53 protein-coding genes (2 of these 53 only partly in view) are annotated in these 57671 nt (G+C 69.9%); 28 read left to right on the top strand and 25 right to left on the bottom strand.

Translation table 11 applies throughout. The features are described from left to right. Positions 1–760, top strand: the 3' portion of a protein-coding gene (locus MMF94_RS11185; RefSeq protein WP_241036276.1) for an ADP-ribosylglycohydrolase family protein. Its footprint begins 662 nt before the window's first position; 760 of the gene's 1422 nt are visible here — the last part of the coding sequence; the start codon falls outside the window, past its left edge; the stop codon is at positions 758–760. Here MMF94_RS11185 and MMF94_RS11180 read toward each other — a convergent pair. Further along, positions 740–2296, bottom strand: a complete 1557-nt coding sequence (locus MMF94_RS11180; protein ID WP_241036275.1) for an SIR2 family NAD-dependent protein deacylase — start codon at positions 2294–2296, stop codon at positions 740–742. The two genes, MMF94_RS11185 and MMF94_RS11180, sit on opposite strands and share 21 nt — an antisense overlap. Positions 2297–2453: 157 nt before the next feature. On the opposite strand from MMF94_RS11180, the gene ppdK reads away from it, so the two are divergent. Continuing rightward, complete coding sequence (gene ppdK, locus MMF94_RS11175) at positions 2454–5174, top strand: pyruvate, phosphate dikinase (RefSeq protein WP_241036274.1); 2721 nt, start codon at positions 2454–2456, stop codon at positions 5172–5174. 78 nt (positions 5175–5252) lie between these two features. Then, a complete protein-coding gene (locus tag MMF94_RS11170) occupies positions 5253–5696 on the top strand; it encodes a universal stress protein (RefSeq protein ID WP_241036273.1) in 444 nt (147 codons plus the stop codon). A gap of 6 nt (positions 5697–5702) precedes the next feature. Here MMF94_RS11170 and MMF94_RS11165 read toward each other — a convergent pair whose 3' ends face one another. Next, the gene (locus MMF94_RS11165) at positions 5703–6104 is read right to left on the bottom strand and encodes a cupin domain-containing protein (RefSeq protein ID WP_241036300.1); all 402 of its coding nucleotides are present in this window, start codon (positions 6102–6104) and stop codon (positions 5703–5705) included. Positions 6105–6256: 152 nt separating this feature from the next. Between MMF94_RS11165 and MMF94_RS11160 the strand changes: the two genes are divergently transcribed. The 4 genes from MMF94_RS11160 (at position 6257) to MMF94_RS11145 (ending at position 8973) form a co-directional block, all read left to right on the top strand. Continuing rightward, the gene (locus MMF94_RS11160; RefSeq protein WP_241036272.1) at positions 6257–6811 is read left to right on the top strand and encodes a DUF6886 family protein; all 555 of its coding nucleotides are present in this window, start codon (positions 6257–6259) and stop codon (positions 6809–6811) included. 134 nt (positions 6812–6945) lie between these two features. Then, positions 6946–7236 carry a hypothetical protein gene (locus tag MMF94_RS11155; RefSeq protein ID WP_241036271.1) on the top strand — a complete coding sequence of 97 codons (291 nt, stop codon included), beginning with the start codon at positions 6946–6948 and terminating at the stop codon, positions 7234–7236. A 59-nt stretch (positions 7237–7295) separates the two neighbouring features. Then, positions 7296–8492: an aminotransferase class V-fold PLP-dependent enzyme gene (locus tag MMF94_RS11150; RefSeq protein ID WP_241036270.1), complete on the top strand. Its 1197-nt coding sequence runs from the start codon at positions 7296–7298 to the stop codon at positions 8490–8492. A gap of 70 nt (positions 8493–8562) precedes the next feature. Further along, entirely contained in the window at positions 8563–8973 is a 411-nt protein-coding gene (locus MMF94_RS11145) for a hypothetical protein (protein ID WP_241036269.1), read from the top strand. A 77-nt stretch (positions 8974–9050) separates the two neighbouring features. Here MMF94_RS11145 and MMF94_RS11140 read toward each other — a convergent pair whose 3' ends face one another. The 7 genes from MMF94_RS11140 to MMF94_RS11110 form a co-directional block, all read right to left on the bottom strand. After that, positions 9051–9671: a hypothetical protein gene (locus tag MMF94_RS11140; RefSeq protein WP_241036268.1), complete on the bottom strand. Its 621-nt coding sequence runs from the start codon at positions 9669–9671 to the stop codon at positions 9051–9053. 121 nt (positions 9672–9792) lie between these two features. Then, positions 9793–10785 (bottom strand): glycine betaine ABC transporter substrate-binding protein, encoded by a 993-nt coding sequence (locus MMF94_RS11135; protein ID WP_241036267.1) that lies wholly within the window; start codon positions 10783–10785, stop codon positions 9793–9795. 33 nt (positions 10786–10818) lie between these two features. Beyond that, entirely contained in the window at positions 10819–11616 is a 798-nt protein-coding gene (locus MMF94_RS11130) for an ABC transporter permease (protein WP_241036266.1), read from the bottom strand. Beyond that, positions 11613–12770, bottom strand: a complete 1158-nt coding sequence (locus MMF94_RS11125) for an ABC transporter ATP-binding protein (protein WP_277398694.1) — start codon at positions 12768–12770, stop codon at positions 11613–11615. The genes MMF94_RS11130 and MMF94_RS11125 overlap by 4 nt, the downstream gene beginning before the upstream one ends. After that, on the bottom strand, positions 12770–13345 hold the full coding sequence (locus tag MMF94_RS11120) for an ABC transporter permease (RefSeq protein WP_241036265.1): 576 nt from the start codon (positions 13343–13345) through the stop codon (positions 12770–12772). The genes MMF94_RS11125 and MMF94_RS11120 overlap by 1 nt, the downstream gene beginning before the upstream one ends. A 242-nt stretch (positions 13346–13587) precedes the next feature. After that, complete coding sequence (locus MMF94_RS11115) at positions 13588–14649, bottom strand: LLM class flavin-dependent oxidoreductase (protein WP_241036264.1); 1062 nt, start codon at positions 14647–14649, stop codon at positions 13588–13590. A 173-nt stretch (positions 14650–14822) separates the two neighbouring features. Next, positions 14823–15305: a MarR family winged helix-turn-helix transcriptional regulator gene (locus MMF94_RS11110; protein WP_241036263.1), complete on the bottom strand. Its 483-nt coding sequence runs from the start codon at positions 15303–15305 to the stop codon at positions 14823–14825. A 207-nt stretch (positions 15306–15512) separates the two neighbouring features. Between MMF94_RS11110 and MMF94_RS11105 the strand changes: the two genes are divergently transcribed. The 3 genes from MMF94_RS11105 to MMF94_RS11095 all read left to right on the top strand — a co-directional run bounded on the left by MMF94_RS11105 (position 15513) and on the right by MMF94_RS11095 (position 17898). Next, complete coding sequence (locus MMF94_RS11105) at positions 15513–16460, top strand: helix-turn-helix domain-containing protein (RefSeq protein WP_241036262.1); 948 nt, start codon at positions 15513–15515, stop codon at positions 16458–16460. 409 nt (positions 16461–16869) lie between these two features. After that, positions 16870–17319 carry a DUF5313 family protein gene (locus MMF94_RS43730; protein WP_277398693.1) on the top strand — a complete coding sequence of 150 codons (450 nt, stop codon included), beginning with the start codon at positions 16870–16872 and terminating at the stop codon, positions 17317–17319. A 90-nt stretch (positions 17320–17409) separates the two neighbouring features. Beyond that, positions 17410–17898: a SixA phosphatase family protein gene (locus MMF94_RS11095; protein ID WP_241036260.1), complete on the top strand. Its 489-nt coding sequence runs from the start codon at positions 17410–17412 to the stop codon at positions 17896–17898. Between the two features lie 15 nt (positions 17899–17913). On the opposite strand, the gene MMF94_RS11090 is transcribed toward MMF94_RS11095, so the two are convergent. The 5 genes from MMF94_RS11090 to MMF94_RS11075 form a co-directional block, all read right to left on the bottom strand. Then, positions 17914–19122, bottom strand: coding sequence for a serine hydrolase domain-containing protein (locus MMF94_RS11090; RefSeq protein WP_241036259.1), 1209 nt, complete (start codon positions 19120–19122; stop codon positions 17914–17916). Next, on the bottom strand, positions 19119–19244 hold the full coding sequence (locus MMF94_RS43315; RefSeq protein WP_277398692.1) for a hypothetical protein: 126 nt from the start codon (positions 19242–19244) through the stop codon (positions 19119–19121). Before MMF94_RS43315 ends, MMF94_RS11090 begins: the two co-directional genes overlap by 4 nt. Before the next feature lie 58 nt (positions 19245–19302). After that, entirely contained in the window at positions 19303–20631 is a 1329-nt protein-coding gene (locus MMF94_RS11085; protein WP_241036258.1) for a ferredoxin reductase family protein, read from the bottom strand. Between the two features lie 271 nt (positions 20632–20902). Continuing rightward, positions 20903–21331, bottom strand: a complete 429-nt coding sequence (locus MMF94_RS11080; protein ID WP_241036257.1) for a VOC family protein — start codon at positions 21329–21331, stop codon at positions 20903–20905. A gap of 1334 nt (positions 21332–22665) precedes the next feature. Then, positions 22666–23490: a YmdB family metallophosphoesterase gene (locus MMF94_RS11075; protein ID WP_241036256.1), complete on the bottom strand. Its 825-nt coding sequence runs from the start codon at positions 23488–23490 to the stop codon at positions 22666–22668. A 149-nt stretch (positions 23491–23639) separates the two neighbouring features. Here MMF94_RS11075 and MMF94_RS11070 point away from each other — a divergent pair, with 149 nt between their 5' ends. The 5 genes from MMF94_RS11070 to MMF94_RS11050 all read left to right on the top strand — a co-directional run bounded on the left by MMF94_RS11070 (position 23640) and on the right by MMF94_RS11050 (position 28635). Beyond that, on the top strand, positions 23640–25232 hold the full coding sequence (locus MMF94_RS11070) for an MFS transporter (protein ID WP_241036255.1): 1593 nt from the start codon (positions 23640–23642) through the stop codon (positions 25230–25232). Positions 25233–25269: 37 nt separating this feature from the next. Then, positions 25270–25434: a hypothetical protein gene (locus MMF94_RS11065; protein WP_241036254.1), complete on the top strand. Its 165-nt coding sequence runs from the start codon at positions 25270–25272 to the stop codon at positions 25432–25434. 212 nt (positions 25435–25646) lie between these two features. After that, positions 25647–26651, top strand: a complete 1005-nt coding sequence (locus MMF94_RS11060) for a methyltransferase domain-containing protein (protein ID WP_241036253.1) — start codon at positions 25647–25649, stop codon at positions 26649–26651. 234 nt (positions 26652–26885) lie between these two features. Beyond that, positions 26886–28055, top strand: a complete 1170-nt coding sequence (locus MMF94_RS11055; RefSeq protein WP_241036252.1) for a catalase family peroxidase — start codon at positions 26886–26888, stop codon at positions 28053–28055. After that, positions 28045–28635, top strand: coding sequence for a cytochrome b (locus MMF94_RS11050; RefSeq protein ID WP_241036251.1), 591 nt, complete (start codon positions 28045–28047; stop codon positions 28633–28635). Before MMF94_RS11055 ends, MMF94_RS11050 begins: the two co-directional genes overlap by 11 nt. Positions 28636–28707: 72 nt before the next feature. Here MMF94_RS11050 and MMF94_RS11045 read toward each other — a convergent pair whose 3' ends face one another. Continuing rightward, the gene (locus tag MMF94_RS11045; protein WP_241036250.1) at positions 28708–29601 is read right to left on the bottom strand and encodes an alpha/beta fold hydrolase; all 894 of its coding nucleotides are present in this window, start codon (positions 29599–29601) and stop codon (positions 28708–28710) included. A 222-nt stretch (positions 29602–29823) separates the two neighbouring features. Here MMF94_RS11045 and MMF94_RS11040 point away from each other — a divergent pair, with 222 nt between their 5' ends. Next, a complete protein-coding gene (locus MMF94_RS11040) occupies positions 29824–32589 on the top strand; it encodes a hypothetical protein (protein WP_241036249.1) in 2766 nt (921 codons plus the stop codon). Between the two features lie 256 nt (positions 32590–32845). Here the strand turns inward: MMF94_RS11040 and MMF94_RS11035 are convergent, their stop codons facing one another. After that, a complete protein-coding gene (locus tag MMF94_RS11035) occupies positions 32846–33781 on the bottom strand; it encodes a helix-turn-helix domain-containing protein (protein ID WP_277398696.1) in 936 nt (311 codons plus the stop codon). A 284-nt stretch (positions 33782–34065) separates the two neighbouring features. Here MMF94_RS11035 and MMF94_RS11030 point away from each other — a divergent pair, with 284 nt between their 5' ends. The 3 genes from MMF94_RS11030 to MMF94_RS11020 all read left to right on the top strand — a co-directional run bounded on the left by MMF94_RS11030 (position 34066) and on the right by MMF94_RS11020 (position 36230). After that, on the top strand, positions 34066–34791 hold the full coding sequence (locus MMF94_RS11030) for a hypothetical protein (RefSeq protein ID WP_241036248.1): 726 nt from the start codon (positions 34066–34068) through the stop codon (positions 34789–34791). Beyond that, on the top strand, positions 34788–35123 hold the full coding sequence (locus MMF94_RS11025; protein WP_241036247.1) for a transcriptional regulator: 336 nt from the start codon (positions 34788–34790) through the stop codon (positions 35121–35123). Before MMF94_RS11030 ends, MMF94_RS11025 begins: the two co-directional genes overlap by 4 nt. Before the next feature lie 189 nt (positions 35124–35312). Then, entirely contained in the window at positions 35313–36230 is a 918-nt protein-coding gene (locus MMF94_RS11020) for an LLM class flavin-dependent oxidoreductase (protein ID WP_241036246.1), read from the top strand. Between the two features lie 30 nt (positions 36231–36260). On the opposite strand, the gene MMF94_RS11015 is transcribed toward MMF94_RS11020, so the two are convergent. The 7 genes from MMF94_RS11015 to MMF94_RS10985 form a co-directional block, all read right to left on the bottom strand. Next, complete coding sequence (locus tag MMF94_RS11015; RefSeq protein ID WP_241036245.1) at positions 36261–36809, bottom strand: hypothetical protein; 549 nt, start codon at positions 36807–36809, stop codon at positions 36261–36263. 394 nt (positions 36810–37203) lie between these two features. Next, complete coding sequence (locus MMF94_RS11010) at positions 37204–38442, bottom strand: RNA polymerase sigma factor (RefSeq protein WP_241036244.1); 1239 nt, start codon at positions 38440–38442, stop codon at positions 37204–37206. 7 nt (positions 38443–38449) lie between these two features. Next, a complete protein-coding gene (locus tag MMF94_RS11005) occupies positions 38450–38842 on the bottom strand; it encodes a YciI family protein (protein WP_241036297.1) in 393 nt (130 codons plus the stop codon). Between the two features lie 190 nt (positions 38843–39032). Then, a complete protein-coding gene (locus MMF94_RS11000) occupies positions 39033–40265 on the bottom strand; it encodes a hypothetical protein (RefSeq protein ID WP_241036243.1) in 1233 nt (410 codons plus the stop codon). 451 nt (positions 40266–40716) lie between these two features. Then, positions 40717–41607, bottom strand: a complete 891-nt coding sequence (locus MMF94_RS10995) for a carbohydrate ABC transporter permease (protein ID WP_241036242.1) — start codon at positions 41605–41607, stop codon at positions 40717–40719. Positions 41608–41612: 5 nt separating this feature from the next. Beyond that, positions 41613–42551 carry a carbohydrate ABC transporter permease gene (locus MMF94_RS10990; protein ID WP_241036241.1) on the bottom strand — a complete coding sequence of 313 codons (939 nt, stop codon included), beginning with the start codon at positions 42549–42551 and terminating at the stop codon, positions 41613–41615. After that, complete coding sequence (locus tag MMF94_RS10985; protein ID WP_241036240.1) at positions 42548–43873, bottom strand: ABC transporter substrate-binding protein; 1326 nt, start codon at positions 43871–43873, stop codon at positions 42548–42550. Before MMF94_RS10985 ends, MMF94_RS10990 begins: the two co-directional genes overlap by 4 nt. Before the next feature lie 104 nt (positions 43874–43977). On the opposite strand from MMF94_RS10985, the gene MMF94_RS10980 reads away from it, so the two are divergent. Beyond that, positions 43978–45144, top strand: a complete 1167-nt coding sequence (locus MMF94_RS10980; RefSeq protein WP_241036239.1) for an RNA-guided endonuclease InsQ/TnpB family protein — start codon at positions 43978–43980, stop codon at positions 45142–45144. A gap of 82 nt (positions 45145–45226) precedes the next feature. Here MMF94_RS10980 and MMF94_RS10975 read toward each other — a convergent pair whose 3' ends face one another. Continuing rightward, complete coding sequence (locus MMF94_RS10975; protein ID WP_241036238.1) at positions 45227–47086, bottom strand: glycoside hydrolase family 127 protein; 1860 nt, start codon at positions 47084–47086, stop codon at positions 45227–45229. Positions 47087–47290: 204 nt separating this feature from the next. Between MMF94_RS10975 and MMF94_RS10970 the strand changes: the two genes are divergently transcribed. Further along, positions 47291–48265: a LacI family DNA-binding transcriptional regulator gene (locus tag MMF94_RS10970; RefSeq protein ID WP_241036237.1), complete on the top strand. Its 975-nt coding sequence runs from the start codon at positions 47291–47293 to the stop codon at positions 48263–48265. 64 nt (positions 48266–48329) lie between these two features. Here the strand turns inward: MMF94_RS10970 and MMF94_RS10965 are convergent, their stop codons facing one another. After that, positions 48330–49364 (bottom strand): LacI family DNA-binding transcriptional regulator, encoded by a 1035-nt coding sequence (locus tag MMF94_RS10965; protein ID WP_241036236.1) that lies wholly within the window; start codon positions 49362–49364, stop codon positions 48330–48332. A gap of 109 nt (positions 49365–49473) precedes the next feature. On the opposite strand from MMF94_RS10965, the gene araB reads away from it, so the two are divergent. The 7 genes in view from araB to arfA are tightly spaced (at most 45 nt apart) and all read left to right on the top strand, a layout consistent with a single transcriptional unit that may run on beyond the window. Further along, complete coding sequence (gene araB, locus MMF94_RS10960) at positions 49474–51216, top strand: ribulokinase (RefSeq protein WP_241036235.1); 1743 nt, start codon at positions 49474–49476, stop codon at positions 51214–51216. After that, positions 51213–51899, top strand: coding sequence for an L-ribulose-5-phosphate 4-epimerase (locus MMF94_RS10955; RefSeq protein ID WP_241036234.1), 687 nt, complete (start codon positions 51213–51215; stop codon positions 51897–51899). The genes araB and MMF94_RS10955 overlap by 4 nt, the downstream gene beginning before the upstream one ends. Next, positions 51896–53407, top strand: coding sequence for an L-arabinose isomerase (araA, locus tag MMF94_RS10950; RefSeq protein WP_241036233.1), 1512 nt, complete (start codon positions 51896–51898; stop codon positions 53405–53407). Before MMF94_RS10955 ends, araA begins: the two co-directional genes overlap by 4 nt. Positions 53408–53422: 15 nt before the next feature. Then, complete coding sequence (locus MMF94_RS10945) at positions 53423–54763, top strand: extracellular solute-binding protein (protein ID WP_241036232.1); 1341 nt, start codon at positions 53423–53425, stop codon at positions 54761–54763. Positions 54764–54808: 45 nt separating this feature from the next. Next, the gene (locus MMF94_RS10940; protein ID WP_241036231.1) at positions 54809–55747 is read left to right on the top strand and encodes a carbohydrate ABC transporter permease; all 939 of its coding nucleotides are present in this window, start codon (positions 54809–54811) and stop codon (positions 55745–55747) included. Next, entirely contained in the window at positions 55744–56619 is an 876-nt protein-coding gene (locus MMF94_RS10935) for a carbohydrate ABC transporter permease (protein ID WP_241036230.1), read from the top strand. Before MMF94_RS10940 ends, MMF94_RS10935 begins: the two co-directional genes overlap by 4 nt. Then, positions 56616–57671 carry the 5' portion of an arabinosylfuranosidase ArfA gene (gene arfA, locus MMF94_RS10930; protein ID WP_241036229.1) on the top strand. 489 nt of this gene lie beyond the right edge of the window, so the window shows 1056 of its 1545 coding nt (coding positions 1–1056); its start codon is at positions 56616–56618; its stop codon lies beyond the right edge, outside the window. The genes MMF94_RS10935 and arfA overlap by 4 nt, the downstream gene beginning before the upstream one ends.

Genomic DNA, 57671 nt, shown 5'->3' with positions numbered 1-57671 from the left:
GGATCGGTACGCGGCGAACAACGGCTGGGTGGTCGCGGCGCTGCAAGCGGCGTGGTCGGCGGTCGCGCAGGCGGACGGGCTCGAAGCGGGGCTGCAGGCCGCGGTGCACGGCGGCGGGGACACCGACACGGTCGCCGCGATCGCCGGGGCGCTGCTCGGGGCCCGATACGGCGGAAGCATGGTGCCTGGCCGGTGGCGGCGGCTGCTCCAGGGCTGGCCGGGACTGCGGGCGCGCGACCTGACCCGTCTCGCCGTGCTCGCTGCCCGCCGCGGTCGGCCCGACGGCGACGGGTGGCCGAGCGCCCCGACCATCCAGGCCTACGCGGGCTCTCCACGAGCGACCGTCCCGCACCCGGACGATCCGGGAGTGCTGCTGGGCGCGGTCGGTGCGCTGCGGCCCGGCGTCGCCGACGCGGTCGTCAGCCTCTGCAGGCTGGGCGCCACGCAGGCGCCGTTGGCCGGCGTGCCGGCGCCCGATCACGTCGAGGTCTGGATCACCGACCGGGACGACGCGAACCTCGACCTGCCCGGCCTGCTCGCCGATACCGCCTCCGTCATCCGGGACCTGCGTGAGGAGGGCAAGACCGTGCTGCTGCACTGCGTGTTCGCCGAGGCGCGTACGCCCATCGTCGCCGCGGCCTACGGCGCCCTCGTCACGGGGTCGACACCCGAGGCCGCGCTTCGGCGGGTCCGTGCGGTGTTGCCCTCGGCCAGGCCTGCCCCGTCGATCGTGGCCGGTCTACTCGCGATGGCCGAGTGACCGCAGCAGGGCCGCGACCTCTGCCCACGCGGGCGTCGCCCGCTCGTCCGGGGTCGCCTCGGCGGTGAGAGCGAGCAAGCGCCCGCGGAGCCGCTGCTCGGGCGCGGTGAGACGGTGGCGGTAGCGCTCGTCGAGGAAGTAGTGCAGGCCTCGGTCGGCGTGGGCGAGCAGGCAGTCGAGGAAGATCTCCAGCCGTCGTCCCTGCTCGGGGATATCGGCGCCACCCATCGGGACGAGATCGAGATCGGCGCCCCACAGCCGGGTACGCAACGCGTCGGGCTCCATCAGCAGTGCGGTGCCGAGCTTCCCCTCCCCACGGACGGACGTGGGTAGCACCTCACGGACGTCGTGCATGAGCTCGTGGAAGTGGTCGTCAGCCAGGCCGAACCCGACGAACAGCAGGTGCCGGGTGAGCAGCATGGCCTTCGCGAGCGCGGAGAGGGCTTCCCGGCCGCGGCCGTAGCCGAGGTAGTCCTCGCGGGTCAGCACGATCGTGTCCGGGCGGGTGACGGTGCCGTGCAACTTGAGCAGCCAGCGCCCGTCCGGTTGCACCGCCTCCTCGGGGAGGACGGCGAGATGCTGCCCCATGTCCTGCGAGGCTTTCTCGTAGAGCGTGTCGTAGTTGAGCGTGACGGCCTCGCGGGTCGGCAACGCCGCCAACTGCGCGGGGGCGAGGCCGTAGCGCGGCGCCTGGACGTGCCGGGCGACAGCCTCGTTGAACGAGGCGCCCTGCTCGGTGAGGAGACGGCGCAGGACGTGTGCCTGGTCGAGCGCGTCGAGCTTCGAGAACCCGTCGTGCTCCGCGAGCGGCAGGCCGCTGTCGTCGAGCAACCTCGCCAGGAGATCACTCCAGGTCGGAAGGCCTGCCGACACCGAGACGCCCGCGCCGATGAACGGCACGAGCTGCCCGGCGCTCGCCTTCTCGGCGAGGTCCTGGGCCTGGCGCACCAGGGCCTCACCGAGCACCGCCCAGGTCAGCGGGTCGGCGCGGCGGATGTCGTGGGCCCGCGCGAGGTCGGGGGCGTCGCGGAGCACGAGCACGACGTCGATGCCCTGCTCGCGGCCGACCGCGTTCGCGACCTCGAGAATGCTCCGCAGCAGCTCACCGCGGAGCCAATCCCCGCCGCCGCCCGACGAGCCGAACATCGGCATCGCGACGAGCGGGAGGTGCCGCTGCTGGCTGCGCGGACGGCTCTTGGCCCGCATCCGGGCGGGGTCGGCCGCGGCGGGCAACGCCGCGGTCAGCGGCTCGACGATCTGCTCGGCGCGGCGGATTCCCACGAAGGGAACCGGGACGAGGACGGGCTGAGGCTCCTGCTCGGACCAACCGGGGAGCACGAGCGCCTTGACCCGCTCGGCCCGGAACTCCGCTGCGTCCTCACCGAGGCGCGCGACCGACTCGCGCAGGTGAGGGACCGCTCGATACCACCCCTCCGTGATGTGCAGCGTCCGGTCGGTGGGGAGCAGCCAGGCGTCGGCGGCGAGGTGCGTGATGTCGCCGGGGACGACGAAGACGTGTGACCCATCCGCGAGCACTCGATCACGCTATCCGGAAGCACGGATTCGCAGCCGGCATCGGGTGCCGGCAGGTGAGTGCTGTGACGACCCCCGAGTGCCTGTTGAAAAACCCGACCCGGCGGGGTCACAGTGCTGGTGCTCGCGACCTGCCGCCGGCTTCCGTGAGGTGGAGCTGATGCCGAAGTACGTGTACGAGTTCAGCGAGGGCAGCAAGGAGGAGAAGGATCTTCTCGGCGGCAAGGGGGCCAACCTTGCCGAGATGACCCGGCTCGGGTTGCCCGTGCCACCGGGGTTCACGGTGACGACCGAGGCGTGCCGGCGGTACCTGGCCGACGGTGTGGTGCCGCCGGAGCTCAGGGTGCAGGTGACGCGCGCGCTGCGGGCGTTGGAGGACAGGGTCGGCCGCCAGCTCGGGGATCCTCAGGATCCGCTGCTGGTGTCGGTGCGGTCCGGGGCGAAGTTCTCGATGCCCGGGATGATGGAGACGGTCCTCAACATCGGGCTGAACGACGTCTCGGTCCGCGGTCTGGCCGGCGTGTCCGGGGACGAGCGGTTCGCCTGGGACTCCTACCGGCGGCTCATCGCGATGTTCGGCAAGACCGTGCTCGGTATCGACGATGCCTTGTTCGTCGAGGCGATGGACTCCATGAAGCGGTCGCGGGGCGTCACCCAGGACGTCGACCTCGGCGCGAACGACCTCGAGGAGCTCGTCGAGGTCTACAAGAAGGTGGTGCACCAGGAGACGGGACGGTCGTTCCCGCAGCAGCCACGCGAGCAGCTCGACCTGGCGATGAACGCCGTGTTCGACTCCTGGAACACCGAGCGGGCCCGGCTCTACCGCCGCCGCGAGCGGATCCCGGACGATCTCGGCACCGCCGTGAACGTGTGCACGATGGTGTTCGGCAACCTCGGTCCGGACTCGGGCACCGGGGTGTGCTTCACCCGCGACCCGGCCACCGGACGGCAGGGCGTGTACGGCGACTACCTGCCCAATGCCCAGGGCGAGGACGTCGTCGCGGGCATCCGCAACACCCTCACCCTCGCCGACCTGGCCGAACGTGACCCGAAGTCGGCGCGCCAGCTGTACGCGGTGATGCGCCGGTTGGAGACCCACTACCGGGACCTGTGCGACATCGAGTTCACGATCGAACGCGGCAAGCTGTGGATGCTGCAGACGCGGGTCGGCAAGCGCACGGCCGCCGCCGCGTTCCGGATCGCCGCCCAGCTCGTCGACGAGCAGCTGATCACGATGGACGAGGCGTTGCAGCGGGTCACGGGTGACCAGCTCGCACGGCTGATGTTCCCGCAGTTCGACCGCTCCGCCGCGCGGACCCGACTCGCCACCGGCCTGGCCGCCTCGCCGGGCGCGGCCGTGGGGGAGGCCGTGTTCGACTCCGCCACGGCCGTCGCCCGGCACGCTGCCGGCGACTCGGTCATCCTCGTGCGCCGGGAGACCAACCCCGACGATCTCGAAGGCATGATCGCCGCAGCCGGGGTGCTGACCAGCCGCGGCGGCAAGACGTCACACGCCGCTGTGGTGGCCCGCGGTATGGGACGCACGTGCGTGTGCGGCGCGGAGGCCATCGACGTCGACGCCGCAGCCCGGACGGCCCGCGTCGGCGACATCGTCGTGAACGAGGGCGACGTCATCGCCATCGACGGGTCCACCGGGGAGGTGTTCCTCGGCGACGTGCCGGTGATGACCTCACCCGTGGCGACATACCTGGAGGAGGGCCTCGACGCCGCGCTGACCGGGGCGGACGAGGAGACCGCCGAGCTGGTGCAGGCCGTGCACCGCGTTCTCACCCACGCCGACTCCACCCGGCGCCTCGGGGTGCGGGCCAACGCCGACACCGGCGAGGACGCGGCGCGCGCCCGTCGGCTCGGCGCCGAGGGCATCGGCCTGTGCCGGACCGAGCACATGTTCCTCGGCGACCGCCGCGCGCTCGTCGAGCGCCTGATCCTCGCCGACTCCGCAGCGGCACGGGCCTCGGCGCTGGAGGCGTTGATGCCGCAACAGCGCGGCGACTTCGTCGAACTGCTGGAGGCGATGGACGGGCTGCCGGTGACGATCCGCCTGTTGGATCCGCCGCTGCACGAGTTCCTACCCGACCGGACCGAGCTGTCCGTGCGGGTCGCCGTCGCCCGGGAACGCGGTGAGGACACCGCCGCCGACGAGACGCTGCTCGCCGCGGTGGAGCGGTTGCACGAGTCGAACCCGATGCTGGGGCTGCGGGGCGTGCGGTTGGGACTGGTCGTGCCCGGGCTGTTCGCGATGCAGGTCCGCGCGATCGCGGAGGCCGCCGCGGAACGCATCAAGGCAGGCGGCGACCCTCAGGTGGAGATCATGGTTCCGCTCGTCGGGTCGGTGATGGAACTGCACCTGATCCGGGACGAGACCGACGGCGTGCTCGCCGAGGTGGCCGAGCGGGAGAACGTCACCCTCGACATTCCCGTCGGAACGATGATCGAGCTGCCGAGGGCGGCGCTCACGGCGGGCCGGATCGCCGAGGCAGCCGACTTCTTCTCGTTCGGCACCAACGACCTCACCCAGACCGCCTGGGGGTTCTCCCGCGACGACGTCGAGGCGGCCTTCTTCGCCGCGTACCTGGACAAGGGCGTGTTCACGGTGTCGCCCTTCGAGACGCTCGATGCCATCGGCGTCGGCCGTCTCGTCCGGATCGCCGTCGAGGAAGGCCGGCGCGCGCGGCCCGGGCTCAAGATGGGGGTGTGCGGCGAGCACGGGGGCGACCCGGAGTCCGTGCACTTCTTCCACGAGGCCGAGCTCGACTACGTCTCGTGCAGCCCGTTCCGCATTCCCGTCGCCCGCCTGGAGGCAGGCCGCGCCGCCGGCGCCTACGACGACACCGCCGCCGGACTGGCCGGAGCCCGCTGACGAACGTCTGTGTGCAGACCGGACGGCTGCGCGCACACTTGCCCTGACATCGGGAGTGGCGACCGGAAGGGGTGCGTCATGGGTGGGATCGTCGTCGGCGTCGACCGGTCGGTGCACGCGGTTGACGCGCTGCGGTTCGCGATCGAGGAGGCGAACCTGCGAGGTGTCGAGCTGACCGTCGTCGAGGTGTGGCAGGAGCCCTATCTCAGCGCGGACGTGGGGCCGGAGGCCGCATCGTCGCTGGACGCGCCGGCGCGCAGGCGGGCGGAGCAGCTGCTTCGGGACCAGGTGGGCAAGGCCCTCGACGGGGAGCCTGCACCGGAGGTCATGCACCTGCAGGTCCGCGCCGGCAACCCGTCCGAGGAGCTCATCCGGCTCGGCCGATCCGCGGACCTGGTGGTGGTGGGCTCCCGGGGTCATGGCGGGTTCCGCCATCTGCTCACGGGATCGGTCGCCACACAGCTGGTCAACCACGCTCCGTGCCCGGTCGTGGTCGTGCCCGCCCGGGCCGCCGCGGTCTGACCGCGGTTACCGCGGCTGATGGAGGTCGTGTCCGGCGGTGCTGTCGACGTGCTCGGGGATCGCGCCCTCGTGCCGATCGCCGGTTGTGGAGGTACCGCTCGGCTCGAACATGAGGATCGAGCCCCCGGGAGAGGACGGTTTGTGCTCGATGCCCTTCGGGACGACGAATGCGTCGCCTCGGTGCAGCACCACGGTTCTCTCGCGGCCGTCGGCATCGCGCAGCGCGATGTCGAACCGGCCGTCGAGCACCAGGAAGAACTCGTCGGTGGACTCGTGCACGTGCCATACGTGCTCGCCCTTGGTGTGGGCGATCCGCACGTCGTAGTCGTTCATCCTGGCCACGATCCGAGGGCTGTACACGTCGTCGAAGGACGCGAGGGCAGTGGGGACGTTCACCGGATCCGACATCGTCATGGTCGTGAGTATCCGCCGCCGTGAGCGTCCGGTCTTGTACGTCCTTGCCCGACGCTGCTCGAGGCGGACTCACGGTCGAGTCCGCCCGGCAAGGAAATGACTTGTCCTCGCCAGGCGTGAATCACACGCTGTTCTGGTGAACTGCCGTGCGACCACGTGAGGGCGAGGTTCTCCACTTCTCGGAGGACCCGACGATCGCGGAATTCGTCCCCCATGTCGCCGCCACGGCCCGGATCTCGGACGCCTACGTGTGGGCCGTCGATGCGCTGAGGGCGCCGTCCTACTGGTTTCCGCGCCAGTGCCCGCGGGTGATGGCGTGGCCGCGCGCCGGATCCACCAGCGCGGACGTCGCGCGGATCATCGGCCCGTACGGGGGTTCGCGGGTCCATGCCGTGGAGTACGGGTGGCTGGAGCGGATACGGACGGTGCGCCTCTACGCCTACCGGTTTCCGGCGACGCTGTTCCGCCCGTACGCGGAACCCGAGCCGGCGCGGCGGTTCGGCGAGCCGGAGCCGTCTGCCCACGTCGCGGAGGTGCCGGTGCGCCCGCTGGGCCCGCCGGAGCCGGTGGGTGACCTCTTCGCACTGCACGAGGAGGCCGGCATCGAACTGCGCGTGCTGCCGACGCTGTGGACGTTCTGGGAGGCGGTGACGGCGAGCACGCTGGGATTCAGCGGGATCAGGCTGCGTAACGCCCGATAGGGAACTCCGCGTCCGCATCCTGCGAAGAACATTCCGGTGATGACGGCCGTCACCGGGCGCCCTGCGCTCTGTCAGCCCTACCGATGATCCACGGCCCTACTGGCGACCGCGGTCGGGCCGTCACGGTGGGAGTCATGACAGAGACGACTCATCGAGCAAGCCGGGCGCTTGCTGCGGCAGCAGTCCTGGCTCTCACCACGATCGCCATTCCCGTTGCCATCGCCACTCCGGCCTCGGCGACCGAGGCCCAGTGCGTCGACTATCTGCGACGGGAGGGGGTCATCATCGGTCCGAAGGTCAGGAATGCCTGCGATCAGGGAGCCAGCAGCTCATTCGTGGATCGTCAGGCGTGCTTCCCACTGCTGGTGCGTGCCGGCGTCAGCGGCGGAAAGGCCAGCGACGCGTGTGGCTACGCCTACCCGTAGATCGAAACGCGAGACGCCGCCTGGAAAGACCAGGCCGCGTTTCGTTAGCGTGTGATCGCGTGGACTTCGACGTCGAGCGGGCTCGCAACGACACCCCTGGTGCGCACGACGTGGCACATCTGGACAACGCAGGAGCGGCGCTTCCGCCGCGACAGGTGACCGACGCGGTGATCGAGCACCTTCGCACGGAGGCGGAGGTCGGCGGGTACGAGGCCGCCGCCATGGCGGCCGACCGGCTCGACGGCACCTACCAGGCCGTGGCCCGGCTGCTCGGCTGCGAGCAGGACGAGATCGCCCTGGTCGAGAACGCCACGCGCGCCTGGGACATGGCCTTCTACGCCATGCCCCTCAAACCCGGCGACCGCATCCTGACCGCCCACGCCGAGTACGCCAGCAACGTCATCGCCTTCCTGCAGGTGGCAGCGCGCGCGGGTGCGGTCGTGGAGGTCGTCGACGACGACGAGCACGGCCAGCTGTCCGTGACCGACCTGTGCAGGCGCCTGCAGGACGGCGCGGGGAGGGTCGGGCTCATCGCGATGACGCACGTACCCACGCACGGCGGGCTCGTCAACCCTGCCGAGGAGGTCGGCGCCGTCGCCCGCGAGGCCGGAGTGCCGTTCCTGCTCGATGCCTGCCAGTCGGTGGGCCAGTTGCAGGTGGACGTCGAGCGCATCGGCTGCGACATGCTGTCGGCCACCGGTCGCAAGTTCCTGCGCGGACCGCGCGGAACGGGGTTCCTGTACGTGCGTCGCTCGCTGCTCGAACGGCTGGAGCCGCCGTTTCTGGACCTGCACGCCGCCACGTTGACGGCTCCGGACCGCTACGAGATGCGGCCCGACGCGCGCCGTTTCGAGAACTGGGAGAGCGATGTCGCCGCACGGATCGGGTTGGGCGTCGCCGTCGACTACGCCCTCGAGTGGGGGCTTGCGGCCATCGAGGCGCGGGTCACGGTCCTGGCCGAGACGCTGCGCGAACGGCTGCAGGCGGTGAGCGGGGTACGCGTCCACGACCAGGGCCTTCGCCGCTGCGGCATCGTCACGTTCACCGTCGACGGCGTCTCCTGCGAGGAGGTGCAGAGGACGCTGCGTGAGCGCGGGGTGCGGACCACCATCTCCCGGGCCAGATCTGCCCAGCTCGACATGCCCCGCCGGGGTCTGGCGGAGGTGGTGCGCGCCTCGGTCCACTACTACAACACCGAGGACGAGCTCGACCGGCTCGTGGACGCGCTGCCGCCGCGCCGCTCGATACAGATGTGAAGCATCAGCGCCATCGGGATCGGGTAACCGATGACTGGGTGCGTACATCGGCGTGCGCACCGCTTCGGACATGATCCAGGAGGACGCCATGGGGCTGCTCAGTCACGTGATTGCGGCCGGAATCGGCTACTACGCCGGTCAGCCCGACGGCCGCCGGCAGCTGGACAAGCTGCGGAGGCAGGCGGTCGAGTACGCCCACGGGCCGCAGGCCAAGCGGCTGCGGGAACGTGGCTGGGACATGGCCGGTGAAGGCGCGCACGCAGCGAAGAACTTCGCGTCGAGAGTGGTCTCCCACAAGGACGCGGACCCGGCGGCCGACGTCGCCGGCACCCGGAGCGGACAGAGTCGGCTTCTCTGGCGCCGCGGCGGGCGAACGGCGGACGGGCAGGCCGCCGCCACGCCGGGCACGGACGGCGCGGCGGGCACCGGCTCCCCCGCCGCCACCCAGGCCCCGCCGTCCGGCACCGAGCACCGACCCTGATCTACCTCGTGACGCGACGGGGAGCGCCCGACCGGCTCCGGGCGTTTCCCCCGTCGCTGTAGTCGGCCGCGCGCCGTTCAGGCCATCTCGGGGACCCGCAGATGGGCGAGCGCCAGTTCGAACTCACTCACTTCGATGATCTGGCCATTCGCCTCCCTGGTGCCCCACTCCCGCAGAGTGGTCGCCGCGTCGCGGGTCCGCTCCATGGCGTCGCGGCTGTCGAAGGTCACCGACGAGACGGCATAGCCGGATGTGCGATCGACCATCAGGCTCGCGCTGCAGAACCCGTCGTAGGTCTCGATCTCCGGCAGCAGCCCCAACCTGTGGATGTCGATGAGGCGGTCGGTGTCCTCGGGATTCGTCCGCACCCAGGTGGCGCGAACGCACGCGCCCGGCTTCGAGGTGTGATCGCGGTGCAGGACGGCGATCTCCCACTCGTCGACCTGCGGCCTGCCGCCGAGCACCTCGCCCGCCCGCTCGCGGACGGGTCGTAGCCAGCCTTCACTCGCGTGCATGGCTTCCTCATCCCGCCATGCGGTCGTGATGATGCAGCAGCCGGATGTGCGATCGACCAGCATGGACAGGCCGACGCACCCGTCTACCCGCAACACCGTCGGCATGACCTCGTCGCGGATGTGCTCGACTCCCGCGTCGATCGCCTCCGAATGTGCGAGGACTGTGGTGGAGCGTGCGTACACGATCCACCCCCTTCCGATCGGGGTGGCGCCCCGGCGGCGCCGCCGGTCGTCCGACACCCTTCTCTCACGGCTCTGCTGTGGCAATGCCCCCACGTTGAGCTGCGAAGATCGACCTTGCGGGTCAGCCGTTGATGATCTTGGTCTCGACGAGGAACTCCCTGGCGGCGTCCTCGGGCGTCTCGCCGTCGATGTCGACCTTGGCGTTGAGCTGCGTGGCGCGCTCGGTGGTGAGTTGCTTCGCGATCGCGCCGAACAGTGTGTCGTAGGCGGCCGCGTTGGCCTGGTACACGTCCGTCCGCATGCTGACGGCCACGTTGTAGGTGGCCAGGGCCTGCTTGTCGTCCTGGAGTACGACGAGCTTGTTCTGGAGCACCTGGGCGTCGGTGCCGAAGACGACCGCGAAGTTGCACGGCTCGCGCGCGGCGACGCTCGTGTAGACCAGCCCGAAGTCGAGAACGGCGACATTGGCGGCGGGGAGGTCGAAGCCGTAGGTTTTCTCGACCGCGGGCAGGCCGTCGTTGCGGGTGGGGAACTCCGCGGAGGTGCACAGGGCGGCCGCCCGCGGGTTCTGCTGCGCCAACCGCGCCCAGTCGCTGATGGTGGAGACGCCGAGCTCCTTCGCGGCGTCGGGGTTCGCGGCGATCGCGTAGGCGTTGTTGGCGCCGGCCATGGCGAACCAGGTGATCCCGTTCGCGGCGTCGGCTTGCTTCACGGCGTCGAACTGGGCCTGCTCGCCGGGGATCGGATCGGTGTTGCCGAGCGGCCCGAGCCATGCGGTGCCCGTGTACTCCCAGTACATGTCGATCTCGCCCGACTGCAACGCGCCGCGCACGACGGGCGTGCCGACGAGGTTCGTGCGGTCGTCCACCGTCGCACCGGCGGCTTCCAGGGCCTGCACGGCCACCTGGCCGAGGATCTGCTGCTCGGTGAACTCCTTGGAGCCCACGGCGATCTGGGTGCCTGCCAGGTGGATGCTCGCCGCGACCGAGTCGCCCGTGTCGGCGCCGCCCGAGCCACCTGCGCCGCTACTGCATCCCGATAGCGCGAGCAGGCCGGCCACGGCCAGTGCGCTCAGCACACGGAGCTTGCGGGTCGTCGTGGCACAAAACGGCACAGCGCCTCCTTTGGCGAGTGAATCTCGATGGACCTACAGGCCGCGAGGCCGGAGAACGTCCTCCGCCACGCCGAGCACGTGGTCGACCAGGAGGGCGAGCACCGCGGTGAGAATGCTCGCGACCACGATGACGGGCGTGCGGCTCTGCACGATTCCGCCGTACACGACGCTGCCGAGCCCTCCGGCATTGGTGAGCGCACCGATGGTGGCCGTCCCGACGTTGATGACGGCCGCGGTGCGCACGCCGGCGAGGATCACCGGCACGGCGAGCGGCAACTCGATCTCACGCAGCACTCGGTTGCTCGACATGCCCATGCCCCGCGCCGATTCCACGACGAACGGATCGATCTGCTGCAGCCCGACGATCGTGTTGCGCAGGATGGGAAGGAACGCGTAGACGACCAGCGCGACGACAGCACCCCGGAACCCGGGGGCGAACAGGATCGCGAAGAGAACGATCACGCCGAGCGAGGGCACCGACTGCGCGATGTTGCCCAGCCCGACGACGAGCGGGGTCAGCCGGCGTGCCGCAGGCCTGGTGACCAGGATCCCCAGCGGCACGGCGATGACGATGACCAGCAGCGTGGAGAGACCGACGAGCTGCAGGTGCACGAGCGTGGCGTTGAGCAGGCCGCCGAGGGTGAGCAAACGCTGCTCGACGTCGTCGAGGTCGGCAACGGCGACGAAGACGGCGACGCCGATGCAGACGAGTGCCAGCACCGCAGGAACGCCGAGGTAGCGCCGCCACCACGCCGCCCGGGACCTGTGCGGACCGGGCTGGTCGAGCATCTCATCGCTGCGGGCGTACGGATCCTCGATGGCGAGGCTCACCGAGCCGATACCTCCTCGGGCACCTGTTCGCGGGCGTCGGTGCGCACGGTCTCGACCGCGGCCATGATCACCCGCATGTCGACGGTGCCCAGCAGCGCCCCGGAGTCGTCGACGACGACCACCACACCCACGCGGCTACCGACCATCGCGTCCAGCGCGCCCGCCAGCGTCGCGGTGGGCTCGACCGTCGCGCGGACCTCCAGCCCCACGTCCTCGAGCGATCCGCCGGACTGCCCCAGCTCACGGGCATGTGCCCACCGCAGTGGCCTGCGCTGCTCGTCGAGCAGCAGCAGCGCCCCGTGTTCCGACGCCTCGAGCGCGCGCAGCGCCGCCTCCCGGCCCGCGCTGATCGCGGACGTCGGCCACTGCTCGAGCTCGACGTCGCGTACCCGTACGAGACCGAGCCGCTTGAGCGACGCGCCGGAGCCGATGAACTCCCGCACGAAGTCGTCGGCAGGTGCCGCGAGCACCCTCTCCGGGGTGTCGTACTGCGCGACCACCGACCCCTCGCGGAGGATGGCGATCCGGTCTCCCATCTTGATCGCTTCGTCGATGTCGTGCGTGACGAAGACGATGGTCTTGCGGATCTCCTCCTGCAGGCGGAGGAACTCGTTCTGCAGGCGTTCGCGGCTGATCGGGTCGAGCGCGCCGAACGGCTCGTCCATCAGCATCACCGGAGGGTCCGCTGCCAGCGCGCGAGCGACTCCGACCCGCTGACGCTGACCTCCGGAGAGCTCTTTGGGGAACCTGTCGCGGTACGTGGCGGGGTCCAAGCCCACGAGGTGCATCAGCTCGTCGAGCCGGTCGTCGATCCGCTTCTGCGGCCAACCGAGCAGCCGGGGCACCGTGGTGATGTTGCGTCCGATGGTCTGGTGGGGGAAGAGACCGACCTGCTGGATGACATAGCCGATGCGGCGGCGGAGGCGGTCGGGGTTCTCCCTGGTCACGTCCTCGCCCTGCAGCCGGATGATCCCCGACGACGGCTCGATGATCCGGTTGATCATCTTGAGGGTCGTGGTCTTCCCGCAGCCCGACGGGCCGACGAGGATGACGATCTCGCCTTCGGCGATCCTCAGATCCAGGGAGTCGACCGCCGGGGACGGCCGGCCGTCGTACCGCTTGGTCAGCTGTTCCAGCTCGATCATGTCGGGCATCAGCGAATTCCCCTGGACGTCGTCACGCGGGTCAGGACGAGGAACGCACCGTCGAGGAGCATTCCCACGAGCACGACACCGAGCGTGCCCATGAGGGCGAGGTTGACGGCGTTGGGACTCGAGATCACCCGCAGGCCCGAGAAGATCAGCTCGCCGAGTCCGGGGCCGCCGATGATCGGGCCCAGCGCCGCCACTCCCACCAGCAGCACCGCCGACACCCGAACCCCGGTGACCACGACCGGCCACGCCAGCGGCAGTTCGATGCTCACCAGCCTGCGCCAGCGCCCCATCCCGACGCCTTGGGCAGCCTCGACGACCGCCGCGTCGACCCCGGTCAGGCCGGTGATCGTGTTACGCACGATCGGCAGCAGCGAGTACAGCGCCAGCGCGACGACCACCGGCACGGTCCCGATGGTGCCCAGCAGCGCGAGCAGCAGTGCGTACATCGCCAGCGACGGCACGGTGAGGATCAGCCCGCAGGCGTTGATGGTGAGGGTCCGCGCGCGCGGCCGGCGGTGGACGGTCATGCCCAGGGCCAACCCGACCACGCTGCCGATGAGCAGACCGGCGAGCACGACGGCGAGGTGCTCGAGCGACAGTTCGAGCAGCCGGTCATAGTGGTCGAGCAGGTACTCCGGGAACGTGATCGCGGCTCCTTGCGACGGAGGTGGTCGTGCGGGTCGGCGCCTCGGCGACGATCACCTGAACCTACCGACTGTCGCAACTCGGGACACAGACCGTGCGAACGGTGACCTTCGTTGCACTGCGTGCCACCGGGGCGCAGAAGTCGGCAGGAGCTCGCCGTTTCCCGCCCAGGTCACGGAGGTTTTGAGGCGAGAAGCTCGCGGACCCGCGGCGCCACCTTCGTCCCGAACAGTTCGATGTTGGTCATGAGCTTGTCGTGCGAGAGCCCGCCGATGCCGTACTTGAGGTCGAACCGCGTGGCCCCGAGAGCGGTCATGTTCGCCGCGATTTTCTGGGCGACGGTCTCGGGCGAGCCGATGTAGAGCGCGCCGCCGGGCCCGATGTCGTGCATGAACGACTCCTTGGTCGGGATCCGGAAGCCACGGGTCCTGCTGACCTGTGTGATCACCTGGAGGTAGTGCGGCCAGAACTCCTCGGCGGCCTGCTCGTCGGTGTGGGCGACGTGTCCGGGTGAGTGCACTCCGACCGGGCGTGCCGGCTGTCCGAGCTGCTTCAGGGCGTGGGCGAAGAGCTCGGAGAAGGGCGCGAAGCGTCGGGGCGAGCCGCCGATGATCGCGAGCATCAGCGAGAAGCCGTAGCGGGCAGCGCGGATGACGGACTGGGGGCTGCCGCCGACTCCGATCCACGCGGGGAACCGGCCCGATTCGACGTGGGGCACCACGTCCTGGTCGACGAGCGCGGCGCGGGTCGTGCCGTGCCAGGTGACCGGTCCACCCTTGAGCAGCTCGGCGAACAGGTTCGTCTTCTCCTCGAACAGCTCCTCGTAGTCCTCGAGGTCGTAGCCGAAGAGCGGGAACGAGTCGACGCTGGAACCACGGCCGAGGATCACCTCGGCGCGCCCGTTGGAGACGGCGTCGAGCGTCGAGTAGCGCTGGAAGACGCGGACGGGGTCGTCGGAGCTCAGCACGGTCACAGCGGATCCGAGCCGGATGCGCTCGGTGCGCGCCGCGATCGCGCCCAGCACGACGTCGGCGGCGGACAGCGGCATGTCCGGGGTGTGGTGCTCGCCGATGCCGAAGAAGTCGAGTCCGACGGCCTCGGCCTGCACGCCCTCGTCGACGAGGTTGCGGATGGCCTGGGCGTGCGACACGAGCCGGCCCTGATCGTCCCGGGCGACGTCGCCGAAGGTGTCGAGGCCGAGGACGATCGGGAACTGGGGGTCGGGGGCGTTCATGATGATTCCCTTTTTCGTACTGGAGCGAGGTGGATGGTCTTCGGGCCGCGGCTGCCGGCCAGCGCGAACTCACGCCGGCGCGTCGGCGTCGAGACCGGCTTCGGCCGCCACCCTGGCGAGGGTCGAGCCGACGTGGCCCGTGCCCAGCACGGCGAGCCGCGGGCACGGGTGCGTCATGACTGGTCGGTCTCGCGGTCGAGGTGCCGGCGGATGGCGTCGAGGATCTCGGCCAGCGCGTCGAACTGCGCGGGAGTCAAGGCGTCGGCGAAGTGCCGCTTGATCGCTCGCAGGTGTGGGGACGATGCGCGGCGGAAGACGTCTGCCCCGTCCGCGGTCAAGGACACGAGGGCGCCACGGTTGTCGGTGGGGCACTCGTCGCGCCGGATGAGGCCGCGCCGTTCCATCCGTCCGAGGTGGTGCGAGAGGCGGCTCCGCTCCCACTCCATCATCGCCGCAAGCTGCGTGGACCGTACTTCGCGTCCCACGGCCTCGCTGAGCGCGAGCAGCACCGCGTAGTCGGCAGGCGAGAGGTTCGACTCCTGCAGCTGGGCGCCGAGAACCCGCCGCAGGTCCGCGGTCGTGTCGAGCAGTGCCCGCCAGATCCGTAGCTCTCGCGAGGTCATGCGCCGTCGCACGACCGGGACGTCAGTGGTCATCGCTCCCCCTTTGAGGATGTGTCAACAATAACCGAATGGTGACGCATCAACTAGGAGGAGGCCGTGCGGTACCTCATTTTTGTCCGGCTCGGGCCGAGTCGTGCCAACGACGGTGGTTGCGTGTCACGACAACAGCCGTCCAGGTAGCACTAAGAGCACTCGCAGTGCTGCTACCTGGGGGGATGGCCCGGAGCTAGCCTCAGGGCCGTGCAGATTTGGGAGTTCTCCGGTGAGGAGTACGAAGACGTCACCAGGCAGATCTACACACCGATGATCGCTCGGACGGCTCCCGACTTCCGCGGGTGGTCGGCCGTCCAGGAACTGGGCGATGCCCTCACGCTCTCTCGGTCGCAGTTCCGAGGGCCGATATCCGCGGTCCGGACCGACCGGATGGCGGCGAGAGCGTCGGTCGACGACCTGATGCTCTTCTCCGTGCGGCAGCTGGCCGGTCGGGGCCACGTCCGCCAGCACGACCGCGTCGCCGAGCTGGCGGCCGGCTCGGGCATTCTGATCGAGGGACGTAGCCGCTACGAGCGAGTCTCGTCGGCCGAGGTACTCAGCGTGAATCTGCGTTTTCCCCGCGAGCTGCTCCCGCTCCCCACCGCCGAGATCACCGACTGCTGTGCACGCAGCATCGACCCGGCAGCCCCTGCCATGCAGATGGTGTACGGCTACCTCGATCGGCTGTTCGAGATGGCCGACGACCTCACCGCGCTGCAGCGACTCGACGCCGGGCGCGCTGCGGTCGATCTGCTCGTCATGGCGTTGCGGGACGTCACCCCCTCGGTACCGGGCGGGACCGGCTCCGAGGAGGTGTTGCTCGACATGATGCGTACGCACGTCCGCGAACACCTGGCCGATCCGCAGCTGCGGGTCGAGGAGCTGGCGCGCCGGCACCACGTGTCGGTCCGCCACATGTACAGCCTGTTCGCACAGATCGGGACAACGCCCGGTGCGTACCTGCGCGAGCAGCGGCTGCTCGCTGCACGGTTGATGCTGTCCGACCCGAGGTACGCCCGGCTCGCGATGCCGGGCATCGCGGCTGCGGTCGGGTTCCTCGACATCACCACGTTCGGACGGGCGTTCCGGCGTCAGTACGGCACGACGCCGACCGGCTGGCGGCGCGAGCACCTTGGCTCCGGACCGCTCCCGTGACCGTGCCGCAGGAAACGCATAGGTGCCGAGCAGGAATCGCATGCACGTCGAGGCTCTGAGCTGGTCGACTGTCTGCGCAGGCCAACGAGGGGTCAGGCAGACGCGAACCGGGTTGGGGACCCGGCCATCGACCGCGTCGGTGCTTGACCCCTTGCGCGAGGGGGTGGGGCCGGGCTGTGCATGCGGCCCGGCCCCCGCTCGTGGCCACTCGGGGCGATCGCTGTCGGTGTTGCCGCACCGTGCTCAGCTCGATCAGCTCGAAGTACGTACAGCGTGCGTAGTCGATCGCTTCTCGATCAGGACAGTCGCCCCCTCCCGGCGTAACCTCACGAACAGGGCGAACTCGCGTCGCTCTCGAGGGAATCCATTCCCGGACGGCCATGGCGTCCGGGAGATCGGAGGACCCGACATGAGGTGGATACCGCGCATACGGAATCCGGTTTCACCGGCCACTCCCGCATCGCAGCGACGCCCTGGTCCGGCCCGTTGGTTCTGGTACGCGCTCGGCGGCGGGCTTCCGATGGCGTACCGGGAGTGGGTGCTCCACGACGTCACCTGCCGCACGTGGCCGTTGCGCCACCTGCTGCGGTTGCTCGTTCAGGTGGTGCCGGTCGCGGTCGTGCTCGTGGTCCTGATACCCGGACCGATGTCGGTGCGGCTGATGGCCGCGATCGGCGGGGCGCTGGTCGGATTGCTGTACTCCTTCGTGTTCCTCTACGAGGCCACGGAAAGCCGAGCGTGGAAGGCGGGCTACGACCACGGCACCGCAAAGCGGGTGCGCGAGGAGCGCAACGCGGGCCGGGCACTCGCCGCGGCCGCGTCGGACTTCGAACGCCGGTGGCGCAGGCAGCATCGATGAGTCACGAGCCGTCCGTGGCCGTGCAGAAGCGCGGATCGGCGGGAACACTCATCGAGATGACCGCGGAACTGCTGGTACAGGTTGTGCGACATGGCTGACGACTCCCACCGGCTGGTGATCGTCCGGCACGCGAAGTCGGCGTGGCCCGACGGCGTGCCCGACGAGAAGAGGCCACTGAACAAACGGGGCCGCCGGGACGCGCCCGCTGTGGGTCGCTGGCTGCGGAAGCGGATCGGCCGACCCAGGGCGGTCGTGTGCTCGCCCGCGGCCCGGACCCGCGAGACCTGGGAGTTGGTGGCCGACGAACTCGGCAAGGCGCCCGACCCGGTCTTCGACAAACGGGTCTACGAGGCGTCGGCCAAGAAGCTGCTCGCCGTTGTCAGGGACCTCCCCGACGGTGTCGGACCGGCCGTCCTCATCGGGCACAACCCGGGCCTCGCCGACCTCGTCGAGCTACTCACCGGCAAGTCGCCGGAGATGAAGACGTCGGCGATCGCGGTGCTGGACGTGGCCGGCTCCTGGGCAGACGTGAGGCCGGGTGGGGCCGCGCTCGTCGAGTACGCCACGCCGCGCGGATGACGGGCTCGTCATCGGTCAGAGCTGGGCCTGGACGATGATGCGTTTGGCGATCTCGTTCGCCGGCTGGGCGCCGTTGGGTGCGGCCTGCAGGTTGGTGAGCACGATCAGCGTCTTGTCGCCGTCGGGGTCGTAGCCCATGAACGACTGGTATCCGGGCAGTGAGCCGTCGTGGCCGATCATCGGTCCGAACCTGGCCAGGGCGAGTCCGTACGAGGCGCTGATCCCGTTCGGCGTGGGCGGCGGAAGGCTGTCGATGCGTTGTTTCTGCGTTGCGGCATCGAGCAGACCACCCGTGACGAGCGGCTTCACGTAGGTGGCCAGGTCCTCTGCCGAGGAGATCGCCGCGCCTGCCGCCCAGGCCCACGACGGGTTGATGCCGGTGACGTCGTTGGGCACGAGGGTGCCTTCGCGGGCGGCGGCCTGCTGATCAGGAGGAAGCGCGGGATCGGCCAGCGTGGCGACGTTCGTGCCGAACAGGTAACCCTGCGGGTGCGGGTCGAGGATCGAATTCGATGTGAGCGGGGGAAACACCGTGTTCCTCAGCCCGAGCGGGGTGAAGATCCGTTCCTGGAAGACGTTCTCCAGCTTCTGCCCGGTGATCTGTTCGATGATCATCCCGAGCAACACGGTGTTGGTGTTCGAGTAGTGAAAACCCTGACCGGGCGCGAAGTAGGGCGGCTGGGCCAGGGCGAGAGCGACGAGCTCCTGGGGCTGCCAGACCTTGCCGGGGTCCTCGTCCATCGCGCGGTTGAACGATTCGAGTTCGCTGTAGTTGTACAGCCCGCTGCGCATGTCGAGCATCTGCGCGATGGTGATGTCGGCGCCGTTGGGCACCCTCGGCTGGTACTTCGCCACCGGGTCCGACAACCCGATCCGGCCTTCCTGTACCAGCTGCAGCACCACCGTGCCGGTCATCGTCTTCGTGTTCGAACCGATCCTGAAGTGGTCGCCGACCTCCACCGGCTCGTCGGTGCCGACTCTGCGCGTTCCGAACGCCTCCAGGTACTGGCCGGCCGGGGTACGGACCAGGACGACCACGCCCGGCACGGACATGTCCCTCATCGCTTCGGTGATGATCGGACGCAGTCTCGTGTCGAGGTCGGACGCCGGCGCGGTGGGGCCCGGTCCGGCGGTTGTGCCTCCGCCGGTTCCGCAGGCCGAGGTGACCAGCGTGACCACCGCGGCGAGTGCGATCACGGCCCAGAGCAGCGATCGCCCGGTCATGGCAACGCCCCGACCGTCGGGGTGGAATCGTCGAGGAACGAGCCTTCGACGATCAATTGCTCGCGCAGCTCCACGGCGTCATCATGCTGCAAGGAACGGATGCCGATGCGGCTGTCACCCATTCCGGCATGATTTCCCGGTTTTCGGGTGGCCTGAATTCCGGTCCGCTCGCCGAGGCGATCAGACCGCGTCGAACTGCTCGGTGTGGATCCGCTGGCGAGGGATGCCGATATCGTCGAGCGTGGTGATCATGCCGTTGACGAACGAGCCGGAACCGCAGAGGAAGTAGTCGAGCTGGTTGCGGCGGAACGAGCCCGGCAGCACCGTGGAGAGCATCTCCGCGTCGATCCGGCCGGTGGAACCTGTCCAGCCCGGGTAGGGCTGGGTGAGAGTCGGCACGACCGTGAGGTGGAGCCGAGCCTTGAGATCCTCCAACTCCTCGGCGAACAACAGGTCGTCGGGGGAGCGGCCGCTGACCAGCAGCCGATGAGGACGCCGGTCGCCGCGGTCGGCGAGGGTGCGCAGCATGCTCATCATCGGCGTGATGCCGACCCCGCCTGCGAGCAGGACGAGCCCGGTGGAGCGCATGTGGTCCACGCTGAACGAGCCGTGTGGCCCGTCCAGGAAGACCCTGGTGCCGGGTCGCAGGCGGCCCAGCGTCCGGGTGTAGTCGCCGATGTGGCGAACGGTGAACTCGAGTGTGCCGTCGGCACGGGCGCCCGATGCGATGGTGAACGGGTGGTCGCTGAGCAGGCCCCAGCGCCGCAGGCGCAGCCAGGCGAACTGGCCAGGGGCGAACGCCAGCGCGTCGCGACGGGAACTGCGGCGCCAGCCTGTGGGTGCGAGCACGAGCGTGCTCACGTCGTCCGATTCCGGGCGGATGCCCCGCACGCGGAAACCGCCGCGCTCGGCCAGCAACGGACGCAAACACCATCGCACGAGGAGGATGACGACCAGCGCTCCGATGAGTGAGACGAACCAGGTGCGCGCCCCGTCCTCGTTGACGAGGTTGTTCCGGAGGACCACGTGAAGCGCGGCACCGCCGACGGCCGTCGCGGTGAGGGCCAGGTGCGCGATCCGCCACACCTGGTAGGGCAGCCGTAGCCGTCGGCGCAACAGGGCGGTCAGGGCGAGCAGGATCAGCGCGAGCGTCGAGATGGTGGCGGCACGCATGCCCGGTGAGGCGTGCACCAGGTCGAGGTACTTGATGTTGCGGGCAGGGTTGGCGAGCACCACCACCGCGGTGTGGGCCAGCACGAGACCGAGCAGCACCAGGCCGATGTAGCGGTGCACCACCAGGAGCTGCTCCATCCCCAGCCCTCTGGTGAGCGATCGCAACCGGGACGCCACCACGATCGCGCCGAACAGGGCCGAGAGCGCCACCAGCCCCAGCGCCACCGAGACCCCCGGTTCGAGCTCGGCCCGGACGCCGACAAGGAGTACCAGAGGGACCAGGGGCAGTGCCACGAATGCCGTCACCCACGCGGCACGGACCACCACTCGCTTCACGGCACCGGACGCTAACTTCGCGCCGCTTCCGGCACACGGAACCTGAGAATCCAGGTTGCGGTCGGTGTGCCGCGCGGTGAATCCCCGTCGACGAATGGGTGGTCAATGCTCCATCTGGTCGGCCGTTGCTGCGCCGAATAGCAGCATCGACCCTTAAGGTCGAGCGCTCGGCGCTGCCTGCTGCCGTCGACAGACCGGTCGACGCCGGATGGCCGTGCGCCGCTCCGTCCGTCCGAGTGCCAGGCGCCGCTCGTGCCGCCGGGGTAGCCCGTCAGCTGATCGACTGCCCGATACCGAGCATGTTGCCTTCGCTGTCGCGGAACCAGACACCCCGCTCGCCGGTGCCCTTGCTCGGATAGTTGCCCGAGACCGTCGTGATCCCGTCGGCGGTGGTGCCGGGCAGGTCGACGACCTCGAACACGACGCCGCGGGACCGCAGCTCGCCGACCGTCGCCTCGATGTCGTCGACGCTCCACGCCATCTGCGTGTGCGAGCCCGACGGAGCTCCTGAGGAGGCGAACAGCGCAAAACTGCCCTCCGCGCAGTGGTACAGCAGCCCGCCCGGCCGCTCCTCCGCCGGATCGAGGCCCAGCTTCTCCGCATAGAACGCCCGCGCCCGGTCGAGGTCCTGCGCCGGGAGCCTCGTGGCCACGCCGCCGTTGGCCAGCGGAGTTGTGGATTCTCCTGTTCTCGTCTCCATGACAGGTAGACCACGTGGGCGGCGTGGACTCATCGGTTTCGAGGCTGCCCGCCTGCTCATGGCGAACCCCGGGAAGGCACCTGAGTTCGGCGCTCATGATCGGCAAGTGGGGAGCGGCAACCGTGCCAGGCGCGGGTGTGCGGCCCCAAACGATGACCACCGCGCGGAGATGAGTCCATGATCGGCGTTTTGGGCCCGGGAGCCGGGCGGTACGCGGCTGTGCGGCCCCAAACGGTGATCACGGTCGGGAGGCGGGCGGGATGGCCGTGCCGCGCTGGGTGGCGGGCCCGGCGCTCGACCATGATCAGCATTTGGGGGTCGGGAACCGGGCGGGACGCGGTTGCGCGGCCCCGAATGATGATCATCGGTGTGGTGAGCCGACGCCTCCGCTGTGAGACGGCCCCGTTGATGTCCATGATCGGCAGGTCGGCGGGAACCTTGTGCGGAAGTTTGATCATCGTCGGGGCGGTCGGCGCGGCTTTGCCGGGCCGGTCGGCTCGGGCTGCCCATGATCGGCGTTTGGGGACCAGTAACCGGGCGGGACCCGGCTGTGCGGTCCCAAACGGTGATCACGGTCGGGAGGCGGGCGGGATGGCCGTGCCGCGCTGGGCGGCGGGCCGGGCGCTCGACCATGATCAGCATTTGGGGGTCGGGAACCGGGCGATACGCGGTTGCGCGGCCCCAAATGATGATCATCGGTGTGGTGAGCGGGCGCCCCGCTCGGAGACGGCCTCGTTGATGCTCATGATCGGCCGGCCAACCCTTGTGTCGGAAGTTGATCATCATCGGGCGGGCAGCTCGGCGGGGTTACGGGGCCGGTCGGCTCGGGGCCGTCCATGATCGACGTTTGGGGGCCGGAGGCCGGGCGATACGCGGCTGCACGGCCCCAAGATGGCGATTATCGGTGTCGGTGAGCCGGTGGCCTGCCAGGAGATGGTCCCTGTGCGGTCCATGATCAGCAGATCGGGACCGAGAGCCGTGTCGGGCCCGGTTGTGCGGCCCCAAACGTTGATCTTCGCCAGCGGGCGGACTGGTCGGCTCGTGCCTTGCCGGGCGGTCGGCCCAGGCGGCCGTCCATGATCGGCGTTTGGGGACCGGGGGCCGGGCGATGCGCGGCTGGGCGGCCCCAAATGGCGATCATTGCCGGCGGTGAACCGGTGCTCGCCGAGAGCGGCCCCTTCGCGTCCATGATCGGCAGATCGGGGCCGGGAACCGTGTCGGGCGCGGTTGTGCGGCCCCGAACGTTGATCTTCCTCGGAGCGGCGGGCTCTCCCTGACCTTCCGGGAGACGGCCCCGGGACCCAACTTGTCGACCAGCAGGAAACCGCGGGCGGTCAGTTAACCCGCTCGATCGCCGTGGACCGGGTTCCGTCGATCGTCACCACGACCGCGCCGAGCGTCATGGGGCCCTCGGCGAGCTCGTAGGGCGGGAGGTCGGTGATGTCTTCGCCCCGCAAGGTGGCCACCCAGTGCGCCGGGGCGATCCCGGTGACGCCGCCGAGCCGTCCGGTCATCCCCACGTCGGTGACCAGCGCCGTGCCGTGGGGGAGGAGGTGTAGATGGTGGGTGGCCTCGTGGGTGTGGGTGCCCAGCACGGCGGCGGCCTGGCCGTCGACCGCGTAGGCGAACGCCTGCTTCTCGCTGATCACCAGGCCGTGGAAGTCGATGATGGTGGCGCCCTGCCGATCGACGGCCTCCCAAGCCGGCCAGAGAGGGTCGACGCGCCCCGGGTAGTCGAGCCAGCGTTGGAACATCGGTTGGGCCTCGACCACCGCGGATTTACTCATCACGTTGACCACCGTGATCGTGTGGCCGCGGACGCACAGCGCGATCGTCCCCTTGCCGGGAACCCCGGCGGGCATGTTGACCGGGCGAAGCACGCGGGGATGCGCCAGGACTCGTTCCACCTCGGCGACGTCGCCGTCCCACGCGTGGTTCCCGCTGGTGATGACGTCCACACCGGACTCGACGAGCCGTCGCACGACGTCCTGGCTCATGCCGAAGCCCGTGCGGATCTGCGGGCCGCTGCGCAGCGCATTCTCGGCGTTGACCACGACGAGATCCACCCGCCGCTCCCGACGGAGCGTCGGAATCCGCTCGCAGACGTAGTCAACCGCATCAGGCCCGACGACGTCCCCCAGAAAAAGAACGCGTGGCATGACCGACTCCTTCCATGTTGTCGAGCTGGTTCACGACGATTCTGCTGATCGGGACGAATCGTGGGCAACGGACCGATGAGACGTTCTGATAATCAGATCTACCGTAGGTGCAACCGGCGGCTCCTGCCATATATAGTGATTCACACAGTATGGCTTCGGCCACTCCGGGGAACCAGGTAGAGTTGTTCGTGTGTGAGTCGGCAGCGTTTCCTCGGAATTCATCGGCGTGCCATGCTCGGTCAGCATTTCCGTCGAAGGGCGTCTTGGATTGTTGGCTCCGGCCGAGTCGTGCCTGGGGTATGGAGTTTCAGATGATGCGATCAGCCCGCCGTGACAGGGCGGTGCCGGTGATATCCGATCCGATCGAGGAGGCCCTCGACGATGCGCCACTGAGCCTGTTCCATTTCAGGGCGGCGATCACGGCGGGCGCGGGCTTCTTCACCGATGCCTACGACCTCAACGTCATCGGCACGGTGATGTTGCTGGTGAGACCACAGTTCGGGCTCGACGCAGGTCAGGTGGCGCTGGCAAGTAGCTCTGCGTTGCTGGCCACCGCGATCGGCGCGTTCCTGTTCGGACGGTTGGGCGACCTGCTCGGCCGGCGCCGGATCTACGGGCTCGAAGCCGCGATCATGGTGGTCGGCGCGCTGCTCTCCGCCGTCTCACCCAACTTCACGTGGCTGCTGGTTGCCCGGTTCATCCTCGGTATGGGTATCGGAGGCGACTATCCCGCCTCCGGCGTGATCATGACGGAGTACGCGAACCGCTTCAATCGAGGCAGGTTGGTGGGGCTGTCGTTCGCGTTCTACGTCCTCGGGCAGATGACGGCGTATCTCGTGTCGTTGCTCATCCTCGCTGCGGGTGCGCCATCCGACCTGGCGTGGCGCCTCATCCTCGGCTTCGGCGCGATTCCGTCGATCATCGTGCTCTGGAACCGCAGGCACATGCCCGAATCGCCCCGCTGGACGTTGCGCGTGGCTGGGGACAGGACGCAGGCAGCCAATGATCTTTCAGCGTTCTCGGATCGAAGCGGTATCGGCATGGTCTCCCGCCAGGCTCGCGTCAAGCTCGCATTGAGCGGAATGCTCCGGAACAAGATATTTCTCATCACGCTTGTGGGCACCGGTGTGAGCTGGTTCTTCTACGACGTGGCGTCCTACGGCAACTCGGTGAGCCAGCCGCTGCTGATCAAGAGCATCTCGCCGGCAACCGACAACGTGACGAACGTGGCGATCAACGCCCTACTCGTGATCTGCTTCGGAGTGACCGGTGCGCTGGTTGGGCTCGCCGTGATCGACCGTATACGACGAACCACGCTGCAGATCTTGGGGCTCTGTCTGTGTGCCGCATCGATGCTCCTGATCACATCGGTCCCGGGCCTGACGGATACGGTGGCGCCATTCGCGGTGGTCTTCGGGCTGTCTCTGTTCGGTTCCGCATTCGGCCCGAATCCGGGCCTGATTCTGCTGAGCGCGGAGTGCTATCCGACCGCGGCGCGGAGCACCGGCCACGGGATCTCGTCCAGCCTCGGCAAGGTGGGTGCGTTCATCGGTGCTCTCCTCGCACCGCTGGTGCTGAGCGCCTATGGCCTGCGGGTCACCACGTTGCTCGCGGGTGCGTGCTTCGTGCTGGCGATACTCGCGACCCTGGTGCTGCGGGACCCGTCCGGCGTGCCACTGGACGCTGCCAGCGCGGAAATGGATGGCGACCTGCGCGCGGCACCGGAGCTGGAGCCGGCCTGAGGCGCCTGGGTTCGGGGTGGGTAGAAGTCCAGGAACCATGTCCGGCTCGTCCGACTCGATGCGCGAAGCGTCGGTCTTCCGGCGGCTCCGCGTTGCGAGTTCGCGTGCCGGCTTCCGCTGGTCTTTTGTGCCGGAGCTCCAACTGGGCCGCGAAGAAGCACTGGCCCGGCTGGAGGCGCTGGATCCGGAACAGCCCGTCTGACCGTGCTCGCGCTGCGCCAGATATCCGGTCGCGCAGCCTGCTCGACTGATCTAGCTTCCCGCCCGATGAGTTTCTTCTTCCGACGTCACTGACCCGCCTGCGGTCGACGGGGAGCACCCCGCCGTGGGCGATGCGGGACGGCTTGTGGCCGCCCCGGGTCGCGGCGTGGGAGAAGGGCAGTGCGTGCTGGGGCGTGCCTGGTGGCGCGAAGCGTGCGTGGAATCGAAGACCTGGTGGCCGCCGAGATCGGCAGGCGGGGGCTGGGGGAGGTGGTGGCCACCGGGCATCGGGAGGTCCGGTTCGTCACGTCGGACACGGCCGCTCCCGGCGTCACGGCGTTGGCCACGGCCGATGACGTGTTCGTCGTCGGCGTGGAGGTCGACGGGATCGGACGGGCTCGGGGTGACCTCGCGCGGCTGGCGCGGGCGGTCGCGGCTGCGGATCTGAGCGCCCCGTTGGCGCTGCGGGCTCGGTGCGGTGGGCCGCCGGGCGGTTCGGTGGACGTCTCGGCGTCCTTTCTGGGGCGCAGGTCGTTCAGCCGCTTCGACGTGGAGGACGCCGTCGGCGCGGTGCTGGCTCGTCGGCTGGGGTTGCGCTATCACTCGCGACGCTCTGACGCTCGCCCGCCGGAGGGCGGTCTGACCTGGCGGGTGACGGTCGTCGGCGATCGCGCGACGGTGGCCGTTCGGGTCGGGGCGCGGCCGCTGCATCGGCGCACCTGGAAGGTCGCCGGCGTGCCCGGAACGCTGCATCCGCCACTGGCTGCGGCGATGGTGGCCCTTGCCGGGGTCGCAGCGGGCGAGCGCGTGCTCGATCCGTGCTGCGGAGCGGGAACCCTCGCGATCGAGGCGGCCCTCGCGGGAGCGGTGGCGATGGGCGTGGACCTCGATGCCGGGGCGCTCGCCGCCGCTGCTCGGAACGGGAAGCGCACGCCGGTGCGGTGGGCTCGCGCGGACGCGGCTGCGCTGCCCGTCGCGACCGGCTCCGTCCGGCGGGTGCTGCTGAACCCGCCGTGGGGCCGGGTGGTCGAACCGTCGGGACGGCTGGCCCGGAGGCCCGATCTGCTCAGCCGGGAGATCCGCCGGGTGCTGGAACCGGACGGAACGGCCGTGGTCCTGATTCCGGAGGGCAGTGCCGCTCCCGCGGGCTTCCGGGTGAACCGCCGGATCCCGGTGGCACTGGCCGGAGCACGCCTGGTCGTCCTCGTCCTCGGGTAACCGCACATACCGGATGGCCGCCGCACACACGTCCCGCAATGTGTGCGGTGGTCACCAGACGTGTGCGGTGAGCGATCAAGATCGGCGGGTCAATTCTTAACAATTGGACAAGTTCGATCCGTGTCCGCCGTTGCGGGGTGGGCGTGTACGTAGAGTCGTAGTGGGTGCAGAAACGCACGAAAAGAGCTTTCGGTTGCCAGCGAGAATTGCTGGGAAAATAGGAAAGGGGAGCGGATGGACGACGGAACGGAGCCGCCGGCTCCACCGGGCGAGCCATCGGATGAGGAGCCTCCGACCGTCCGCACGCCGCTGAGCCGGCGCACCATGCTGCTCGGGCTGGCGGCGGTCGGCGGGATCAGCGCGGTGAACGTCGGTGCCTTCCTCGGCGCCGGTGGCTGGTTCACGCCCGACACCCTCACGACGTCCCGGTTCGTCGACCGTTTCGAGCAGGTGTTCGGCAAGCACGACGGGTTTCGCCGCAACCATGCCAAGGGCGTCAGCGCCACCGGGCTGTTCACCAGCAACGGCGCGGGCACCGCCCTGTCGAAGGCGTCCGTCTTCCAAACCGGTACCACTCTCGTCACAGCGCGCTTCTCGATCTCCGGCGGAATGCCCGCCGCCGCCGACACCAACGCCGCGGTCCGGGGTCTCGGCGTGCTGTTCCACATGGTGGGGGGTGAGCAGTGGCGCACCGCGATGGTGAACGTGCCGGTGTTCACCGACCGCGTTCCGCAGGGCTTCTACGAGCGGCTGCTGGCCACCGAACCGGTGCCGGGCACGGGCCGGCCCGACCCGGCGAAGGTCGCAGCGTTCCTGTCGAAGTACCCGGAGACTGCACGTGCCATGGCGGTGATCAGCAAGACGCCCCCGTCGACCGGCCTCTACAACAGCCCGTACCACGGCCTGAACGCGTTCCGCTTCACCAACTCGGCGGGCGTCACCGTGCCGGTGCGCTGGATGATGATGCCGGAGGGACCGATCCAGACGGTGTCGGGCGCTGCGCATGCGCCCGGCAAGGACTACCTGTTCGACGCACTGATCGACAAGTTGGCGCAGGGCCCCATGCGCTGGCGGTTCCTGATCACGGTCGGTCAACCCGGCGACCCGACCAACGACGCCACCACGGCGTGGCCCGCCGACCGGCGCCAGGTCGACGTCGGCACGCTCACGATCCACTCGCTGCAGACCGAGGCGCCCGGCAACGCGCGGGACGTCAACTTCGACCCGACGGTGCTGCCCGAGGGGATCGCGCTGTCGGACGACCCGCTGCTCGCCGCGCGGTCCGCCGTGTACGCGCAGTCCTATCAGCGCAGGACAGGCGAACCCCATTCCCCGAGCGAGGTCACCGTCATGCCGCCGCAGCCGACGCGGGTCGACGTCCACGAGGTGGATCATGAGAATTGAGCAGGAGCCGGTTCCGGTGCGGTTCACCGTCGTCGCGCGAGCGTTCCACTGGACGATGGCGGTGATGGTGATCGCCATTCTGTTCATCGGCGTGTTCATGGTGACCTCGATAGCCGACTTCCGATTTCTGGTCGCCATTCACGAGCCGCTGGGTATCGCGATCCTCGTTTTCGTGCTGGCGCGGATCTGCTGGCGGCTGACGCACGTGCCGCCGCCGTTCCCGCCCGGGATGAGCCGAGTCGACCGGCTGGCCGCGAAGTACTCGGAGTGGCTGCTCTACGCGTTGCTGCTGGTTCAGCCGCTGATCGGCTGGGCGATGGTGTCCGCGTCCGGCGAGCCGATGGTGCACTTCGGGTCGCTGTACCTGCCGGACATCGCGCCGCAGAACATCACTGTGTTCGCCGATCTGCTGCGCGCCCACATCGTCGCGGCCTACCTGCTGTACCTGGTGTTCGCGGCGCACCTGGCCGGCGTGCTGCTGCACACCATCGTGTTCAGGGACCGCGTGCTCGACAGGATGGCGTTCTGGCGTGCGCCGAGGTCCGCGAGCGCGGTGGTCGAGGAAGAGCAGCCCGTGTAGTGACCGCGAGATCCGCGTTTCGGCCCCCGCGAGGGCGCAAAACCCGATCTCGCGACGATCGTGGGCTCCGGCTCAGCCGAGCTTCGCGAGGAACTCGCGCAGCGCGTTCGTGACCTCGGCGGGGGCCTCCTCGGGCAGGTAGTGGTCTGACGGGACGGCGGCGCCGCGCACGTCGTCGGCGTACTCGCGCCAGATCTGCACAACGTCGTAGGTGCGTCCGACGAAGCTGTGCTCGCCCCAGAGCGCCAGCAGCGGGCAGCTCACGCGGCGCCCCGCCTCGGCGTCGGCGTCGTCGTGGAGCAGGTCCACGCCTGCGGCGGCGCGGTAGTCGGCGCAGGTCGCCGCGATCACGGCGGGATCGGAGAAGCACCGCACGTACTCACGGACGGCGTTCTCGTCGAAGCCCCGCCCGTTCGCCCACCGCGCGGTCATCCGGGTGCGGATCCAGAACTCGGGGTCCTGCCCGAGCAGGTGCTCCGGGATCCCGTTGCCCGTGGCGAGGAAGAACCAGTGGTAGTAGCCCAGGCCGAAGGTCGCGTCGGCGTGGGCGAACGCGTACCGGGTCGGGACGATGTCGAGCACGGCGAGCCCGCGCACGGCGTCCGGCGCGTCGAGCGCGAGCCGGTGCCCTACCCGTGCGCCGCGGTCGTGCCCGACGACGGCGAACTGGTCGAACCCGAGCGCCTGCATGACGAGCAGTTGGTCGCGGGCCATGGCCCGTTTCGCGTAGACGTCGTCGGTGACAGGTTCCGGGTGGGCGCTGTCGCCGTAGCCCCGCAGGTCCGTGAGCACGACGGTGTGCGTCTCCGCGAGGGCGGGTGCCACCTCGTGCCAGATCAGATGGGTCTGCGGGTAGCCGTGCAGGAGCAGGACCGGCGGGCCGTCGCCGGCGACCGCGGTGTGGATGCCGACGCCGTCGGCGTCGATGGTCCGGGTGGTGAAGGTGGACGGAAGAGGGACGCTCATAAGGCTCCTTAGCAACTGGGGACAGCGGGATGAGTCCTTGCTTCGAGGATGCGCCATCGCGGGATCCGAATGGTCCGAGTGCGCCCCGACCGTCCTTTAGACCTGTAACTGTGTAGGTTCCTCCGACGATCTTGACCGAGGGCGCGGTGATGATCTTGAGGCGCGACAGGACGGACTCGCCGTAGTTCGAGTCGGCACGGTAACGATCTGCGAGAGGACCACATGGACCAGCAGCAGGAGTCTGCGCGATTCGAGCAGTTCGAAGGATTCGACGCGCTCATCACGATGCTGGACGAGATCTACTGCCGTCCTCGCCGCACGGAATCGCGGAGTCGCACCCGGCCGATCATCGCGTGCGTACAGCCGCGGCTGCACGAGAATCCCGGCCTGCTGCGGTCGATCGCGGACCGGCTGACGTCCCGGGACGGACGGCGCCACGTCCCGTACGCCCTGGTCTCCTGCGGGCCCGACCCCGCACCCACGCATCCGGCCGACCCGGACCTCGTGCCGCTCACCCCGGCTGACGTCGTCGCTGTGCGCGGCATCCTGGTCGACGCCGCCAACCAGCTGGCGCGCGATCAGGGCGGCGCGTACCGCTTTCCGCGCTTCCGGCTCGTCACCTGGTCGATGGCGCAGACCTTCGAGGGAGATCCGGAGACGGAGCAGCGGCTGCGCGAGCTGCGGGTGAGACTGCGCGAACGGGCGCTGTGGTCGATCGCGGTCCCGGAGGGGGTCGTCTCCGAGGCGTTGCCGATCTGGCTGCGACTGCTGGGAGTGCTCCTCACGCCGTTCTATTTCCGGGCCCGGCAGAGCGGCCGCATACCCGGATTCGGCAGGCGGTACCGCTGGTTCCTGCGCCAGCCCAACATGGCGCCGGGACAGTTCCGCAGCTTCGTCGGGATGGCCGAGCGCCTGACGGAGGGGGAGTGGTCGCAGACGGAGAATCCCGAGCAGGTCCTGCGGCTGATGGTCAACGCGTTCCTCGAGGATCTGCGGGAGTCCTTTCGCGGCGGCGGGTGGACGCGCCGCTACCGCACGACGTGCCCGGTCGTGCTCCTGGACGGCATCACCCGCACGAACGGCGGCTACGCGCTCCTGCGCACCGTGAGCGCGGTCCGCAACGAGACGGGGTCGTTCGACCCGCTCCTGCTCGTCACCACCAGCACACGGGTGCCTCCCCTCGCCGACAACCCGCAGCCGGCGCCCGACGCGCAGGGCCACCCCGCGGTCGCAGCCCCGACGGCTCTGGCCGTCTGGAGGCAGGGCATGCCCCAGCGCCGACGCAAGCGTGACGTCCGGGCGTGGATCGTCATCGTCCACATCCCCGAGCGCGCCGAGAAGCAGGGGAGTCCGGCCCAGCGGATCACCCTGAGACGCCCGTCCCGGCCTGCGCTGCGCACGAGGCGCGCCTCGGTGCTGGTGGTCTCCACGATCGTGATCCTCGCGTCGGGCAGCTACTGGCAAGCGGGGATGGCCCACAGCGCGAGCACCTGCGGCGACGGGTTCACCTGGCTGGGGGTCGAGTCGACGGCCTCGGACGTCAGGCGGGTGGACGACGACGTCTGTATCGGCGTCACCGACGGGAGCAACCCGCACGTGCTGCCCGACGTGGAAGTCTTCGACGAGGTCCGCACCACGATCCTGCGGCAGAACAACACGGCTCTCCAGCTCCATGCCGACCAGCCCGAGCGCCCGTTCGTCACGCTGGTGTTCCTCGGTTCCCTCACCGCCCCGTCCACATCGGGCAACGACGTGCTGACGGCCGAGCGTGAGCAACTGGCCGGCATGGCAGTGGCGCAGGCCGTGCAGCTGACGAAGCCGCAGCAGCAGTACGAGCCGATCGTTCGCGTACTGATCGCCAACGCCGGCCCGGGAATGCGCCACGGCACACAGGTCGCGCAGCAGCTCGGCGCGATGGCGCGCACGGACCCCAGCATCGTGGCCGTGGTCGGCCTCAGCGAGAGCAGGCAGACCACCGCCGACACGATCGCGGCGCTCGGCGCCGCCGGACTTCCCACCGTCTCCGCCACGCTCAGCGCCGACTCCTTGGTCGAGGAGAGCAAGCTCTACTTCCAGATCGCTCCCCAGAACCGGCGAGAGGCCGAAGTGGCGGCCGCCTACGCTGACCAGCTGGTCACAGTCGGCCGGGTCGAGCGTCCGCTGACGCGCCAGGCCCGCATCTACCTGTCCGACGACGCGGAGGACCTCTACAGCCAGAACCTCGCAGCCGACTTCACGGCGAGCTTCGGCTCGCGTGGCTTCGACGTCGAGACGGTGACCTTCACACCCGGTGGTACCAGCCAGGGCGCGGCGGCCGCCGACCGTCACGTCAGCGACGCGGTGGTCGCCGGGCGCGACGCATGCGACTTCGACGGGGTGGTCCTGTACGCGGCACGGGGACTTCCGGACTACCCGGCGTTCGTCAACGGGGTCAGCAACCGGTGCCGGGACCGGCCGCCGTACATCCTCGCGAACGACGACGTGACCCGCTACGTGGCCGATCGCAACATCAGCAGCACGAACACCGCCGTGCCGTTCGAGTATTTGTCCTTCGCGACGGCTCCTGAGCTGCTCAGCACGCCGCCGTCGGAGTCGAGCGACTTCTATGCCCGGTTGAACTCGATGTTCCCCTACGAGCAGACGTCCGACCGCGGCCGCTCACTCGACGGGCACGCTGCGCTCAATCACGACGCCGCCTACACGGCGATCCTCGCCGTGAGCTATCTGGCGCGGGACGGCGTGGCCATCGACGGCGGGACGGTCTGGTCGGCCCTGATGTCGGTGACCGACGCCGCGGGCGCCCAACGCAGGTACCTGGGCGTGACCGGGCCGATCGACTTCGGGGGCACCGTCGGACGGCGGGTGCCGATCGACAAGCCGATCACGGTGATCCGCTTCACGGGCGGCGGTCCGACTGCGCAGGACAACATCGTCTGCGCCGGCCGGGGCGATCCCCTCACCCAGCCGTGGTGTCCGTTCGACTCGTGAGTTCGCGGCCCGCTGCGGCAACGAGCGGTGCGGTCATGTCGTGGGTGCGGAGCCCCCTGGATCTCCCCGACGGTGCGGACCCGATGGCATCGGTCCAGGACGGTGAGCCGGGGCCGGGCCGCGATCGCCGCCCGGCCCCACCCCCCTCGGGCCTGGGATCAAGCGGCGATGCGCTCGGTGATCTGTCCTCGAATCCCCGATTCGCGTCCGCCTGACCCCTTGTTGGCTGTGTGAACAGTCGATCAGACGAGGGTCCTCAACCTGTACAGCGATTCTTCTTGAGCAGGAACGCATTTCCTGTAGCGCGGTCACGGGAGTGGTCAGCGCGGTGGAGGTGCTCACGCCGCCAACCGGCCGGCGTCGTCCCGTATTGCCGTCGGAATGCCCGTTCGAACGTACTGAGATCGAGGATCCCGACCGCGGCCGCGATGTCCGATGTCGTGAACCGGGCGTACCTCGGATCGGACAACATCGCCCGGGCCGCCAACAGCCGCTCCTCGCGAAGGTACGCACCGGGCGTGGTCCCGATCCGCCCGAACAGGGTGTACGCGTGAGCGACCGACACATGGTGGCGCCGCGCCAGCTCCTCGACCCGCAGGTCAGGGTCGGCCAGGTGCTCGCGGACGTGCCTCCGCATCATGTCGAGCAACACAGCGGCTGGACCGTCCCCGCCCGGTGCGGAGGGGGCGACATCCCGCAGCGCCATCCCGAGCAACTCGATCGCGGCCCGCCCGGCGTCGAGGCGCTGCGGCGCGGTGAGCTCGTCCGCAACCTCGAACAGACGATCCAGGTAGCCCGACAGCATCTGCATGGCCGGAGCGGTCGGGTCCATGCTGCGTGCACAGGCTTCGCTGATCTCGGCCGTGTGGAGCGGGAGCAACTCGCGGGAGAACCGCAGGTTCATGCACCGGGTCCCGGTCTGCGACACCCGGTGGTGGGGCTCACCCGGCTCGATCAGAACACCGGTACCGGCTGCCAACTCGGCCCAGCGGTCGTGCTGGCGGACGCGGCCCCGTCCCGCCGCGAACACGCAGAAGACCATCGCATTGTCTGTTGACGGCCTCGCCGCCATCCGGCCGGTCCGGACCAAAGACAGCGGAGCTCGGAAATGCGACCAGGAAAGAGTCATGGACTCGCTTAGTTCGTGAACCGCCGAACGCCCCCGGAAGTCGGGCCCCGTCCGGGCGATCACCGGTAGACAGATCTCCTTGGCGACCTGTTCCAACTCCTCGCCGGTGTACTCGAGAATGTGCACGGGCCAAAGTTAGTTCCGGCCATCCGTCGTGGGCGAGGGCCGTCCCGATCTCACCGCTCCCCGCCTATCCCCTAACGGCGGCGCCCGCGCTCCTCGTTGTGACGAGGTCCGGTCGCGGCACAGCGGGGCCCGCGAGGGCCGCGACGAGTGCTCGCTCCACTGAGCGGCCCGGCTCGTCGTCGCGTGTTGCAAAAATCTGCTTGTGATGCAAACCTGCTGCCATGACAGACCGATCGGCTGCCTCCGTGGATGCCGCCCGACAGATGCTCTCGACCACCCGGCAGCTCACCCGACGTGTACGCCACGCGCAGCGCAGTACCTGGTTCCCGCTCGTGCTGCTCGGCCTGGTGGTCGTCGCGGCGGCGCCCTTCTACCGCTTGGGGCGATACGCCGTCACATGTGATCCGGCATTGGGCGCCCGCGGCGGCGTGGAGATCATCAGCGGGGGTGCCTGCGTCCAGGTCGTCGCCTGGCCCGTCGGGGTCTACTGGATCGTCGCTTTCGTGCTGGCGTACGTGGCGATCGCAGCCTTCTCCGTGTTCCGGGCCCGCCGCCGTGGGGTCGGCGCCCGCGTCCTGCCGTACGTGGCCTCGGGAATCGCCGCCGGGCTGGTCTTCGGTGTCGCCTCGGCCTGGGCCCAGCAACTCAACCTGATCGGCTACTTCCCGGCAGGTCCGGTCGCTGCCGGTCTGGTCCCGCTGATCTCGATCAGCCTGGCGTTGTTCGTGCTGGCGCGGGTGGAACGCAACTGGCCCCTGCTGGCGTTCGCCGCCTGCTATCTGGTGGTCGCGCTCCTGGCCTGTGGGATCGGTACGCGGAGTCTGGGTCTGAACGCCGGCTGGAACCTCGGTCCGATGTGGAGCTTCCTGCCGAGCCTGGTGGTCGCCGGCGGTGTGCTGCTCCTCGGTGGCGTGGGCTTCGCACTGGCCGAATGGCGCCGGGTATGACCCATCCGGCGAACGGACTCGACGACGTCGTTCACCAGCGTGTCCGGCTGGGCATCCTCGCTGTCGTCCACGAAGCGCGGCGAGTGGAGTTCGGCTTTCTGCGGACCACATTGGATCTGACCACCGGCAACCTCTCCCAACACCTGACCGTATTGGAGAAGGCCGGGCTGGTGGAGATCGAGAAGGGCTACGAGGGCAAGCGCGGACGTACGTGGATCCACCTGACGGCAGCGGGCAAGACAGCCCTGTACGAGGAGATCTCCCAGCTGAAACGACTGATCCGTCAGGTGGAGGAGACCCCAGCGGCTGACCCTGCGTCCGAGCCCCCCTAGAGCGAGGTCGCCGTCGAATCGTGCAGTGGCGCTCCTGGGCCGAGCCCGATCAGTCGACGCGATTGCCCCGATGGGTGGGTCTGTAGACGACACTACTGTCCGGTCCGCGAGGATTGATCGAACGTCGGATCGCCGAGGAGGACGTGTGGGTCGAGCAGTGCAGTCGGGTCGGCGACCGGGGGTCGGCACGTGAGCCCGACGCTGAACGTCGGTGTGCGGATCCCGTCCGGAGAGGCGCCCGACCCGGCCGACCTCCGCCAGTTCGTGCAGCGCGCCGAGGAACTCGGCTTCGAGTCGATCTGGGTCGGCGACCACGTCTTCCACCACACCGACGTCCTGCACCCGCTCGAACTGCTGAGCTGGGTCGCCGCGCAGACACACCGGGTTCGGCTGGGCACGGCGGTCGTGCTCGCCGCGTACCTCAACCCGGTGCTGCTGGCGAAGAGCGCCGCGACCATCGACCACCTCTCGGACGGGCGCCTGGTGCTGGGCGTGTCTCTCGGCGGCACCGCCGAGGAGTTCACCAGCCTGGGTGTGCCCATGCAGCAGCGGTTGGGGCTGCTGATGGAGAACGTCGACATCGCCCGCCGCCTCTGGCGCGAGGACGGCGTCGACCACGTCGGGCGCTACCACCACCTCACCGCCGCGAGCGTCCGGCCCAAGCCGCGTCAGGATCCGTTGCCGGTGTACTTCGGCGGACGGAGCACAGCGATGCTTCACCGCCTCGCCCGCGTGGCCGACGGCTGGATCGCCAGCGGCCACTGGACCGTCGAGGAGTTCGTCGCAGGCACCGCGATGGTCCGCGAACGGGCTGCCGAGAGCGGCCGTGATCCGGACCGGCTCGGCATCGCCAAGGTGCAGGGTGTGAGCGTCCACCGCGACGGTAAGCAGGCCAGGGAACGCGCCCGCTCTCACTGGCAGCGCTACTACGGGCCGACGTTCGACGTCGACCGCTCGGTCATCCACGGCACCCCGGACGAGTGCACCGAACTGCTGGCCGGTTTCCGGACGGTGGACGCGCCCGAGGTCACCCTCATCCTGGAGCCGACGAGCCTCGAACCGGCGGAACTGGACCTGCTCTGGGAGACGGCCAAGAGCCTCTGCTGAGGCGCGGGCTGTGGATCCGACGGGTCCTGGTCAGAGGAGGGGCTCGAGCGGGGCAGGCCGGCGGGCCTGGCCTTGTGCCGGGTCCCCGGACCAGGCGGTGCGGTTCGGATCGAGCCCGACGCGGCCTGCGGCGAACTTGTCGTGTTCCTGGCAGGCATCGATCAGCGGCCGGACGAACTCCTCGGTCAGCTCGGCGTCGGTGATCGTGACGGGCGTGCCCCCGTTGATCTTCCTGTTCATGAACTCGTACGCCATCTCGAGGTACTCCGAGCGGGGCGTGATGGACCCGTCGTCCGCATAGTTGTAGTCCGGCTGTGCGCCTGGGTCGTCCGTTCGTTTGGCCGGGTCGGGACCGAGGACGAGGTTGGCCGGGAGATTCTGCAGGGCCTTGGTGACGGCAGCGAGGCTGTCGTTGGTCGTCGTGAAGGCTTTGTCGGCGTGCGGGCCCACGAGCTGCACGACGAGCGTCCTCTGGTCCGGAGTGAGGTGGCCGGCGAAGGTGGCGAGCATCGATTTCGGGACGATGTGGTGCAGGGCTTGGACGAACGGGTCGTTCGGCGCGAGCGCCTTCTCTTTCACCAACGCCTTCTTCGTCGCGGTGCCTTTCCAGTCCAGCGATGCTCGCTGGACGGCTGCAGGAGGAGGAGCCGGAGTCGGTCTCCTCTCACAGAGCCACCGGGTCACTGCGGCGTTGCCGGCCATACGCTGCAATGCCGGTAGCCCTGTCGCAGCCGGGACGGGGGCGCAGCGGGCCGCCGGATCGGGCGGCCTCGTCCTGGACCTCTCCTCGTGATGGTGCGCGCGCACGAAAGACCCCCCCGGAGATCGTCCGTCACCGTCGGGTATACGTGTTGCGGCGTGCAGGAGAAAGAGACGTTCGGGCAGCGTCCGGCGGTCCGTTCGGGCAGATGGACGCCATCGCGGGGCCGGCGACGCCCCGCTGAGTGAGCGCGGCTCGGAGAGCGTGATCGACTCACGTGGCGAGGCGATCGGCCCGCTCGTGGAGAAAGCGCTGCTGAGGCACGCTGGTGGTCCGCCCGGCGGCGGTGCGGTAGGAGTCCCGGGCGGCTGTGTGATCGCCCAGCTTCTCCAGCAGGTGCCCACGTACCGCGTGGATGCGATGGTCGTCCGCGATGCGCTCGTCGGAGCGGAGCTCGTCGAGCAGGACGATCCCCGCGGCCGGGCCGTGCACCATGGCCACCGCCACGGCGTGGTTCAGTCGCACCACCGGGTTGTCGGAGATCTGCATCAACAGCTCGTAGAGCGCCGTGATCTGTGGCCAGTCGGTGGCCTCGGCGCTCGGTGCCTCGTCGTGAACGGCGGCGATCGCTGCCTGGAGCTGGTAGGGACCGGTTGCTCCCCTGGGGAGTGCCGTGGTGAGCAGATCCACGCCCTCGGCGATCCGGTCGGCGTTCCAGAGGCACCGGTCCTGCTCCGCCATGGGCACCAGCGCGCCGTCCGAGGTGGTTCGCGCGAGCCGGCGCGCGTCGGTGAGCAGCATCAATGCGAGTAGCCCGGCCACCTCGCCGTCGTCGGGCAGGAGGCCGTGGACCGTTCGGGCCAGGCGGATCGCCTCGGCGGACAGCTCGGTGCGCTGCAGGTTCGGCCCCGACGTGCTGGCGTACCCCTCGTTGAAGATCAGGTAGAGCACGTGGAGGACGACCCCGAGCCGGTCGGCACGCTCCGCCGCGGACGGCATACCGAACGGGACGCCGCTCTCCCTGATGCGCTGCTTGGCCCGGCCGATGCGCCGGGCCATGGTCGCCTCCGGCACGAGGAACGCGCGGGCGATCTCCGCCGTCGTCAGCCCGCCCACGGCCCGCAGGGTGAGCGCGATCTGCGCGGCAGGCGGCAGCGCGGGGTGACAGCACAGGAACAGCAGCACGAGCGTGTCGTCGAAGTCCGCCGCCGGCTGATCGGTGGCGGGGGTCAGCCAACCGTCGGGCAGCGTCCAGCGCGCCACCGTGTCCTCCCGGCGCCGGCGGGCCTGCTCGCTGCGCAGCAGGTCGGTCAGCCTGCGCGAGGCAACCGTGATCAGCCATCCGCGCGGGTTCTGCGGCACGCCCTCTTCCGGCCACTGCACGGCCGCCGCTAAGAGCGCCTCCTGCGTGGCGTCCTCCGCGGTGTCGAAGTGTCCGTACCGCCGTACCAGCGCGCCGAGGACCTGCGGCGCCAGCCGGCGCAGCAGGCCCTCGGCGTCGTCACCGGTCACAGGATGCTCAGACCTCGAGCTCCTCGACGCTTCCGACGATCGGGCGCACGTCGACGTACTCACCGGGCGCATCGGGGTTGACGAGGCCGGCGGCGATCTCGGTGGCGCGGTCGAAGCTTGCGCACTCGACGACCGTGTAGCCGGCGAGCACCTCCTGCGTCTCGGGGTACGGCCCGTCCGTCACGACCGGCGCGCCCTGCTGCAGCTGGACGCGCCGGGCGTGAACGGGAGCGGTGAGGCCCTGGGCGTCGACGAGCTCGCCGGACTCGGCCAGCTTCTGGTGGAAGGACTCCATGTACGCGTGCATCGCCGAGACCTGCTCGGCGGACATGGCGGGCTTGTCGGTGGGCTTGCCCGCGAGCATGTCGTAGTCCTGCTGACTGCCGTAGAGCAAGATCATGTACTTCACGGTCGTCTCCTCTCGGCGGCGCTCACGCGGCGCCGTCTGCCAGAGACGTCGGAACCGCTTCCCCGATCCGGCCACCACGTCCCCGACGCATTCGGACCGATCTCGTCCGCGGCCGGGAGTGGCGATCAGACCACAGGCCCCGCGGCCTCGGCCAGTGGCGGGGCCGCTCGGGCGGAGGGGGTCAGCCGGATGAACCGGGGGTCTGACGGTCGGCCCTGACGCGCAGAGTCATCGGGTTGACGAAGTCACCCTGCCCGCTGTTGTACTGCTGCTCATGGAATCGCTGGCCGGCCTTTGATCCGTACATCCGGAAGAACCACTTGCGCTGCCACGCCAACTTGTCCGTGCCGAGGGCGGCGTACTCGGCCTGGGCCTTCGCGTACGTGGTGCCTCCGAGCTCCTTGATCATCTCTGCCACTCGTTGGCTCTCGAACGCGCCCGTCGGCGTCTTGCCCGCGCGGTTGAAGATCCACCCCCTGGTCTTCTCCCGGTACTCGGTGAGCAGCTTGCCCTCGAGTTGCTGCAGTGCCTTCTGGGCCTGCTGGTCACGTGTGTAGTTCTCCAGGGTCACCTGGTCGGCACCGTCGAGGCTGCGGGCGACGACCCCGGCGAAGTGGTAGTTCCAGACGTCCACGGCCGTCCGGTCCGTGGACGTCCCGCCGGGTTCGGCGGTCGCATAGTCGATCCGGGCGTCGCGGCCGATCGACACGGTGGTGAACGCCTCCCCCACATCGGGCTGTGCGTGGTTGTTGATACCCATCGCCCGCGCGGCCGCATCGGCTTCGCCGGGACGCTCCCGCAACGCGCTTCCGTACTGTTCCGGCACTGTGGTGGCGCGCTGCTCCGACTCGGCGCCCGCCTCGCCGGCTCGGACCTTTTCCGTCACGCGCGGGGCGAGATGGTCACCCACGTTCCCCGACCACGGCTCGGACTTCGAGTCCGCCAGAACGACTTCCATGTTGTGACTACCGATCACGCTTCTGGCCACGTCGATGCACTGGGCCTTGATCAGGTCGGCGAATCCCGAGGCCTTGGCCTCCTGTGCCTCCTTCTTGAGCCTCGGCGTGATCCTGGACAGCTCCCCGTGCCCGGTCTTGATCCGGGCCCCCTCCGGCACGAGGGTGTAGTCGCTGTTCACCTGCTCCAGTGACGTGATCGACTCCGCGAGCACCCTGGGAGACGCATAGAACTCCTTGGGCTCACGTTCGGTGTCGTGGACGGCGAGCGTGCCGTCGTCCGAGATCTGGAGAGAGACGTCATCGGGAGAATGCGTCAGGGCGTCCATGTGGTCGATCTCGTAGTTGATCAATTCGTTCGGTGATTTGCCGTCCCGCAGGACGGCATCGGGTGACTGCGTCTCGAAATGCGTGCTGTCGATGCCGTCGCCCGCCACAACGGGCCGCTCGCCTGTCACGAACCGTTGCACGGTGGGTATGCGCAGTAACTGCGTGCCGGATTCTTCGGCCGGCCGATGGCCGCGGTCCGCGCCGTGCTCGTGCTGCTCCTGGGCCCACGAGTGTCCTGAGCAGCGGAGCATCTGAACGACCACCGCGTTGCCGGCGGCATGTTGGAGGGCGAAGAGTGTCTGCGCCGGAGATTCGTCTCGCCTCTGCCGCGCGGCCGTCGCCTCCGCCGTGGCACGGGAATGGGTGGGATTTCGGGTTATCTTGTGCTTACTCCGCGTGTGCACAGAGGCCCTTCCGAGGCGGCGTTCCGAGACAGTTCCTTCCTTCATATGTGAACCGTGCGGCGCAGGGAAGAGTCATCTTCGACACGGAATCGATCACAGCCGTGCCATCGACGAATGGAATGCCACGACTTGTAGTCGGTGAAGTACTGGGCGCGATGGAGGAAATTGCCGAGGCTCAGCCCTTGACCGCTCCCGAGGCGAGCCCGGCGACGTAGAACCGCTGCAGCGCGACGTAGAGCACCACGCACGGGATCATCGCGATCACCGAGCCCGCGGCGAGGTAGCCGAAGTTGATCTGTCCGTACGCGCCCTGTTGCAGGTTCACCAACGCCACGGGGAGGGTGTAGAGGTCGCGGTCGGTCAGGAACGTCAGCGCCCCGAGGAACTCCGTCCACGCCGCGAGGAAGGCGTAGAGGGCGACGGTCGCCGCGCCCGGCGTGATCAGCGGGCGCAGTACCGACGTGATGATCCGCAGGGTGCTTGCGCCGTCGATGTGCGCGGAGTCCTCGAGCTCACCCGGCACCGAGGAGAACGAGTTGCGCATCACCAGCACGCCGAACGGCAGGTTCACCGTGGTGCAGAAGAGCACCAGGCCGACCAGGCTGTCGGTGAGCCGCATGAGGTTCATCTGCAGGTAGAGCGGGGTGAGGATCGCCTGGAACGGCACCATCATCGACGCGACGACGAGCGCGAACAGCACGGGACCGGAGCGGAGACGAAAGCGCGCGAAGCCGTAACCCGCGGCAGTGGCGAGCACCGTGGTGAGGGCCGCCGTGCCCAGCGCCACGATCAGGCTGTTGGCCACGGCCCCTACGAGGCTGTCCGGCCCGCTGAGCAGCGCGTGGAAGTTCTCGAAGGTCAGTCCGAGGAACGTGGCCGCGTCCGGCGCCGCCACGATCACCTCGTTCGGTTGCACCGAGCGCAGCAGAGCCCAGACGAGGGGCACGGTGAAGACGAGGAACGCCCCGCCGCCCCCGACCGCGTAGAGCACGCGCTTCGTCCACGTCTCCTGGCGGCCGGTCGACGTGCGGGACGTGCGGGCGGATCGCGGCGCTGCGATGGTCACGTCGATCACTCCTCGCCCCGGAGCAGCCATACCTGCAGCGCGGTGACCAGCGCCACCACGACCACCAGCACGACCGACAGCGCCGCGGCGGCCCCGAGTTGCAGTTGAACGAAGGCCCGGTTGTAGATGTAGAGCACGACGGTGGTGGTGGCCGAGCCCGGACCGCCGTCGGTGAGCACGTAGAACTGCGTGAACGCCAGCAGGGAACCGACCACCGAGATCACCAGGCTCATCGCGATCGTGCGCCGCAGCATCGGGATCGTGATCCGCCACTCCTGCTGCCACCAGGTCGCGCCGTCCAGGTCAGCCGACTCGTAGACCTCCGCCGGGATCGCCTGCATCCCCGCCATCAGCAGCAACATCGTCAGCCCTGCCACGCCCCAGATGACCAGCGTCGACACCAGCCCGGTCGCCAGGGGCCCGTCCACGAGCCAGCCCGTGTCGCCGTCGGTGATCCCGAGTGCGCGCAGGACGATGTTGATCGCCCCGCTGCCCGGCTGCGCCTCCAGCACGGTCATGAGGCTCAGGGTCGTGAGCCCGACCACGAACGGCAGGAAGAACACGGTGCGCAGCAGCGTGGCTCCTCTTCTCCTGCTGCGGACGAGCACGGCCAGCGCGTAGCCGACCACGAGGAGCGGGATCGTCACGATCGCGGTGTAGAGCAGCGTGTAGAGCACGGCCCGCAGGAAGCCCGCGTCCGAGCCGATGCTCACGTAGTTGGCGAACCCGGCGGGGGAGACGTCGCCGATCAGCGGCCAGTCGGTGAACGAGATACCGAGCGCGAACAGCAGCGGCGCCAGCACGAACACCACGACCATCAGCACCGCGGGCGCGACGAGCAGCAGCCCGGTACGCGGTGGGTGCGTCAGGGACTGCCGTCGTCCCGGTACGGACCGGGTGGCGGCGGGGGACTGGGCGACCGGCGCCGAGACCACGGCGCTCATGTCCGGGCCTGCCCGAGTATGCGGTCGAAGGACTCCTGCGCCTGCGTCATGGCCCCCTCGATCTCGCCGTCGAAGACCGCGCGACGGAACATCGTCAGCCACGGCCCGTCGGGCTGGTTGTAGAGCTCGTTGTAGGACAGGGTCTTGGGCGCGTACCCCTCTTCCTGCGCCTGCAGCGGAGGGAGCGTCAGTGGGTTCCGTGCGGCGAACTCCGCGGTCGCGACGTCGGCCCGGGCCGGCGTGTAGCCGCTCTCGGGTAGGGCGGACTGCTGGGGCAGGTCGAGCGCGTACCGCACGAACTCCCACGCACCCGAGGCGTTGACGGCCCCGCGTGGGATGCACATGTTGTCGCCGCCGTCGAAGAAGGCGCGCCCGCCGTCGGGGCCGGGGAGCAGGCGGACGGTGGTGGCCGCGAGCAGTTCGGGCCTCGCGTCGCTGGTGACGGTGTCGAGGCTCGAAGGGAACATGCCGATCCGCCCGGCGTGGAAGTCGGACGCCCACCGCGCGGCCTCGTCGGTGTAGCAGCCGGGCGGGACGAGCTGGTCCTGCCCGAGTGCACGGTGGAACTCCAGCGTGCGGCCCAGTGCGTCGTTGCCGGTGACGTTCCCCTCCTGCGCCCCGGGTTCGCCGCGGATCAGATCGGTGTCGGCAGCCCAGATGTGCGGCTGCACGATGAACCCGAGCGCGCCGGACCCGTTGCCGGGGAAGGTCCAGCCGCGGACGTCGCCGCCGAGCGCGGTGATCCTCCGCGCCGCGTCGAGACATGCACCCAGGTCGGTGGTGGCCTCGTCGACGTCGATCCCGGCCCGGTCGAACAGCTGCGTGTTGCAGAACAGCACCGAGTTGTCGGCCAGGTACGGCACGCCGTACTGCCGTCCGTCCACCGTGGCCAGTGCGAGGTGGCCGGGGCTCAGCTGATCGGCGAAGCCGAGATCGGCGATGAGCGGGGTGAGGTCGGTGAACGCGTCGCGGTGGACGAACAGCAGGGAGTTGATGTCGTCGATGTCCACGAGGTCGGGCACGTTCCGGCCGCGGATGGCGGTGGCGAGCTTGGTGACGTACTGCGCGTCGGGCACCGGGACCAGATCGACGGTGAGCCGGTCCTGGGAGGCGTTGAACGTGTCGACGAGTGTGGTGAGCCCCTTCTGGGTAGCCGCCCGGCACCACACCTCGACCCGGCCCGTGGCCGATGTGCCGAAGCCTGCCGCCCCGGTGTCCGGCTCGGGCAGCACCGAGCTGCAGGCCGGGAGCGCGGCGGCGAGGGCGCCGAGCCCGGCGAGGGTGAGGAAACTGCGGCGTGAGGTCGTCGGCGAGGTCGTCATCGGGACTCCAAACCGGCGGATGCCCCTGCCTTCAGGCTGGGGAGGAGCCGCTCTGTCCGTGGGGGTGAACCGCGCCTCACAGGTCGAGGTCGTATTGTGTGAGCGTGGCGGAGCGGGTGGTGAAGCGGGCGTTCAAGTACCGCTTCTACCCTTCCGACCGGCAGGAACGGGAGTTGTTGCGGACCTTCGGATGCGTCCGGCTGGTCTATAACCGGGCTCTCGAAGCTCGCACTGCAGCCTGGTACGGGGAGCAGCGGCGCGTCTCCTACGTGCAGACCTCGGCCTTGCTCACTGGCTGGAAGCAGGAACCGGAGCTGGCGTTCCTCGGTGAGGTTTCCTCGGTTCCGCTTCAACAGTGCCTGCGGCACCTGCAGTCGGCGTTCACCAACTTCTGGGACAAGCGGGCCAAGTACCCGCGGTTCAAGTCCCGCAAGCGTGGAGGCCAGTCCGCGGAGTACACCAAGTCTGGGTTCCGGTGGCGCAACGGAGGCCTCACTCTGGCGAAGATGTCTGAGCCACTCGACATTCGTTGGTCCCGGCCCCTGCCCGAGGGCGCCGAACCGAGCACGGTCACGGTGTCGCGAGACGCGGCCGGCCGCTGGCATGTGTCGCTGCTGGTCGAAGCCACCGTGTCCGACGCAGCCCCGACCGCGGGTGTGGTGGGGATCGACGCGGGGATCACGTCGCTGGTCGCGCTGTCCACCGGCGAGAAGGTCACCAACCCGCGCCACGAGCGTCGGGACCGGAAGCGGCTCGCGCTGGCTCAGCGCAGGCTGGCGCGGAAGTCGACGGGCTCCAACAACCGGGCGAAGGCCCGGGTCAAGCTCGCGCGTGTCCACGCCCGCATCACCGACCGGCGCCGCGATCACCTGCACAAGCTCACCACTGGTCTCGTTCGTGAGAACCAAACGATCGTGATCGAGGATCTTGCAGTTCGGAACATGGTCGGCAACCATTCCCTCGCCCGCGCTATCTCTGATGCTGCGTGGTCGCAGATGCGCAGCATGCTCAGCTACAAGTGCGAGTGGTACGGCCGTGACCTCGTCGTCATCGACCGCTGGTACCCCTCGTCGAAGGTGTGTTCCGTGTGCGGTGCGCTGCGGGAGGAGATGGCGCTGAACGTGCGGGAGTGGACGTGCCGTTGCGGCGCGCACCACGACCGCGACGTGAACGCGGCTCTGAACATCCGAGCGGCCGGGCTGGCCGTGCTCGCCTGCGGAGACGGCGTAAGACCTGCACGCGCGCAAGCGCTTGCGGGCAGCGGTCGCTGAAACAGGAACTCTCCCAGGCGACCGGGAGAATCCCCGTCCTTCAGGGCGGGGAGCAGTCAATGTCCTCTCCTGGCGGGTTGGGTCAGATCGTGGGAATCCAGACCCGCATGGCTCCGGCGCCGCGGTTGGCCCACGCGTAGTACGGGACGAGGGTGAGGTCCAGCTCGCCGGCCGCCTCGGTGCGACCCCGGGTGGTGACGACCGTGACGCCGCCCAGCAGGTCGGGGCGATGCTCGGTGGCCGTGGCAGCGGACGTGTCGATCTGCAGGTCGTCGACGGGGGCGGCATGGTCGGCCTGCTCGGCGGCGTGGACCAGCGGCCCGCGCTCGACGGCCACGCACCCGCGCACGGCGTCGACGCGGGGGTGGACCGCGGTGGTGCGGACGTCCATCGGCAGGTGCAGCTCGACGACGTCGCCCGCGCTCCAGTCCCGTTCCAGCCGTGCGTATCCCGGATCCACGTTCTGTGTCTCGCCGCCCGCGCTGACGGTGGCGCCCGTCGCCCACTCGGGCACCCGCAGGGACAGGGCGAACCGGCCGGGTGAGGCGAGCACTCGCACCCGCACCCGACCGTCCCACGGGTACTCGGTCTCGACGGCCAGCTCGACGTCCCCGCTGGTCACCGTGCCGGGCGCGTACTGGTGCAGCTGCACGCCGTTCGCGTCGCCCGTGGCCAGGTAGCCGTCGAGGCTCGCCAGGGTGCGCATGACGTTCGGCGGGCAGCAGGCGCAGTCGAACCAGCCGCGGCGGCCGTGGGCGGGCGAGCGGTCCCCGTCCGCGTGCGCATCGGCGCGCAGTTGCAGTGGATTGACGTAGAAGTAGTCGGCGCCGCTGAGCGAGATACCGGCGATGAAGCCGTTGAACAGCATGCGCTCGATCGCGTCGGCGTAGCGCGCGTCGCCGGTGGCGAGCAGCATGCGCCACGCCCACTGGACGCCGCCGATCGCCGCGCACGTCTCCGCGTAGGCGCGGTCGGCTGGCAGCTCGTACGGATCGCCGAACGACTCACGGTCCCAGCGCGAGCCGAGGCCACCCGTGACGTAGGACTTCGTGGCGAGCATGTGGTCGAACTGGATGCGCAGCGCGTCCAGCAGTTCGGCGTCGCCCAGCTCGGCCGCGACGTCGGCCGCGCCCGCGGCGAGGTAGACCGCGCGCACTGCGTGGCCCTCGACCGTGGTGGCCGTGCGGACGGGGACGCGGTCGGAGAAGTAGGTGGGCTCCTGGCCGTAGCCGGCCATCAGGCCGTGGCCCCGTGCCTCGACGAAGTAGCGGGCCAGTTCGAGATAGCGGGCCTCTCCGGTCTCGCGGTAGAGCTCGACCAGCGCGGTCTCGATCACCGGGTGGCCGTCGACGTCGTGGCGGCGGTCCTCGCCGAACGTGGCAGCCAGGTGATCGGCGAGCTTCACGGCGACGTCCAGCAGCGCGGTGTCGCCGGTGCAGCGCACCTGCGCGACCGCGGCCTGGATGAGGTGGCCTGCGCAGTAGTGCTCGTGGCTCCAGGGCAGGTCGAAGTAGCGTCCCCGGTCGCGGTGGCGGACCTGGACGACGGAGTTGAGGTAGCCGTCGTCGGCCTGGGCGGCGGCCACGACGGCAGTGACCTCCCGCTGCATCGCGAGCAGCTCGTCCGCGGGGTTGCGGCCGTACTCCCACGCCACGGCCTCGAGCCACTTGTAGACGTCGGAGTCGGCGAAGATCGGGCCGACGACCTCTCCGGTCGAGACACCGGCGGCGATCCGCAGGTTCTCCAGGTTGCCGGCCTCGTCCAGGCGCCGGCGGCCGACCCGGATGGCCGCGTCGCCGTTGGCGCGCTGCCGGTCGGCCCAGAAGCCTCCGGTGATCCTGGCCTCGCCGAGGCCGAGCGGGCGCAGCCGTACGGCGGCCGCGCCGGTGGGTGCGGCGGGTGCCCGCGTGGTGCCGGTGGTGGGGGACGAGGTCGCCGTCATGCCGCTCCAGTGCGCGTCGCCGGGCCGGTCACGGAAAACCAGGAATTCGTTTTCCGGCGCTGACGCTAAGGCGGCCACCCGGTCGGGTCAAGGTCTGTACTCATCAACTCTGTTGATGAGCGGGATAGAATCGACCCTCCACGGAACGAGCGGAAAAGGAGCTGTCTGCTGACCACCAGCTCTGCCGGCCGGGCCGGTGCCGTCGTGCGCATCACGGACGTCGCGGCGCTGGCCGGTGTCTCGCCGGGCACGGCGTCGAAGGCCCTCAACGACACCGGCCAGCTGCGGCGCGAGACCCGCGAGCGGGTGCGGCGGGCCGCCGAGCAGCTCGGGTTCACCCCCGACGGGCGGGCCCGGGCGCTGTCGTCCGGACGCAGCTACACCGTCGGACTGGTCACCACCGACAGCTCCGGGCGGTTCAGCATCCCGATCATGCTGGGCGCCGAGGACGCCCTCAGCGCAGGCGAGATGGCGCTGCTGCTGTGCGACACCCGCGACGACCCGCTGCGCGAGCAGCACTACCTGCGCACGCTGCTCGCCCGCCGCGTCGACGGCATCATCGTGACCGGCCGTCGCACCGAACCGCGTCCACCGATCGCCGTGCCGATCCCTGTGGTGTACGCGTTCAACGGCTCCACCGACCCGGCCGACGCCGCGGTCCTCGTGGACGATCGGGGCGGTGCCGCGTCGGCCGTCATGCACCTCGGGGACATCGGACGCGCGGCGATCGCGCACGTCACCGGCCCGGAACGGCACCGCAGCGCCGTCGAGCGGGCGCGGGCCGCCGCCGAGACGGCCGGGCCGGCGTTCCGTGGGCCCCCGATGTACGGGGCGTGGAGCGAGCGGTGGGGGCGGCAGGCCGTCGACCTGCTGCTGCGCGCCCACCCGGATCTCGACGCGATCTCGTGCGGGAGCGACCAGATCGCGCGTGGCGTGTGCGACCGGCTCCGCGAGCTGGGCAGGCGCATCCCCGACGACGTCGCCGTCACCGGCTTCGACAACTGGGACGTGATGGCGCTGGCCTGCCGCCCGCCGTTGACCACGGTGGACCTGGAGCTGGAGGAGCTGGGCCGGAGCGCAGCCCGCATGCTGCTCGACGCCGTGGACGGGCGGCCGCACCGCGGTGCGGTGGAGCTGCCCACCCGTCTCGTGGTGCGGGGCTCCACGCTGGCCGACTGACCATGATCGCCGCGAGATCGGCGTTTTCGCCCTGTCGAGGGCGGAAATGGGGATCTCGCAGCGATCACGACGGCGGCGGGCAGGAGCTGCGGCGGACCATCAGCTCCGTGGGCACCAGGGGAGGGGGCACAGCGCCTGCGGCCGCGTCCTCGGGACGGATCAGGCCCAGCAGCACGTGCACCGCGAGCTGCCCGGACTCGGCGAAGTGCTGGCGGACCGTGGTGAGGGGAGGGCGGAAGAACTCGGCCTCCGGGATGTCGTCGAAGCCGACGATGCTGACGTCGTCGGGGACGCGACGGTCCACCTCGTCGAGCGCGCGCAGGGCGCCGAGTGCCATCTGGTCGTTGGCGGTGAAGACGGCGGTGAGGGCGGGGTCGGCGGCCAGCATCTCCCGCATCCCCACGTAGCCGGAACGGGCGCTCCAGTCGCCTTCGACGAGCTCGGGCTCCTCGGCGCAGGCGGCTCGCAGCGCCTCCCGCCAACCCTCCACGCGCCACCGGCCGTCGAGCCAGTCCTGCGGACCGGCCAGGTGGTGCACCGTGCGGTGCCCGAGCTCGAGCAGGTGCCGGGTGGCATCGCGGGCTCCGGTGAGCTGGTCGGTGCCGACGGCGGGCGCATCGGCCTCCGACGCTCCGGCCAGGCCGCCGACGAAGACGGTCGGCAGCGCCCGCAGCCCGGCGCTGAGGGCCCGCACCGCGTCCTCCTGTGTGGCGAGCGCGACCACGCCCTCGACGGACTGGTCCTCCAGCCGGCCCAGCGCGCGCACGACGGCGTCGGAGCTGACCCGGTCGACCACGGCGATGCTCACACCGAGCCCGAGCGCCCCGGCGGCCTGCTCGACGCCGTAGAGCGTGGTGACGGGGCCGTGCAGCACCGTGTCGAAGGTGATCACGCCGAGCGTGCCGGACCGGCGGGTGGCCAGCGCCCGGGCCACGGCGTTGCGCCGGTAGCCGAGCTGCTCCATCGCGGCGAGCACGCGGGTCCTGGTCTGCGCGCTGACGTGGGGCGAGTCGTTGACCACGCGGGACACGGTCTGGTGGGAGACGCCGGCCAGCCGCGCAACGTCGGTCATGACGGGGGCCGGTGGCGAGTCGGGCATGTGTCTCATGCTGCCGCATGCCTGATCCGTCGGGTTTCCCCAAGGGGTTGACATTCCGTGTTAGCGCTCACATTGTTAGCGCTCACAACGTTGTGGGGGGAGTTGCTCCGTGAGTGGTCGCGCAGTGCGCACCGTCGACCCGCGCCGCGCCGTGGCTGTGGGGATCGACTTCGGCACGCTGTCCGGGCGGGCCGTGGTCGTCCGAGTGGCGGACGGTGAGGAACTGGCCGACGCCGTGCACCCGTACCCGCACGGGTCGGTGGAGCGTGCGCTGCCCGCCACCGGCGCCGTGCTGCCACCCGACTGGGCGCTACAGGTGCCGGCCGACTGGGTGGAGGTGCTCAAGACCGCCGTGCCCAAGGCGCTGGCGGCGTCCGGGGCGGATCCGCGTGACGTCGTCGGTATCGGCACGGACTTCACGGCCTGCACCGTGCTGCCGACGCTCGCCGACGGCACACCGCTGTGCGAGCTGCCCGACCTGGCCGACCGCCCGCACGCCTATCCGAAGCTGTGGAAGCACCACGCCGCGCAGGCCCAGGCCGACCGGATCACCGCCGTCGCCGAGGAACGCGGCGAGCCGTGGCTCGCGCGCTACGGCGGGCGGATCTCCTCGGAGTGGGAGTTCGCCAAGGCCCTGCAACTGCTGGAGGAGGACCCGGAGGTCTACGACCGCACGCAGCGCTGGGTCGAGGCCGCCGACTGGATCGTGTGGCAGCTGTGCGGGACCTACCTGCGCAACGCCTGCACCGCGGGCTACAAGGGCATCCACCAGGACGGGCGCTACCCGGGCCGGGACTACCTCGCCGCACTGAACCCCGCATTCGCCGACTTCGTCGAGGCGAAGCTGGAGCACCCCATCGGCAGGCTCGGTGACCGCGCGGGCGGGCTCACGGCCCAGGCGGCCGCGTGGACGGGCCTGCCCGAGGGGATCCCCGTCGCCGTCGGCAACGTCGACGCGCACGTCACCGTGCCCGCGGCACAGGCCGTCGAGCCCGGTCAGATGGTGGCGATCATGGGCACCTCGACGTGCCACGTGATGGTGTCCGATCGCCTCGGCGAGGTGCCGGGCATGTGCGGGGTGGTCGACGGCGGGATCCTGCCGGGGCTCTGGGGCTACGAGGCCGGGCAGAGCGGCGTGGGCGACATCTTCGGCTGGTTCGTCGACATGAGCGTCCCCCCGCACTACCACGCCCGTGCCGCCGACCGCGGGCTCGACGTCCACGGGCTGCTCACCGAGCTGGCGGCCGACCAGGCCGTCGGCGAGCACGGGCTCGTCGCGCTGGACTGGCACTCCGGCAACCGCTCCGTGCTCGTCGACCACGAGCTGTCCGGGCTGGTGGTGGGCCAGACGCTCGCCACCCGGCCCGAGGACACCTACCGGGCGCTGCTCGAGGCCACGGCCTTCGGCACCCGCACGATCATCGAGGCGTTCGAACGCTCGGGAGTGCCGGTCGCGGAGCTCGTGGTGGCGGGCGGGCTGCTGAAGAACGAGCTGCTCATGCAGATCTACGCCGACGTGTGTGACCGTCCACTCTCCACGATCGGGTCCGACCAGGGCCCCGCGCTCGGCTCGGCCATCCACGCCGCCGTCGCCGCGGGCGCGCATCCGGATGTCCGCGCGGCAGCCGCGGCGATGGGCAAGGTCAACCGGGCCGTCTACCGCCCTGACCCCACGCGGGCGCGCGCCTACGACGAGCTCTACGCGGAGTACGTCCGCCTGCACGACCACTTCGGCCTCCGGGGCGCGGGCAGCGGCAACGACGTGATGCACCGCCTGCACGCCCTGCGCACGCAGGCACTGGCACAGAAGAACGCAGACCGGAAGACCACGAACGGGAAGGACGGCCGGTGATCCCCGAGTCCGCCAAAGAAATCGTCGACGAGCTGCGTGAGCAGGTCTCGGCCCTGCACGCCGAGCTGGTGCGCTACGGACTCGTCGTCTGGACGGCGGGCAACGTCTCGGCCCGGGTGCCCGGGCACGACCTGTTCCTGATCAAGCCCAGCGGGGTGTCCTACGACGACCTCACCCCGGACGCGATCGTCGCCTGCGACCTGGACGGCGAGCTCGTCGACGGCGAGCTCTCCCCGTCGAGCGACACCGCGGCGCACGCCTACGTGTACCGGCACATGCCCGAGGTCGGCGGCGTCGTGCACACCCACTCGACCTACGCGTGCGCGTGGTCGGCCCGTGCCGAGCCGATCCCCTGCGCGCTCACGGCGATGGCCGACGAGTTCGGGGGCCCGATCCCGCTCGGCCCGTTCGCCCGCATCGGGGACGACTCGATCGGGCGCGGCATCGTCGAGACCTTGTCCGGCCACCGATCCCGCGCGGTGATCATGCAGAACCACGGGGTGTTCTCGATCGGCCCCGACGCGAAGGCCGCGGTCAAGGCCGCCGTGATGTGCGAGGACGTGGCCCGCTCCACCCACATCGCCCGCCAGCTCGGACCGCTCACACCGATCCCGCAGGACGACGTGGACGCGCTCTTCGATCGCTACCAGAACGTGTACGGCCAGACGGGAGCCAAGCAGTGACGGGATCGACCACGGCGGACCGCGAGATCTGGTTCCTCACCGGGAGCCAGGGCCTCTACGGGGAGGAGACGCTGGCCCAGGTGGCCGGCCAGTCCCAGGCGATCGCCGAGTCGCTCGACGCGTCGGGTGCCGCGCCCGTGCGGATCGTCTGGAAACCGGTTCTCACCACCTCCGACGGCATCCACCGCATGGCACTCGAGGCCAACGCCGACCCGCGCTGCATCGGCGTGACCGCCTGGATGCACACGTTCTCCCCGGCGCGGATGTGGATCGCGGGCCTGGACGCCCTGCGCAAGCCGCTGCTGCACCTGCACACCCAGGCCAACCGGTCGCTGCCGTGGGCGACGATCGACATGGACTTCATGAACCTCAACCAGGCCGCCCACGGCGACCGGGAGTTCGGCTACATCCAGGCGCGGCTCGGAGTGGTCCGCAAGATCGTCGCCGGACACGTCGAGGACCCCGAGGTGCAACGCCGGGTGGGCGCGTGGGCGCGTGCGGCGCTGGGCTGGTCCGAGGTGCGCTCGCTGCGGCTGGCGCGCTTCGGCGACACCATGCGGGACGTCGCCGTCACCGAGGGGGACCGCACCGAGGCCCAGTGGCGCTGGGGCGTCACGGTCAACGGCTACGCCGTCACCGACCTCGCCGACGCCGTGCACGCGAGCCTCGACGCCGACGTCGACAAGCTGGTGGCGGAGTACGAGGACCGCTACGACGTGGCGCCGGAGCTGCGCGCGGGCGGCGACCGGCACGACTCGCTGCGGTACTCCGCGCGGATCGAGCTGGGCCTTCGCGAGCTGCTGGCGGCGTCCGGGGCGATGGCGTTCACCACGAACTTCGAGGACCTCGGCGCACTGCGCCAGCTTCCCGGGCTCGCCGTGCAGCGGCTGATGGCCGACGGCTACGGCTTCGCGGGGGAGGGCGACTGGAAGACCGCGATGCTGCTGCGCACGCTCAAGGTCGCGGCAGGCGGGCTGCCCGGCGGCACCTCGTTCATGGAGGACTACACCTACCACCTGGGCCCGGGACGGCCGAAGGTGCTCGGGGCGCACATGCTGGAGGTCTGCCCGTCCATCGCCGCCGACCGGCCGCGGGTGGAGATCCACCCGCTCGGGATCGGCGGCCGGGAGGACCCGGTGCGCATGGTGTTCGACGCCGCACCCGGCGCCGGGGTGGTCATCGGCATGTCGGACATGGGCGACCGGTTCCGCCTGGTGGCCAACGCGATCGAGGTCGTGCCGGCCGACGAGCCGCTGCCCAACCTGCCGGTCGCCCGAGCGGTGTGGGAGCCCGAGCCGGACCTCCGGACGTCGGCGGAGACATGGATCATGGCCGGCGGGCCGCACCACACCGTGCTCTCCACCGCGCTCGGTGTCGAGGAGCTGGACGACCTCGCCGAGCTGGCACGCACCGAGCTCGTCGTGATCGACGCCGAGACCACACCCCGCCGTTTCGCCCGCGAGCTGCGCTGGAACCAGGCCTACTACCGCCTGGCCGGAGCCCTCTGACCTGCTTCACCTGTCGTGACCGGCCTCACCGTCGAGGAGATCACTGTGATGCACCAGTACGTCCGGCCTGCTCTGTCGCGTCGCCGGTTCCTGACGGCCGCAGGCGCCGCGCTCGCCGGTACCGCCCTGCTCTCGGGCTGTAGCAGCGGCGCGCGACCGGGCGCCACGCTCGTGCGCGAGTGGAACCTGTTCTCCGGAGGGGACGGCCAGCGTCACGTCTCCATGCAGGACACGTTCCGGCAGCGCACACCCGGCACGGCGTTGCAGGCGACGGTCCTGCCCTGGGGTGCGCCCTTCTACACGAAGCTCGCGATGGCCGCGGCCGGCGGGCGCGGCCCCGACCTCGCCACGATGCACCTGAGCAGGCTGCCCGGGTTCAGCCCCGCCACGCTGCTCGACCCGTACCCGTCCGACCTGCTGGCCGAATACGGGATTACCCAGGACAAGTTCCTGCCCGACGTGTGGAACCGCTGCGTGGTCGACGGGCAGGTCTACGCCGTGCCGCTCGACACGCACATGATCGTGCACTACTACAACACCGAGATCTGCGGACAGGCCGGGCTGATCGGCGCGGACGGCAAGCTCGTCTCCCCCCGCGGGCCGGACGAGCTCCTCGAACAACTCCGCGCCGTCAAGCAGGTCACCGGCAACTTCGGGGCCTCACTCGAGGCGGAGCAGCCATGGCGGTTCTTCGCGAGCCTCTACGCCCAGATGGGCGGGGAGATGATCGACGCGAACGGTACCCGCGTCCTGCTCGACGTCGACCGCGCCACCGAGGTGCTCGAACTCCTGCGCCGGCTCGCGATCGACGAACAGCTCGTCCCGGGCAGCGCGGACTACCCGGCGACCGTGGCGCTGTTCGGCGGCGGGCAGGCGGGCATGTCGTTCAACGGCGAATGGGAGGTGACCACCTATGTGGACGCCGGGCTCCCGTTCGGCATGGCACAGATGCCCGACGTGTACGGCAGCCGGCTCGCCCTCGGCGACAGCCACACCTACGTGCTGCCGAAGCAGGCCGTCCGGGATCCGGAGGTTCTGCGGGCCACTGTGGAGTACATCGCCGCGATGCTCGAGGACAGCCTCGAGTGGGCCAAGGGCGGGCACGTCCCGGCGTACCAGCCGGTGGCACGCAGCGCCGAGTACGCCGCGCTGAAGCCGCAGTCGGAGTACGCGGCGTCCGCCGGCGCTGTGGCGTTCGACCCGCCGGGGTGGTTCAGCGGTTCCGGCTCGACGCTGGAGACCGTGGCCAACGACGCGCTGGGCAGCGTCATGACCGGGGCCCTGCAGCCCCCGGCGGCTGCCGCGCAGCTGAAGACCGCGCTGCAGCGGCTCGTGTCGATCCCCTCGCCGGTCTGATCCCCGCCTCCCGTCCCGCTTCCCGCCGAGCCACTCGGAGCCGACATGGTCACAGCCACCCCGGCAGCCCCCGCCCCACCCACCCGACCAGCCACGTCCGACCGCGGCCGGCGCCATCGTCCCGGGGAGACCTCGGGGCTGCTCTTCGTGCTGCCGTTCATGATCGTGTTTGCGGTGTTCATGGTCTGGCCGGTCATCGCGGGCCTGGTCAACAGCTTCTTCAACAAGAGCCTGGCCGGTAAGCCATCGCAGTTCCTCGGCCTCGCCAACTGGCGCGAGCTCTTCGGCGACCCCGCCGTGTGGCAGTCGCTCGGCAACACCGCACTGTTCACGCTGCTCAGCACGCCGCTGCTGGTGGTGACGGGGCTGGCGATGGCGCTGCTCGCCCACCGCGCGCGGCGGCTGGGCTGGCTCCTGCGCTTCTCGTACTTCGCGCCGTTCGTGCTGCCTGCCACGGTGGTCTCGCTGATCTGGGTGTGGCTCTACCAGCCCGAGTTCGGCCTGTTCAACAGCTGGATCGAGGCGCTCGGGGGCTCGGCGGTCCCGTGGCTCACCACCGAGGGCGTGGCGATGGTCGCGATCGTGGTGGCCACCACGTGGTGGACGGTCGGCTTCAACTTCCTGCTCTACCTCGCCGCGCTGCAGCAGATCCCGCGCGACCTGTACGAGGCCGCCTCCCTGGACGGCGCGAGCGCCCGCCAGCAGCTGTGGCACATCACGCTGCCGCAGCTGCGGCGCACCACCGGGCTGATCGTCGTGCTCCAGGTGCTGGCGTCGCTGCGGGTGTTCGACCAGGTCTACCTGATGACCGAGGGCGGGCCGAACAGCACGACGCGGCCCGTGCTGCAGTACATCTACGAGACCGGCTTCACCTCGTTCCGGCTGGGCTACGCCTCGGCGATCTCCTACCTGCTCTTCGTCATCATCCTGCTGCTCGCGGTGTTCCAGCTGCGGCTCACCGTCCGGAACAGGAGCGAGCCATGACCGCCGTCGCCGACCTGGCCCCCGAACTGCCCCTCGCGCGCCGGCGAGCCCCGCGTCCCACCGTCGGTGGCGTGATCCTGACCGTGCTCGCGCTGCTGATGGCGGTGCTGTGGCTGGTGCCGCTGCTGTGGGCGCTGTCGACGTCGGTCAAGCCCGAGGAGGAGACCAGGGCGATCCCGCCGGAGTGGTTCGCCAGCCGTGTCACCGGCGAGGCGTACGCAGCCGCGTTCGGCAACAGCGGTCTTCTGCGCTGGTTCCTGAACAGCACCCTCGTGTCGGTGTCGGTGACGGCCGGTGTGCTCGTGCTGTGCTCCCTGGCCGCCTACGGGTTCTCCCGCACCGAGTTCCGCGGCAGGCGCTGGCTCTTCGCCCCGGTCGTGGCCGCCATCGTGGTGCCGTCGCAGGTGCTGATCATCCCGCTGTTCGACGAGCTCGACACGCTCGGACTCGTCGACACCTACTTCGCGATGATCCTCCCGCAGCTCGTGGCGCCCGCGATGGTGTTCATCCTGAAGAAGTTCTTCGACGGCATCCCGCGCGAGTACGAAGAGGCCGCGCAGATCGACGGGGCGAGCCGCCTGCGGATCTTCCTCACGATCATCGTCCCGATGTCGATGCCGGTGCTCACCGCCGTCGCGATCTTCACCTTCATCACCACCTGGAACAACTTCCTGCTGCCGTTCGTGACGACGACCGACCCGGACCTCATGACCCTGCCGCTGGGCCTGCTGGCCGGGCAGACCACGTTCCAGCTCCAGTACGCGCAAGTCATGGCGCTGGCGCTGCTGGGAGGGCTCCCGCTGCTGATCATCTATGTGCTCTTCCAGCGCCAGGTGATCCGCGGCGTGGGCAGCGCAGGTCTCAAGGAATGACCGCTCCGTCGACCCTGGGAGAGAACAGCGTGCTCCACGCCTCCGCGACCCTTGACCCCGCCTTCCGCGTCGCGCCGGTCAGCCGGCGCACCTTCGGCTCGTTCGTCGAGCATCTCGGACGCTGCGTCTACACCGGCATCCACGAGCCTGGCCACCACAGCGCCGACGCCGACGGCTTCCGTGGCGACGTACTGGCGCTGACCCGCGAGCTCGGTGTCTCGACCGTGCGTTATCCGGGCGGCAACTTCGTCTCCGGCTACCGTTGGGAGGACGGCGTCGGCCCGCTGGAGCAGCGACCGCGACGGCGGGACCTGGCCTGGCACACCACCGAGCCCAACACCGTGGGGCTCGACGAGTTCGTGCGCTGGACTCGCAAGGCCGACGTCGAGCCGATGCTCGCGATCAACCTCGGCACCCGTGGGGTCGCCGAGGCGCTCGACATCCTCGAGTACGCGAACCTCCCCGCGGGAACCGCGCTGGCCGACCAGCGGGTGGAGAACGGATCCAAGGAACCGCACGGGATCCGGATGTGGTGCCTGGGCAACGAGATGGACGGCCCGTGGCAGGTCGGGCACAAGACGGCCGCCGAGTACGGCCGCCTCGCCGCCGAGACGGCCCGCGCGATGCGGATGATGGACCGCAACCTCGAACTCGTCGCCTGCGGCAGCTCCAACTCGCGGATGCCGACGTTCGCCGCGTGGGAGGCCGAGGTCCTCGCCGAGACCTACGACCAGGTCGACTTCGTCTCGCTGCACGCCTACTACGAGCCGCTCGACGGCGACATCGGCAGCTTCCTCGCGTCCAACGTGGACATGGACCGGATGATCGAGTCGGTGGTGGTCACGGCCGACCACATCGGAGCGAAGCTGCGGTCGCCGAAGAAGATCATGCTGTCGTTCGACGAGTGGAACGTCTGGTACCAGAGCAGGTTCAAGGGCACGCCCGTGCCCGAGGACTGGCCCGTGGCCCCCCGGCAGCTGGAGGATCAGTACGACGTGACCGACGCCGTGGTCGTCGGGAGCCTCCTGATCTCGCTGCTGCGCCACAGCGAC

The sequence above is a fragment of the Pseudonocardia alaniniphila genome, from assembly GCF_022524485.1.
Classification (GTDB): domain Bacteria; phylum Actinomycetota; class Actinomycetes; order Mycobacteriales; family Pseudonocardiaceae; genus Pseudonocardia; species Pseudonocardia alaniniphila.
Note: the sequence above shows the minus strand (reverse complement) of the source record. Positions and strands in the feature narration are given on the sequence as shown.

Bases quoted from the DNA above. Each gene is read 5' to 3' on its own strand.
- ppdK (WP_241036274.1), top strand. From the start codon at position 2,454: ATGCCGAAGTACGTGTACGAGTTCAGCGAGGGCAGCAAGGAGGAGAAG.
- MMF94_RS11145 (WP_241036269.1), top strand. From the start codon at position 8,563: ATGATCCAGGAGGACGCCATGGGGCTGCTCAGTCACGTGATTGCGGCC.
- MMF94_RS11030 (WP_241036248.1), top strand. From the start codon at position 34,066: ATGACAGACCGATCGGCTGCCTCCGTGGATGCCGCCCGACAGATGCTC.
- MMF94_RS10935 (WP_241036230.1), top strand. From the start codon at position 55,744: ATGACCGCCGTCGCCGACCTGGCCCCCGAACTGCCCCTCGCGCGCCGG.
- MMF94_RS10985 (WP_241036240.1), bottom strand. From the start codon at position 43,873: ATGACGACCTCGCCGACGACCTCACGCCGCAGTTTCCTCACCCTCGCC.
- MMF94_RS11090 (WP_241036259.1), bottom strand. From the start codon at position 19,122: ATGACCGGGCGATCGCTGCTCTGGGCCGTGATCGCACTCGCCGCGGTG.
- MMF94_RS11065 (WP_241036254.1), top strand. From the start codon at position 25,270: ATGTCCGGCTCGTCCGACTCGATGCGCGAAGCGTCGGTCTTCCGGCGG.
- MMF94_RS43730 (WP_277398693.1), top strand. From the start codon at position 16,870: ATGAGGTGGATACCGCGCATACGGAATCCGGTTTCACCGGCCACTCCC.
- MMF94_RS11045 (WP_241036250.1), bottom strand. From the start codon at position 29,601: ATGAGCGTCCCTCTTCCGTCCACCTTCACCACCCGGACCATCGACGCC.
- MMF94_RS11125 (WP_277398694.1), bottom strand. From the start codon at position 12,770: ATGCCCGACATGATCGAGCTGGAACAGCTGACCAAGCGGTACGACGGC.
- MMF94_RS10990 (WP_241036241.1), bottom strand. From the start codon at position 42,551: ATGAGCGCCGTGGTCTCGGCGCCGGTCGCCCAGTCCCCCGCCGCCACC.
- MMF94_RS11115 (WP_241036264.1), bottom strand. From the start codon at position 14,649: ATGAACGCCCCCGACCCCCAGTTCCCGATCGTCCTCGGCCTCGACACC.
- MMF94_RS11050 (WP_241036251.1), top strand. From the start codon at position 28,045: ATGAGAATTGAGCAGGAGCCGGTTCCGGTGCGGTTCACCGTCGTCGCG.
- MMF94_RS10965 (WP_241036236.1), bottom strand. From the start codon at position 49,364: ATGCCCGACTCGCCACCGGCCCCCGTCATGACCGACGTTGCGCGGCTG.
- MMF94_RS11005 (WP_241036297.1), bottom strand. From the start codon at position 38,842: ATGATCTTGCTCTACGGCAGTCAGCAGGACTACGACATGCTCGCGGGC.
- MMF94_RS11170 (WP_241036273.1), top strand. From the start codon at position 5,253: ATGGGTGGGATCGTCGTCGGCGTCGACCGGTCGGTGCACGCGGTTGAC.
- MMF94_RS10975 (WP_241036238.1), bottom strand. From the start codon at position 47,086: ATGACGGCGACCTCGTCCCCCACCACCGGCACCACGCGGGCACCCGCC.
- MMF94_RS11165 (WP_241036300.1), bottom strand. From the start codon at position 6,104: ATGTCGGATCCGGTGAACGTCCCCACTGCCCTCGCGTCCTTCGACGAC.
- MMF94_RS11155 (WP_241036271.1), top strand. From the start codon at position 6,946: ATGACAGAGACGACTCATCGAGCAAGCCGGGCGCTTGCTGCGGCAGCA.
- MMF94_RS11070 (WP_241036255.1), top strand. From the start codon at position 23,640: ATGGCTTCGGCCACTCCGGGGAACCAGGTAGAGTTGTTCGTGTGTGAG.
- MMF94_RS11080 (WP_241036257.1), bottom strand. From the start codon at position 21,331: ATGGAGACGAGAACAGGAGAATCCACAACTCCGCTGGCCAACGGCGGC.
- MMF94_RS10940 (WP_241036231.1), top strand. From the start codon at position 54,809: ATGGTCACAGCCACCCCGGCAGCCCCCGCCCCACCCACCCGACCAGCC.
- MMF94_RS11110 (WP_241036263.1), bottom strand. From the start codon at position 15,305: ATGACCACTGACGTCCCGGTCGTGCGACGGCGCATGACCTCGCGAGAG.
- MMF94_RS11025 (WP_241036247.1), top strand. From the start codon at position 34,788: ATGACCCATCCGGCGAACGGACTCGACGACGTCGTTCACCAGCGTGTC.
- MMF94_RS11040 (WP_241036249.1), top strand. From the start codon at position 29,824: ATGGACCAGCAGCAGGAGTCTGCGCGATTCGAGCAGTTCGAAGGATTC.
- MMF94_RS11095 (WP_241036260.1), top strand. From the start codon at position 17,410: ATGGCTGACGACTCCCACCGGCTGGTGATCGTCCGGCACGCGAAGTCG.
- MMF94_RS43315 (WP_277398692.1), bottom strand. From the start codon at position 19,244: ATGGGTGACAGCCGCATCGGCATCCGTTCCTTGCAGCATGATGACGCC.
- MMF94_RS11055 (WP_241036252.1), top strand. From the start codon at position 26,886: ATGGACGACGGAACGGAGCCGCCGGCTCCACCGGGCGAGCCATCGGAT.
- MMF94_RS11075 (WP_241036256.1), bottom strand. From the start codon at position 23,490: ATGCCACGCGTTCTTTTTCTGGGGGACGTCGTCGGGCCTGATGCGGTT.